General features: G+C 73.3%; 23 protein-coding genes and 1 pseudogene. 22 read left to right on the plus strand and 2 right to left on the minus strand.

Going from position 1 to position 41,221, the window contains the following annotated elements:
* Window positions 1–308 precede the first annotated feature (308 nt).
* The 19 genes from ACFY4B_RS16155 (at window position 309) to ACFY4B_RS16245 (ending at window position 33,970) form a co-directional block, all read left to right on the plus strand.
* Complete coding sequence (locus ACFY4B_RS16155; protein WP_387968347.1) at window positions 309–2,597, plus strand: right-handed parallel beta-helix repeat-containing protein; 2,289 nt, start codon at window positions 309–311, stop codon at window positions 2,595–2,597.
* A 203-nt stretch (window positions 2,598–2,800) separates the two neighbouring features.
* On the plus strand, window positions 2,801–5,071 hold the full coding sequence (locus ACFY4B_RS16160) for a right-handed parallel beta-helix repeat-containing protein (RefSeq protein WP_387968349.1): 2,271 nt from the start codon (window positions 2,801–2,803) through the stop codon (window positions 5,069–5,071).
* Between the two features lie 238 nt (window positions 5,072–5,309).
* The gene (locus tag ACFY4B_RS16165) at window positions 5,310–7,577 is read left to right on the plus strand and encodes a right-handed parallel beta-helix repeat-containing protein (RefSeq protein ID WP_387968351.1); all 2,268 of its coding nucleotides are present in this window, start codon (window positions 5,310–5,312) and stop codon (window positions 7,575–7,577) included.
* Between the two features lie 78 nt (window positions 7,578–7,655).
* The gene (locus ACFY4B_RS16170) at window positions 7,656–8,666 is read left to right on the plus strand and encodes a methionine synthase (protein WP_387968353.1); all 1,011 of its coding nucleotides are present in this window, start codon (window positions 7,656–7,658) and stop codon (window positions 8,664–8,666) included.
* A gap of 19 nt (window positions 8,667–8,685) precedes the next feature.
* Window positions 8,686–10,974 (plus strand): NAD-dependent DNA ligase LigA, encoded by a 2,289-nt coding sequence (ligA, locus tag ACFY4B_RS16175; protein ID WP_387968354.1) that lies wholly within the window; start codon window positions 8,686–8,688, stop codon window positions 10,972–10,974.
* A gap of 322 nt (window positions 10,975–11,296) precedes the next feature.
* The gene (locus ACFY4B_RS16180) at window positions 11,297–13,096 is read left to right on the plus strand and encodes a bifunctional diguanylate cyclase/phosphodiesterase (protein ID WP_079271897.1); all 1,800 of its coding nucleotides are present in this window, start codon (window positions 11,297–11,299) and stop codon (window positions 13,094–13,096) included.
* Window positions 13,097–13,346: 250 nt separating this feature from the next.
* Complete coding sequence (gene gatC, locus ACFY4B_RS16185) at window positions 13,347–13,643, plus strand: Asp-tRNA(Asn)/Glu-tRNA(Gln) amidotransferase subunit GatC (RefSeq protein WP_049657766.1); 297 nt, start codon at window positions 13,347–13,349, stop codon at window positions 13,641–13,643.
* Window positions 13,644–13,648: 5 nt separating this feature from the next.
* Window positions 13,649–15,142, plus strand: coding sequence for an Asp-tRNA(Asn)/Glu-tRNA(Gln) amidotransferase subunit GatA (gatA, locus tag ACFY4B_RS16190; protein ID WP_375877160.1), 1,494 nt, complete (start codon window positions 13,649–13,651; stop codon window positions 15,140–15,142).
* Complete coding sequence (locus tag ACFY4B_RS16195; protein ID WP_049657770.1) at window positions 15,139–15,396, plus strand: hypothetical protein; 258 nt, start codon at window positions 15,139–15,141, stop codon at window positions 15,394–15,396. Before gatA ends, ACFY4B_RS16195 begins: the two co-directional genes overlap by 4 nt.
* A gap of 83 nt (window positions 15,397–15,479) precedes the next feature.
* Window positions 15,480–16,985 (plus strand): Asp-tRNA(Asn)/Glu-tRNA(Gln) amidotransferase subunit GatB, encoded by a 1,506-nt coding sequence (gene gatB, locus ACFY4B_RS16200; protein WP_049657772.1) that lies wholly within the window; start codon window positions 15,480–15,482, stop codon window positions 16,983–16,985.
* A 249-nt stretch (window positions 16,986–17,234) separates the two neighbouring features.
* Window positions 17,235–17,393: a hypothetical protein gene (locus tag ACFY4B_RS16205; protein WP_158077676.1), complete on the plus strand. Its 159-nt coding sequence runs from the start codon at window positions 17,235–17,237 to the stop codon at window positions 17,391–17,393.
* Between the two features lie 152 nt (window positions 17,394–17,545).
* Window positions 17,546–20,611 (plus strand): AAA family ATPase, encoded by a 3,066-nt coding sequence (locus ACFY4B_RS16210; protein WP_387968357.1) that lies wholly within the window; start codon window positions 17,546–17,548, stop codon window positions 20,609–20,611.
* 578 nt (window positions 20,612–21,189) lie between these two features.
* Complete coding sequence (locus ACFY4B_RS16215; protein WP_387968369.1) at window positions 21,190–24,240, plus strand: EAL domain-containing protein; 3,051 nt, start codon at window positions 21,190–21,192, stop codon at window positions 24,238–24,240.
* A 330-nt stretch (window positions 24,241–24,570) separates the two neighbouring features.
* The gene (locus ACFY4B_RS16220) at window positions 24,571–26,424 is read left to right on the plus strand and encodes an acetolactate synthase large subunit (protein ID WP_049657944.1); all 1,854 of its coding nucleotides are present in this window, start codon (window positions 24,571–24,573) and stop codon (window positions 26,422–26,424) included.
* A 32-nt stretch (window positions 26,425–26,456) separates the two neighbouring features.
* A complete protein-coding gene (ilvN, locus tag ACFY4B_RS16225) occupies window positions 26,457–26,981 on the plus strand; it encodes an acetolactate synthase small subunit (RefSeq protein WP_049657946.1) in 525 nt (174 codons plus the stop codon).
* Window positions 26,982–27,091: 110 nt separating this feature from the next.
* Window positions 27,092–28,090, plus strand: coding sequence for a ketol-acid reductoisomerase (gene ilvC, locus ACFY4B_RS16230; RefSeq protein WP_049657948.1), 999 nt, complete (start codon window positions 27,092–27,094; stop codon window positions 28,088–28,090).
* Between the two features lie 243 nt (window positions 28,091–28,333).
* The gene (gene serA / locus ACFY4B_RS16235; RefSeq protein ID WP_387968371.1) at window positions 28,334–29,920 is read left to right on the plus strand and encodes a phosphoglycerate dehydrogenase; all 1,587 of its coding nucleotides are present in this window, start codon (window positions 28,334–28,336) and stop codon (window positions 29,918–29,920) included.
* A 295-nt stretch (window positions 29,921–30,215) separates the two neighbouring features.
* Window positions 30,216–30,377 carry a hypothetical protein gene (locus ACFY4B_RS16240; RefSeq protein ID WP_199823173.1) on the plus strand — a complete coding sequence of 54 codons (162 nt, stop codon included), beginning with the start codon at window positions 30,216–30,218 and terminating at the stop codon, window positions 30,375–30,377.
* A 239-nt stretch (window positions 30,378–30,616) separates the two neighbouring features.
* Window positions 30,617–33,970, plus strand: a complete 3,354-nt coding sequence (locus ACFY4B_RS16245; RefSeq protein WP_387968360.1) for a S8 family serine peptidase — start codon at window positions 30,617–30,619, stop codon at window positions 33,968–33,970.
* 48 nt (window positions 33,971–34,018) lie between these two features.
* Here ACFY4B_RS16245 and ACFY4B_RS16250 read toward each other — a convergent pair whose 3' ends face one another.
* Window positions 34,019–36,532: a YfhO family protein gene (locus ACFY4B_RS16250; RefSeq protein ID WP_387968362.1), complete on the minus strand. Its 2,514-nt coding sequence runs from the start codon at window positions 36,530–36,532 to the stop codon at window positions 34,019–34,021.
* 196 nt (window positions 36,533–36,728) lie between these two features.
* On the opposite strand from ACFY4B_RS16250, the gene ACFY4B_RS16255 reads away from it, so the two are divergent.
* The 3 genes from ACFY4B_RS16255 (at window position 36,729) to cimA (ending at window position 41,037) form a co-directional block, all read left to right on the plus strand.
* Window positions 36,729–37,766 (plus strand): 3-isopropylmalate dehydrogenase, encoded by a 1,038-nt coding sequence (locus ACFY4B_RS16255; RefSeq protein ID WP_380744949.1) that lies wholly within the window; start codon window positions 36,729–36,731, stop codon window positions 37,764–37,766.
* A 198-nt stretch (window positions 37,767–37,964) separates the two neighbouring features.
* Entirely contained in the window at window positions 37,965–39,077 is a 1,113-nt protein-coding gene (locus ACFY4B_RS16260; RefSeq protein ID WP_049656394.1) for a branched-chain amino acid aminotransferase, read from the plus strand.
* A 355-nt stretch (window positions 39,078–39,432) separates the two neighbouring features.
* Window positions 39,433–41,037, plus strand: coding sequence for a citramalate synthase (gene cimA, locus ACFY4B_RS16265; RefSeq protein WP_380744952.1), 1,605 nt, complete (start codon window positions 39,433–39,435; stop codon window positions 41,035–41,037).
* 82 nt (window positions 41,038–41,119) lie between these two features.
* Here cimA and ACFY4B_RS16270 read toward each other — a convergent pair.
* Window positions 41,120–41,221, minus strand: a pseudogene (locus tag ACFY4B_RS16270) (ATP-binding protein); the annotation flags it as partial.

Consider the following 41,221-nt stretch of genomic DNA (forward strand, 5'->3'; position numbering starts at 1 on the left):
CGTCCCGGTCAAGGACGGCAGGGTCTCGTTCTACAACGCGAGCGGTGCTCCGCTGCACCTGATCGTCGACCTGTTCGGCTACCAGGCGTACTGACCCGTACACGCAACCGCGCCCGCCCCGACGGCCCCGGCGCCGAGCACCCCGCTCGGCGCCGGGGCCGTCCGCGTGTTTCCGCGAGCTGTGAAATCCGTCTTGGCACGGGCCCCGGGCCGTGGCAGGATCCGCTCCGCCTTCCAGCCGACCGGCTCCGGACGGCGGGGGGGTCGAAAGCGTCATCCACGCTTCAAGTTGCCCACGGGGGGCTCCTGTGTCCAGATTCCGTACAGCGCTGGTCGTCGGCGTGACGCTGCTCGGGGCGGTCGGTCTGCCGGCCGTCTCCGCGGGCAGTGCGGTCGCGGCGGGCGGCACGCTCCACGTCGACAACGCCGCGGGTGCGCACTGCACCGACAGCGGCAGCGGCGCCCAGTCGGCGCCGTACTGCACCATCGGCGCGGCGGCGGCCGCCGTCCAGCCGGGCCAGACCGTCGACATCGCGGACGGTACGTACATCGAGGACGTGACCGTCACCCGGTCGGGCACCGCCGAGGCGCCGATCACCTTCCGCGCCAGCAGGACGCCCGACGAGAACAACGGCGGCGGCCTCACCAAGATCGGCACGGGGGACAGGCCCGTCAACGGGTTCGTCGTCCGGGGCGCCGAGCACGTCCGGTTCGAGAACCTGACCGTCGCGGCGGTCCCCCAGAAGGCGGCCGTGCTGGTGGACGGCGCCCGTGACGTCTCCTTCGACAACGCCTACCTCACCGGTGGAACCGGCATCCACGTCACCAACGGCTCCGAGCGGGTGCTCCTCGGACACGGCGACGTCGGAAGGGTGCGGGGCCCGGCGGTCACCGTGGACGGCGGCTCCACCGGGACGGTCGTCACCACCAACGCGCTCATGCCCTACGCCGGGCCCGACATGACCGGGGTCCTGGTCAAGGACGCGCCGAACACCGTCGTGGTGGCCAACAACGTCAACTCGTCCTGCTTCGCCGGGATCGTGCTGGACGGCACCTCGACCGGCGCGGTGGTCGAGAACAACCTGGTGAACACCTCCCTGTACGGCATGAACCCGTGCCGCGACCAGACCGCCCGCGCGACCGGGATCACCGTCGGCCCGAACGCCGTCGCGGGCACCAAGGTCGACTACAACGTGGTCGACCCGCGCAGCGGCGGCGCGGCCTACAGCTGGGCCGGGACGGCGTACGGCGACCAGCCGTCCTTCACCGCGGCCACCGGCCAGGGCGTACACGACTTCGTCGCGCCGTCGTCGATCCAGAAGGGTCCGGACGCGCCGCCGGACCACGTGACCGACTCGGCGGACGAGAACGCCCCGGGCATGCTGCCGACCGCCATCGGCGGCGTCGCCGCGGTGGACGACCCCAAGGTCCCCAACACCGGTACGGGCAGCGGCTTCCGCGACCGCGGCGCCTACGAGAACGCGGATGTCGGCAGCGCCTTCACCCCGGCGGGCCCGACCCGGCTGCTGGACACCCGCCAGCCGATCGGCGTGCCGGCGGCGCAGCCCGTCCCCGCCGGGGGGACCGTGGACCTGCCCGTCACCGGGGTGGCCGGGGTCCCGGCGTCCGGGGTGACGGCGGTGACGATGAACGTGACGGTGACCGAGCCGCAGGCCGACGGGCACCTGACCGTCTATCCGCACGGGGACGCGACGCCGACCGCCTCCAACCTCAACTGGTCTGCCGGGAGGACGATTCCGAACCTGGTGACGGTGCCGGTCAAGGACGGCAAGGTGTCGTTCCAGAACGCCTCGGGCGGCACCGTGCACCTGATCGCCGACCTCGCGGGCTACTACAGCCCCAAGGGTTCGCTGTTCCACGCCCAGGGCCCGACCCGGCTGCTGGACACCCGCGCGCCCATCGGAGTCCCGGCGGTGCAGGCCGTTCCGGCGTACGGCACCGTGGACCTGCCCGTCACCGCGGTGGCCGGGGTCCCGGCGTCCGGGGTGACGGCGGTGACGATGAACGTGACGGTGACCGAGCCGCAGGCCGACGGGCACCTCACCGTCTATCCGCACGGGGACGCGACGCCGACCGCCTCCAACCTCAACTGGCCTGCCGGGAGGACGATTCCGAACCTGGTCACGGTGCCGGTGAAGGACGGCAAGGTGTCCTTCCAGAACGCCTCGGGCGGCACCGTGCACCTGATCGCCGACCTCGCCGGCTACTACACCGCCGAAGGCAGGGTCAGCTACCACCCCGACGGCCCCCAGCGCTGGATGGACACCCGCGACCCGGGCTTCCGGACACCGGCCGTCCCGGCCTGGGGCACCCTCGACCTGCCGATCCCGTACGGTCCGGCCGTCGCGGCGGTGACCCTGAACGTGACGGTCACCGAGCCGGGCACCGACGGGCACCTGACCGTCTACCCGCACGGGGACGCGGCGCCGAACGCCTCGAACCTGAACTTCCTGCCGGGCGAGACGATCCCCAACCAGGTGGTCGTCCCGGTCAAGGACGGCAAGGTGTCGTTCTACAACGCGAGCGGTGCTCCGCTGCACCTCGTGGTCGACGAGTTCGGCTACCAGGCGTACTGACCCCGTCCCGTAGGAAAACGGCCCCCGGAACCGAGCCCCGCGCTCGGTTCCGGGGGCCGTTCGCGTACGGCGGCGGCCCGTGCGACGTACTGACACGACCGTTCGACTGTGGAATGATCCGCTCCGCCCTCAAGTCGATCAAGGACGGATCAAGCGAGGGCAAAAGCGTCACCAAAGCTCAACAGCGCCCAGGGGGGCTCCTTTTGTCCAGAATCCGCACGGCTCTCGTCGTCGGTGCGACGCTGCTCGGGACGGTCGGCCTGCCGGCCGTCTCCGCGGGCGGCGCGGCCGCGGCGGGCACCACCCTCCACGTCCACCGCACGACCGGCTGCACCAACAGCGGCACCGGCACCGAGTCGGCGCCGTACTGCACCATCGCTCCGGCGCTGGCCGCCGTCCAGCCGGGCCAGACGGTCGAGATCGGCGAGGGCACGTACCCCGAGGACCTGACCTTCACCCGGTCGGGCACCGCCGGGGCGCCGATCACCGTCCGCGGCGTCACCGGCCCAGGGGGCTCGGGCCCGATGATCGGCGACCAGAAGACTCCCGTCAACGGGTTCGTCGTCCGGGGCGCCGACCACCTGCGCTTCGAGAACCTCTACCTCACCGCGGCCCCGAAGAGCACCCTCCTGGTGGACGGGGCCCGCGACGTCTCCTTCGACCAGGTGACCATCGCCGAGGGAGCCACCCTGCACGTCACCAACGGCTCCGCCGACGTGCGCTTCGCGCGCGGCAGGATCGGCTCCTACCAGGACCCGGCGGTCACCGTGGACGGCGGCTCCACCGGCACGGTCGTGACCACCAACCAGGTGTACAAGCCCGGGTCCGGACCCGGGACCGTGCCCGGCATCGTGGTGAAGGACGCCCCGAACACCGTGGTGGTGGCCAACACCGTCAACGCGCCCTGCTCCCGGAGCATCGTGCTGGACGGCGGCTCGGCCGGCGCCGTGGTCGAGAACAACGTGGTGAACAGCGCGAACGGCCCGCGGGCCTGCGGCGCCAGGTCCGCCGACGCCATCGGCATCACCGTCGGGCCGGACGCCACCGCCGGCAGCAAGGTCGACTACAACGTGGTCGACCCGCGCAGCGGCGGCCCGGCCTACAGCTGGGCCGGCGGCCCGTACACCTCGCAGGAGGCCTTCACCGCGGCCACCGGCCAGGGGGAGCACGACATCGTGGCGCCCAGCCTGGTGGACCGGGGCCCGGACGCGCCGGCCGACCCCAAGGTCGACTCGGCGGACGAGAACGCCCCGGGCATGCTCCCGACCGACTCCGAGGGCAGGGCGCCCGTCGACGACCCGACGGTGCCCAACACCGGTACGGGCAGCGGCACCCGCGACCGCGGCGCGACCGAACGCTCCTTCGTCGGCAGCGCGTTCACCCCGGCCGGCCCGACCCGGCTGCTGGACACCCGGGCGCCGATCGGCGTGCCGTCGGCGGCGGCCGTGCCCGCCTGGGGCACCGTCGACCTCCCGGTCGCGGGCCTCGCGGGCGTCCCGGCCGAAGGCGTCACCGCCGTGACGATGAACGTCACGGTCACCGAGCCGGGCGTCGACGGCCACCTGCGGGTCTACCCGCACGGCAGCCGCCCGTGGGACACCTCCGCCCTGAACTGGACGGCCGGGCGCACCGTCGCCAACCTGGTGACGGTGCCGGTGAAGGACGGCACGGTGTCGTTCTACAACTCCTCCGGCGGCACCGTGCACCTGATCGCCGACCTCGCCGGCTACTACAGCCCCAAGGGCTCGCTGTTCCACCCGCAGGGCCCGACCCGGCTGCTGGACACCCGGGCGCCGATCGGCGTGCCGTCGGCGGCGGCCGTGCCCGCCTGGGGCACCGTCGACCTCCCGGTCGCGGGCCTCGCGGGCGTCCCGGCCGAAGGCGTCACCGCCGTGACGATGAACGTCACGGTCACCGAGCCGCAGGCCGACGGCCACCTCACCGTCCACCCGCACGGCGACCAGCGCCCGAACGCCTCCAACCTCAACTGGACGGCCGGCCGGACCACCCCGAACCTGGTGACCGTCCCGGTGAAGGACGGCAGGGTGTCCTTCTACAACGCCTCCGGCGGCACCGTGCACCTGATCGCCGACCTGGCCGGCTACCACACCGCCGAGGGCAGGATCAGCTACCACCCCGATGGCCCCGAGCGGCTCCTGGACACCCGCGTCCAGCCGGGCGGCAGCGCACCCGTCCCGGCCTGGGGCACCCTCACCCTCGACCTCGTGAACTACCCCTACCTCGCCGGAATGACCCTGAACGTCACGGCCGTCGAGCCCGGCGCCGAGGGCCACCTCACCGTCTACCCCCAGGGCGACACGGTGCCCAACGCCTCCAACCTCAACTTCCTGCCCGGGGAGACCGTCGCCAACCAGGTGGTCGTCCCGGTCAGCAAGGGCAAGGTCTCCTTCCACAACGCCAGCGGCGCCCCGCTGCACCTCGTGGTCGACAGGTTCGGCTACCAGGCGTACTGACCCCGCTCCGTACGAACGGCCCCCGGAACCAGGCCCCGTGCCCGGTCCCGGGGGCCGTCGCCGTCCGGTCCGGAGGTTCGCGGAAACCTCCTTGGCGCCGGTTCCCGCGCCGTGGAATGATCCGGACGCTCTCCGGACGATCTATTCCCGACGCCGGGGGGTCGAAATGCGTCACAAGTGTTTCAAAGTGCCCTGGGGGGTTCCCATTTCCAGATTCCGTACAGCTCTCGCCGCCGGCGTGACGCTGCTCGGGGCGGTCGGCCTGCCGGCCGTCTCCGCGAGCGGCGCGGCCGCGGCCGGCAGCACGCTCTACGTCAACAACGCCGCGGGCGCGAACTGCACCGACGGCGGCAGCGGCACCCAGTCGGCCCCGTACTGCACCATCGGCGCGGCGGCGGCCGCCGTCCAGCCGGGCCAGACGGTGGCCATCGCGGACGGCATCTACAACGAGGACCTGACCGTCACCCGGTCGGGCACCGCAGAGGCGCCGATCACCTTCCGAGAGATGAAGAACGACCTCAGCCCAGGCGTCGGCGTCCAGATCGGCACGTGGGCCAAGCCGATCAACGGCTTCTTCGTCACAGGTGCCCAGCACGTCCGCTTTGAGAACCTGCTGATGATGCCAGGCCAACAGAAGCCGTCGATCGTGGTGGACGGCGCCCGGGACGTGGTGTTCGACAACGTGACCATCTCCGGCGGCACCGGCGTTCGGATCACCGGTGGGTCCGACAAGGTGGTGGTCGGGCGCGCCCACGTCATGACGGCAGGCCCAGCGATTCTGGTGGACGGAGGTTCCACCGGAACGGTGCTGACTACCAACGTGCTGTCGCCCAACGTCCCGGACAACAGGAGCGGCATCCTGGTCAAGGACGCGCCGAACACTGTCGTGGTGAGCAACACGGTGGCCACGAGCTGCTTCGCCGGGATCGTGCTGGACGGCACCTCGACGGGTGCGGTGGTCGAGAACAACGTGGTGGATACCTCCGCAGATGGCGAAAAGTCCTGCGGGGCCAGTGCCACCAACGCCACGGGGATCTCCGTCGCGCAGGCGGCGACCGCCGGGACGAAGGTCGACTACAACGTGGTCGACTCTCGCAGCGATGGTGCGGCCTACAGCTGGGCCGGTACTGCCTATGTCACCCAGCAGGCGTTCACTGCCGCTACGAGCCAGGGTGTGCACGACTTCGTGGCCCAGTCGTTCGGGATCCAGAAGGGCCCGGACGCGCCGCTGGACCACACGGTCGACTCGGCGGACGAGAACGCTCCCGGCATGCTGCCGACCGACAGTGCGGGCTACTCCGCGGTGGACGACGTGACGGTGGCCAACACCGGTACCGGCAGCGGGATCCGGGACCGTGGCGCCTACGAGAACCTGGACGTGGGTAGTGCCTTCACCCCGGCTGGTCCGACCCGGCTGCTGGACACCCGCCAGCCGATCGGCGTCCCGGCGGCACAGGCCGTGCCGGCTGGTGGAACGGTGGACCTGCAGGTCGCGGGTGTGGCAGGGGTTCCGGCGTTAGGGGTGACGGCGGTGACGATGAACGTGACGGTGACCGACCCGCAGGAGGCCGGGCACCTGACCGTCTACCCGCACGGTGACGCGGCGCCGAACTCGTCGAACCTGAACTGGGCTGCGGGGAGGACGATTCCGAACCTGGTGACGGTGCCGGTGAAGGACGGCAAGGTGTCGTTCCAGAATGTCTCCGGTGGCACGGTGCACCTGATCGCGGACCTCGCGGGCTACTACGGCACCAAGGGTTCGCTGTTCCACGCCGAGGGCCCGAACCGGCTGCTGGACACTCGTGCGCCGATCGGCGTCCCGTCGGCCCAGGCGGTTCCGGCCTGGGGCACCGTGGACCTGCCGGTCACCGCCGTCGCGGGCGTCCCGGCGACCGGTGTCACCGCCGTCACGATGAACGTGACGGTCACCGACCCGGAGCAGGACGGGCACCTGACCGTCTACCCGCACGGGGACAAGGCGCCGGGCGCCTCCAACCTCAACTGGACGGCCGGGCGCACGATCCCGAACCTGGTGACGGTGCCGGTGAAGGACGGCAAGGTCTCGTTCTACAACGCCTCCGGCGGCACCGTGCACCTGATCGCCGACCTCGCGGGCTACTACACCGCTGAGGGCAAGGTCAGCTACCGCGCTGTCGGTCCCCAGCGACTGGTCGACACCCGGGAGAACACCCACTGGGAGGAGAGCGATCGTCCTGCGGGTACCGTCCCGGCGTGGGGCACACTGGACATCCCGCTCTCCTACATGTCGAACGTCACCGCGCTGACCCTGAACGTGACGGTCACCGAGCCGGGCACCGACGGGCACCTCACCGTCTACCCGCACGGTGACGTGGCGCCGAACGCCTCGAACCTGAACTTCCTGCCCGGCGAGACCATCGCCAACCAGGTGGTCGTCCCGGTCAAGGACGGCAAGGTGTCGTTCTACAACGCGAGCGGTGCTCCGCTGCACCTGATCGTCGACCTGTTCGGCTACCAGTCGTACTGACCCCGCCCCACCCCGACGGCCCCGGCGCCGAGCCCCGTGCTCGGCGCCGGGGCCGTCCGGCTGAGTAGGCTCGGGCGGGTGAGCACCCCACATCCCTTCCCCGACCTGCGTGGCGCCGCCACCGGTGTCGGTTCGCTGCCCGGTACCGACGCCCGGGAGGCCGCCAAGACCTCCACCGGGGCACTGGAGCACCTGCCGTTCCTGCCCGAGCTGCCCGCGCGCGGGCCGGGCGCGGACATGATCGGCCGCGGCGCCGGCCTGCTGGTCGAGCTGTTCGCGCAGACCGAGCCGAGCGGCTGGCGGTTCACCGACCGTCCGGGCCGAGACACCCGGCGCGCCCATTCCTGGCTCGGCGAGGACCTGGACGCGCTGGAGGAGTTCACCCAGGGCTACCAGGGGGCGGTCAAGGTCCAGGCCGTCGGCCCGTGGACGCTGGCGGCGAGCATCGAGCTCAAGCACGGGGAGAAGGCGCTCTCCGACCCCGGTGCCTGCCGGGACATCGCCGGCTCGCTGACCGAGGGCCTGCGCCGCCACCTCGCGGACGTCCGCAGGCGGGTGCCCGGCGCGGAGGTGGTCCTCCAGCTCGACGAGCCCTCGCTGCCGGCCGTGCTGTCGGGGTCGGTGAAGACCGCGAGCGGTTTCCAGCGGCTGCGCTCGGTCGACCGGCAGGTCGCCGAGGAGGTGCTGCGCGAGGTGGTCGGGAGCCTGGACGCGCCGGTCGTCGTGCACTCCTGCGCGCCGGACGTCCCGGTCCCGCTGCTGCGCCGGGCCGGGGTCGCCGGGATCTCGCTGGACTTCTCCCTCCTCACCGAGCGCCAGGACGACGACCTCGGCGAGGCGGTGGAGGGCGGCACGATGATCCTCGCTGGTGTCGTCCCCGCCACTGACCAGGCAGTGTCCGACCCTGCCGGTAGTGTCCAGGGTGTCAGGACCTTGTGGCGCAGGCTCGGGTTCGCCCCGGAGCTGCTGGGCCGTCGCGTGCTGGTGACGCCGACCTGCGGGCTGGCCGGGGCCTCCCCGGCGTACGCGCGCAGGGCGCTGTCGTCCGCGGCGCGGGCGGCACAGAGCCTGGTGGACAACCCGGAATGAGAACGTAGGAGGGCTTGCGGTGACGGCTGTCGAGGGCTGGGAGGACGTCCCGGCGGAGGTGCGCAGGCGGCACGCCGAGCTGGCGGCGGAGATCACCGACCACCGGGCCCGGTACTACGAGCAGGACGCGCCGGTCGTCAGCGACGCCGAGTTCGACGTGCTGATGCGGGAGCTGGAGGGGATCGAGGCCGAGCACCCGGCCCTGGTCACCCCGGACTCGCCGACGCAGCGGGTCGGCGGCGCCCCCACCGTGCTGTTCGCCGAGGTCGAGCACCGTGAGCGGCTGCTCAGCCTGGACAACGCGATGGACGACGAGGAGCTGGCGGCCTGGGCGGAGCGGGTCGCCACCGAGCTGCACGGCATCGACTACCACTACCTGTGCGAGCTGAAGGTGGACGGCCTGGCCGTCAACCTCACCTACGAGAACGGGCAGTTGACGCAGGCGGCGACGCGCGGCGACGGCCGGGTCGGCGAGGACATCACCGCGAACGTCCGCACCATCAAGGAGATCCCGCACCGGCTCAAGGGCGAGAACGTCCCGGAGCTGGTGGAGATCCGCGGCGAGGTCTACTTCCCGACGGAGGAGTTCGACGCGCTCAACGCCTCCTTCGCGGAGGAGAACGAGCGGCGCCGGCAGGAGAACGAGGAGCGCGCCAGGGAGGGCAAGCGGCCCCGGGCGATGATCCGGCTGTTCATGAACCCCCGCAACGCCGCCGCCGGTTCGCTGCGCCAGAAGGACCCGCACGTCACCGCCTCCCGCCCGCTGCACATGGTGGTGCACGGCATCGGCGCCCGGGTCGGCTTCGACATCGACAACCAGTCGCACGCCTACCGGCTGCTGCACGACTGGGGTCTGCCGACGGCCCGGCACAACAGGGTGGTGGGGACGCTCGCCGAGGTGCGGGCGTTCATCAAGCACTTCGGCGAGCAGCGGCACTCGGTCGAGCACGAGATCGACGGCGTCGTGGTGAAGGTGGACGAGATCGCCCTGCAGGGCCGGCTCGGCGCCACCTCCAAGTCGCCGCGCTGGGCGATCGCCTGGAAGTACCCGCCGGAGGAGGTCACCGGCCGGCTGGCGGAGATCAAGGTCGGCATCGGCCGCACCGGCCGGGCCACCCCGTACGCGGTGCTGGCCGAGCCGGTGAAGGTGGCCGGCTCGATGGTGCAGTACGCGACGCTGCACAACCAGGAGATCGTCAAGGCCAAGGACGTGCTGCTCGGGGACACCGTGGTGCTGCGCAAGGCGGGCGACGTCATCCCGGAGATCCTCGGCCCGGTGTACGACCTGCGGGACGGCACCGAGCAGGCCTTCGTGATGCCCTCGCACTGCCCGGAGTGCGGCAGTGAGCTGCGGCCGATGGCCGAGGGGGACATCGATCTGCGCTGCCCGAACGCGGAGCGCTGCCCGGCCCAGATCCGGGAGCGGATCGCCTTCCTCGGCGGGCGGCAGTGCCTGGACGTGGAGGGGCTGGGCTACGTCGCGGCCACCGCGCTGACCCAGCCGCTGGAGCCGGCCGAGGCGCCGGTGCGCAACGAGGCCGACATCTTCCGGCTGACGCGGGAGAAGCTGCTGCCGATCAAGGTGCTGGTCCGGGACCCGAAGACGGGCATGCCGAAGCTGGACGACAAGACGGGCAAGGAGAAGGAGGTCTTCTTCTTCGCCACCACCAAGGGCGAGCCGAAGAAGTCGCTGCAGGCCCTGATCGACAACCTGGAGGCGGCGAAGCAGCGGCCGCTGTGGCGGTTCGTCAACGGTCTGTCGATCCGGCACGTCGGCCCGGTCGCCGCGCAGGCGCTGGCCCGGGAGTTCCGCGACCTGACGAAGATCTTCGAGGCGAGCGAGGAGCAGCTGGCGGCCGTCGAGGGGGTCGGTCCGACGATCGCCCGCTCGATCCAGGAGTGGTACGCGGAGGAGTGGCACAAGGAGGTCCTCCGGAACTGGGAGGCGGACGGCGTCCGCTTCACCGAGGAGTTCGCGGACGAGGAAGAGGCGGAGCGCCCGCTGGAGGGGCTGACCGTGGTGGTGACGGGCACGCTGGCCGGCCACACCCGGGACGGCGCCAAGGAGGCGCTGACCTCGCGCGGAGCGAAGGTGACCGGTTCGGTTTCGAAAAAGACCGATTTTGTGGTCGCCGGTGACAACCCAGGGTCCAAGTACGACAAGGCTGTTCAGCTCGGCCTGCCGGTCCTGGACGACGCCGGGTTCACCGTCCTGCTCGCCGACGGACCGTCCGCCGCCCGCGCCCACCTGGGGCTTCCGGAGCCCGAGGAGGCCGGAGAGGCAGCGGGGGAGACTGTCGAGGACTGATCCGGAGCCGCCCCGATCGGCTGATGACCGGATCGGTGTTGTTATCGTCCTGATGCAACGTCACCGGGTGCCGCACCGTGAAAGCGGGCATTGTGTCACTGTGCGGCACCCGGGCGCGGTGGCGCGTTTCCGGTTGTCCGAAAGTCTGCCCACCGGGTGGACCCCGGCATACCCTGGAGCGCAACAGAGTGTCAGCAGGGGTGGGGGCGCCGGCTGGACCGGAGTTCCACGGGGTCGCTCCATGCCCGGCAGCTGTCGGTACCGGCACGGTGCCTCACCGTAAGGCGGCCTGACGGGGCGGGCCCGACGGAGGACAGGGCTTATGGATCGTACGACCGGCGGTGCGCCCACACGCCCGCCGCAGGGGGTGGCGGGTGCGGTCCTGCTGCTCGGCGTGCTGCTGGCCGGAGCCGCGCCGCTCATCCCGCTGGCCGTCCTGGTCTACCGGTACGAACCCGAGTTGCTGCCGCTGTTCGCCGTGCCCCTGGCGGTGCTGGTGGCGGCCTGGCGGATCGCCCGGGACCGCGCCCGCGACCAACTGACCGACCCGCTGACGGATCTGCCGAACCGTCAGGCCCTGCTGCTGGCCGCCCAGGAGGCGATTGCGGAGTGTGAGCAGGGGTACAGCGTCGGTCTCATCCTGCTCGACCTCGATCGCTTCCGATCGCTCAACGACACACTCGGTCATACGGCCGGCGACCGGCTGCTGGTTCACATCGCCCGCCGGCTGCACCGGGCCCTGCGCTCCGGCGGCCCGGCCGGCAGCGCCACCCGGGAGTCCATCGACGACGTCTTCGCCGGCCTGCCCCGGCACTACCGCCGCGGCCGCCCGATGGTGGCCCGGATGGGCGGCGACGAGTTCGCCGTCCTGCTGCCCGGCATCAACTGCCCGGACAGCCTGGAGCGGGTCGCCAAGGCGCTGATCGCCGAACTGGCCGCCCCGATCCGGCTGGACGGGCTGCTGCTCGTCCTGGAGGCCAGCGGCGGCGTCTGCGTCTACCCGCAGCACGCCCAGGACGCCGAGTCGCTGCTGCGCCGGGCCGACGTCGCGATGGGCCACGCCCAGCGCGGCTGCTGCGGCGTCGCCCAGTACGACGAGACCCAGGACGCCGACACGCCGTACCGGATCGGGCTGTTGGGGGACCTGCGCCGGGCGCTGGAGACCGGCGAGGTGCAGCTGCACTACCAGCCGAAGGTGGCCTTCGACGGCCGGGTGGTCGGCCTGGAGGCGCTGCTGCGCTGGGAGCGGCCCGGCCAGGGGAAGGTCTCGCCGGACGAGTTCGTCGGGCTCGCCGAGTCCAGCGGCCTGATGCCGCGGCTCACCGACTACGTGCTGGAGGCGGCCGTCGGCCAGCTCGCCTACTGGCGCGAGCAGGGCCTCCAGGTGCAGGTCGCGGTCAACGTCTCGCCGCGCGACGTGCTCAACCCCGGCTTCGCCCAGCGGGTGGCCGGCCACCTCGTCCGCCACCAGGTGCCGGCCCACGCGCTCCAGCTGGAGATCACCGAGCGGCTGCTGCTGGACGACTCCCGGCGGGCCGCCGACACCCTGGCCGAACTGCGCGGCTACGGCGTCGGGATGTCCCTGGACGACTTCGGCACCGGGCACTCCTCGCTGGTGCGGCTGCGCAGCCTGCCGGTCGGCGAGCTGAAGATCGACCGCTCCTTCGTCTCCCGGATGGTCGCCGACGACCACGACGCGGCGGTGGTCCGCTGCTCGGTGGAGCTCGCCCACTCGCTGGGCCTGACCGTGGTCGCCGAGGGCGTCGAGGACGACGAGACCTGGGAGCGGCTGCACTGCATGGGCGTGGACGCCGTCCAGGGCTGGCTGGTGTCGGCCGCGCTGCCGGCCGAGCAGGCCACCGCCTGGCTGCGGGTGCACCGCACCGGCGCCCCGCCGGTGGAGCGGCTCGGCCTGCCGCCCCAGCTGCACGCCGGCTTCCAGCCGGCCCAGGGCGCCAAGCCGATCGGCCCGGCGGCCAGGCCGCCGGCACTGCCGCCGACGACGCTCCCGCCGGTCCGGCCGCCGGTCATCCCGCCCACGCTGCCGCCGGTGGCCCAGGTGGTGCAGGCCGCGCACCGGGAGATCAAGCCGCAGGGCTGGGCCCGCACCCGGCCGCAGTAGCCCGTCGGACGCCGCCGTCGGGCCGTGACGGGTACCGGCGACGGCCGCGACAGGTGTCGGCGACCCGCGTGACGGGCGCCGGCGACGGCCGCCGCGGATCACTCGTTGGCCGGGGTAGGGGACGGGCCCCATAGGATGGGGTCCAAAGACCACGAGGACGGAGCGCCGAACCCGGCTGCTCCTGCCCGGGCCCGGCTCCGCCCGCAAGGCACCGCCGGGTCTCACCAGAACTCACCCTGAGGATCGCTGCATGCCTGGCATCACGCGCGAGGAGGTCGCCCACCTCGCCCGGCTGTCGCGTCTTGAGCTGAAGCCCGAAGAGCTGGACCACTTCGCCGAGCAGCTCGACGTGATCATCGGCGCGGTCGCCCGCGTTTCCGAGGTCGCCGGACAGGACGTCCCGCCGACCTCCCACCCGCTGCCGCTGACCAACGTCATGCGCGCGGACGAGGTGCGGCCGTCGCTCACCCCGGAGCAGGCGCTGTCCGGCGCCCCCGCCTCCGAGGAGCAGCGTTTCCGTGTGCCGCAGATCCTCGGGGAGGACTGACCGATATGACCGAGCTGATCCGCTACACCGCCGCCGAGACCGCGAGCGCCATCGCCAAGGGCGAGGTGTCCGCCGTCGAGGTCGCGCAGGCCCACCTGGACCGCATCGGAGCCGTCGACAAGAAGGTCAACGCCTTCCTGCACGTCGACACCGAGGGCGCGCTGGCCGCGGCCAAGGCCGTGGACGACAAGCGCGCCAAGGGCGAGGAGCTGGGCCCGCTGGCCGGCGTCCCGCTCGCGCTCAAGGACGTCTTCACCACCAAGGGCATCCCGACCACCTGTGGTTCGAAGATGCTCGAGGGCTGGATCCCGCCGTACGACGCCACGCTGACCAGCCGTCTCAAGGACGCTGACGTGGTCATCCTCGGCAAGACCAACATGGACGAGTTCGCGATGGGCTCCTCCACCGAGAACTCCGCGTACGGCGCGACCGGCAACCCGTGGGACCTCTCCCGCATCCCCGGCGGCTCCGGCGGCGGTTCGGCCGCCGCGCTGGCCGCCTTCGAGGCCCCGCTGGCGATCGGCACCGACACCGGCGGCTCGATCCGCCAGCCCGGCGCCGTCACCGGCACCGTCGGCGTCAAGCCGACCTACGGCTCGGTGTCCCGCTACGGCCTGGTCGCCTTCTCCAGCAGCCTGGACCAGGGCGGCCCGTGCGCCCGCACCGTGCTGGACGCGGCCCTGCTGCACGAGGCCATCGCCGGCCACGACCCGCTGGACTCCACCTCGATCGACGCGCCCGTCCCGGCCGTCGTCGAGGCCGCGAAGATGCGCGACATCCGCGGCATGCGGATCGGCGTCGTCAAGGAGTTCGCCGGCGAGGGCTACCAGGCCGGCGTGATGCAGCGCTTCGACGAGTCGGTGGAGCTGCTGCGCGAGCTGGGCGCCGAGGTCGTCGAGGTCTCCTGCCCGTCGTTCACCCTGGCGCTGCCGGCGTACTACCTGATCGCGCCCAGCGAGTGCTCCTCCAACCTGGCCCGCTTCGACGCGATGCGCTACGGCCTGCGGGTCGGCGACGACGGCAGCCGCTCGGCCGAGGAGGTCACCGCCCTGACCCGCGAGGCCGGCTTCGGCCCCGAGGTCAAGCGCCGCATCATCCTGGGCACCTACGCGCTGTCCTCGGGCTACTACGACGCCTACTACGGCTCGGCCCAGAAGGTCCGCACGCTCATCTCGCGCGACTTCGACGCGGCCTTCGCGGGCGTGGACGTCCTGGTCTCGCCGACCACGCCGACCACCGCCTTCCCGATCGGCGAGCGCGCCGACGACCCGATGGCGATGTACCTGGCCGACCTGTGCACGATTCCGTCGAACCTGGCGGGCAACGCGGCCATGTCGCTGCCGGTCGGCCTGGCCCCGGAGGACAATCTCCCGGTCGGCCTCCAGATCATCGCACCCGCGATGGCGGACGACCGCCTGTACCGCGTGGGCGGCGCCGTCGAGGCCGCACTCAACGACAAGTGGGGGCACACCCTGCTGGAGGAGGCACCGGCACTGTGAGCAAGATCGAGAAGGCCAAGGGCTCCGGCTCGCTGAAGGGCTTCAAGCACTCCAAGCCCGGCCTGTGGCTGTCCATCGGCACCAGCGCGTTCGGCGCGATCTCCGTCGTCAAGGACGTCCGCAAGGCCCGCGAGGAGAGCGACACCCTCAAGCTGGTCAACGCCCTGGTCGGCGCGGCCGCGCTGGTCACCGGCACCGCCCTGCTGGTGCGCGAGCTGCGTCAGCTGGGCTCCGACGACGTGCTGCTGGGCTGAGCTGAGTCAAGCGCCCAGGCCCGGCCCCGCGCGACGCGGCGGCCGGGCCCGTACCTCCCAAGCTTCAAGTGAGAAGGGACGCTGTGAGCGTCATGAACCTGGTCTCCTACGAGGACGCTCTCGCGTCGTACGACCCGGTGATGGGCCTTGAGGTCCACGTCGAGCTGGGTACCAAGACCAAGATGTTCTGCGGTTGCTCGACCGAGCTGGGCGCCGAGCCGAACAGCCAGACCTGCCCGACCTGCCTGGGCCTGCCGGGTTCGCTGCCGGTGGTCAACGCGGTCGGCGTGGAGTCGGCGGTCAAGATCGGCCTGGCGCTGAACTGCGAGATCGCCGAGTGGTGCCGGTTCGCGCGGAAGAACTACTTCTACCCGGACATGCCCAAGAACTTCCAGACCTCGCAGTACGACGAGCCGATCGCCTTCAACGGCTACCTCGACGTGCAGCTGGAGGACGGCTCGACCTTCCGGGTGGAGATCGAGCGCGCCCACATGGAGGAGGACACCGGCAAGTCCAGCCACGTCGGCGGGGCCACCGGCCGCATCCACGGCGCCACCCACTCGCTGCTCGACTACAACCGGGCCGGCATCCCGCTGATCGAGATCGTCACCAAGCCGATCGAGGGCGCCGGCGAGCGCGCCCCCGAGGTCGCCAAGGCGTACGTCGCCGAGCTGCGCGAGGTGATCCGCTCGCTCGACGTCTCCGAGGCCCGGATGGACAAGGGCCAGATGCGCTGCGACGTCAACCTGTCGCTGCGCCCGAACGGCACCGAGACCTTCGGCACCCGCTCGGAGACCAAGAACGTCAACTCGCTGCGCAGCGTGGAGCGGGCCGCCCGGTTCGAGATCCGGCGCCACGCCACCGTGCTGACCGACGGCGGCACCATCGTCCAGGAGACCCGCCACTTCCACGAGGAGGACGGCTCCACCACCTCGGGCCGGATCAAGGACAACGCCGAGGACTACCGCTACTTCCCCGAGCCGGACCTGGTGCCGGTGGCCCCCGCCCGCGCGTGGGTCGAGGAGCTGCGCGCCGCCCTGCCCGAGCTGCCGCGGGTGCGCCGCGCCCGGCTCCAGGCCGAGTGGGACCTGTCCGACAAGGACATGCAGTCGGTGCTCAACGCCGGTGCGGTGGGCCCGATCCAGGAGACCATCGCGGCCGGTGCCCCGGCCGACCAGGCCCGCAAGTGGTGGATGGGCGAGCTGGCGCGCCGCGCCAACGAGACCGGCACCGAGCTGAGCGAGCAGCCGATCACCCCGGCGCAGGTCGCCCGGGTCGCCGCGCTGGTCGCCGAGGGCAAGCTGAACGACAAGCTGGCCCGCCAGGTCATCGAGGCCGTGCTGGCCGGCGAGGGCGAGCCGGACGCGATCGTCGAGAAGCGCGGCCTGGCCGTGGTCTCGGACGACTCCGCGCTGGGTGCCGCCGTCGACCAGGCCATCGCCGAGAACGAGGGGATCGCCGCCAAGATCCGCGACGGCAAGGTCCAGGCCGTGGGCGCGCTGGTCGGCGCGGTCATGAAGGCCACCCGCGGCCAGGCCGACGCCGCCCGCGTGAAGGACCTGATCCTGGAGCGTCTGGGCGCAGCCTAGGTCGTCAGCCCTTCCTTCCTAAGGCGTCTAAGGCATCTAAGGCCCTCTAAGTAAGGCCTAAGGCCCCGCCTCACCTATGTATCTGGGTGAGGCGGGGCCTTAAACCTTCTCTGGCGCCCGATCTGCGCCCGATCTAAGGCATCCGGGCCCCGGAAGATGCGGCAGGCTCCCGATGCGGCACCCCCCACTGGCGGAGGAAGCTCTTACCTGTCAGCAGGACGCAGTGGAAAACCCGAGGGGGAACCGGAAATGATCGAGTACCAGACCTTCCAGCAACAGGCCCACGAGCTCGTGGCCCGCGCCGAGCACGAGCGCCTGGTGCGCGAGGCCAAGGAGGCCCGCCGCCTGCGGCAGCGCCCGGTGGCCGCCCGCTTCCAGCGGCGCCCCGTGCGTCGGCCCGAATGCTGACGGTGCGGCACCACGACGGTGCCGAAGGAACTCCGGAGGGGGAGACGCTGCGAGTGAGCGTCTCCCCCTCCGGGCGTTCGGGCCCTTCGACCCGTTCGCCAGGGGAGATAACCCCTCGGCCGGGCCCCACCGGCTATGGCATGCTCGCCTCCATGCAGCACACATCGGTCAGCCCCGTCTTCGTCGGCCGCGGAAGCGAGATCACCGAGCTGACCGACGCGCTGCGCCGCGCGGGCACCGGCAGCCCGCAGTCCGTCCTGATCGGCGGTGAGGCGGGGGTCGGCAAGACCCGGCTGCTGGAGGAGTTCCTGGAGCGGGCCGCCGCCCAGGGGGCGGTCACCTCGCTCGGCAGCTGTCTGGAGGTCGGCGCCGAGGGCCTGCCGTACGCGCCGCTGGCCGCCGCGCTGCGCCGGCTGCACCGCTCGCTGGGCGCCGAACTGGAGGCCGCCGCGGCCGGCAGCGAGAGCCATCTCGCCCTGCTGCTCTCCGAGTTCGGCGAGGTGGACGGCGAACCCAACGACGAGTACAGCCGGGCCCGGCTGTTCGAGCACACCGCGAGGTTGTTCGAACGGCTCGGCGCGGAGCGTACCCTCGTCCTCGCCGTCGAGGACCTGCACTGGTCCGACCGCTCCACCCGCGAGCTGCTCGCCTTCCTGGTGCGCACCCTGCACCGCTCCCGGGTGCTGCTGGTCGCCACCTACCGCACCGACGACCTGCACCGCCGGCACCCGCTGCGCCCCTTCCTGGCCGAGCTCGAACGGCTGCGCACCGTCCAGCGGCTGGAGCTGGCGCGGTTCGACCGCCGCGAGGTGGCCGCCCAGCTGGCCGGCATCCTCGGCACCACCGTCCCCGACCGCCAGCTGGTGGACCGCATCCACCGCCGTTCGGAGGGGAACCCGTTCTTCGTCGAGGAGCTGGCCACCGCCTTCGAGGACGGCTTCGGCGCCGGGCTGACCGACTCGCTGCGGGACATCCTGCTGGTACGGGTCGAGGGCCTGGACGAGGAGGCCCAGCGGGTGGTGCGGATCGCCGCCGAGGGCGGCTCGCACGTCGAACACGCCCTGCTGGCCGCCGTCCTGGACGACGACGAGGAGGCGCTGATCGAGGCGCTGCGGGCGGCCGTCGGCGCCAACATCCTGCGCCCGGACAGCGAGGGCGAGGGCTACCGGTTCCGCCACGCGCTGGTCCGCGAGGCGGTCTCGGACGACCTGCTGCCCGGCGAACGGCACCGGATCAACCGCAGGTTCGCGCTCGCGGTGGAGGCCCAGCCGCAGCTGGTCCCCGGTGACGCGCTGGCCGCCCGGCTGGCCAACTACTGGTATCACGCGCACGATCCGGCCCGCGCCCTGCCGACGGCCCTGGACGCCGCCCGCGCGGCCCGCCGCCGCAACGCCTTCGCCGAGCAGCTCGGCATGCTGGAACGCGCCCTGGAGCTGTGGGACCTGGTCTCCGAGGAGGTGCTGGCGCACACCCTGCGCCCGTACGACTGGGCCGAGACCTACCCGCCCGGCTCCTGCGACCACAGCACCGCGGACGGGGACTGCGACCGGATCCAGCTGGTCGACGTGCTGGCCGAGGCGGTGGTCGCGGCCCGGCGCTGCGGCGACCGCGAGCGCGGCCTGAGCCTGGCCAAGCGCGGGCTGCGGCTGGTCGACGAGGCCGAGCACCCGGTGCGCGCGGCCTGGTTCCGGATCAACCGGGCCCGGATGCTGGGCAGTCTGCGCCGCTCCGGCGACGAGGAGGAGATCGCGAACGCGCTGCGGCTGGTGGAGCACCTGCCGCCGACCGCGGTCCAGGCCGAGGTGCTCGCGCTCGGCGCCGGGACGGCGATGCTCAAGAAGCCCACCCCGGCGGCGATCGAGCTGGCCGAGCGGGCGATCCGGATCGCCGAGGAGGTGGGCGCGCACTCGGTCGAGGTGCACGCCCGGATGACCCTCGGCGGCCTGCGCTACGACGTCCAGGGCGACGCCGAGGGCGGGCTGGCCGAGCTCGCCGGGGCGGTCGAACGGGCCCGCCGGCTGGGCGTACCCGACCTGCTGCTGCGCGGCATCAACAACCTGGCCAGCATGCAGCGCGGACTCGGGCACCCCGAGGACGCGGTCCGACTGGCCCGGGAGGGCCTGGAGTACGCGAACGGCAACGGCCTGCTGCGCAACATCGGCGCCATCCTGACCGGCAACCTGGTCGAGGCGCTCGCCGACCTCGGGCGGGCCCGGGAGGCCACCGAGGTGCTGGTCGGCTACGAGGCGGCCAGCCCGACCGGCACCCACGCCGAGTTCCTGGACCGGATGCGCGGCGAACTCGCCCTGCTCAAGGGGGACCTGGCCACCGCGGGGACGATGCTGGCGCAGGCCCGGTCGGCCAACCGGGTCGGCCAGGTCCAGCACAGCGTGCCGATCAGCCGGCTGGCGGTGCGGCTCGCGGCGCTCGGCGGCCGGCCGCTGGAGGCCCGGGCCGAACTGCTCGCCGCGCTGGAGGAGGACGGCCGGCTCGGCCACGAGTCCGACGTCTACCCGCTGCTGACCGAGGCCGCCGCGGTGGAGGCGGACAGCCGGGGCCTGCCGCAGGCCGAGGCGGGCCGGGCCGGGGCGCTGGCCGCGATCGCCGCGGCCGCCGCCGCACTGCGGCCCCGGGCGCCGCTGCACCACGGCTGGGCCCGGCTGCTGGAGGCCGAACTGGCCCGCGCCGAGGGCGCGGACACCCCGCAGGGGTGGGCCGCCGCCGTCGAGGCGCTGCGGCCGACCGGCCTGCCGTTCCCGCTGGCGCTCGCCCTGCTGCGGGCAGGCGAGGCCGAGGTGCAGGCCGGCCGGCGCGAGGCCGCCGCCGAACTGCTGCGCGAGGCGGCCGAACTGGCGGCCGCCCGGGGCGACCGGCTGCTCGGCGGGCAGATCGCCGCGCTGGCCGAGCGGGCCGGGCTGAGCCTCGCCCCGGTCGGGCGGACGGCCGGACGGGCGGGCGGGGGGACGGCCGCGGTGCCGGCCCAGGCCGCCGGGGACTCCTTCAACCTCACCCCCCGGGAGCGGGACGTGCTCCGGCTGCTCGCGCGCGGCTGGACCAACCGGCAGATCGCCGAGGAGCTGTACATCTCTCCGAAGACCGCGAGCGTGCACGTCTCCAACATCCTCGGCAAGCTCGGGGTCGGCGGCCGGGGCGAGGCGGCCGCACTGGCGCACCGGCTGCGGCTGTTCCCGGAGGACCTGGCCCCCTCGGGCCGCTGAACAGGGCCCCGCTGAACAGGACTCCACTGAGCAGGGCCCCACTGAACTGGGCGCCACGACGGACCCGGACCGGCCCCGGCCGGTCCGGGTCCGCTGTCCGTCCGCCCCGGCAGCACGGATCGTCCACCCTGGCACCGGTGTTCGGGCGCCGCCGCGTGCTCCCGTGCGCGCCGCGTGAGCCCCTGCCCGCGCGCCGCCGCCAATCGGGCCGATCCGTAGGAATCAGGGGCATTTCCCCACCCTTTCGCCATTACTCTAAGTTGAGTGTGCGTGTCATTGAGTGACGGAATTGGTGTAGGGTCCATTTTGGGAGCATCGGTACGGTGCGGCGGCCGGCAGGCCGCCCACCCCCTGGGCCACCGTCCTGACGGGGCGCCAGGCCACCGCGTACGTCCGACAGGTGCGCGGCCGGTGGCCCGTGGCCGGGGCGCGAGGCCCCGGGCCGGAGGGGGAGAGGCCGAGTGAGCTCCACCGAAACGGTGCTGCCCGGAACCGGACGGCCGGACGCACCGCACACCGACACGTCCGCCGCCGACGTGCCCGCACCCGCCCGCCGCGGCCCGCTGTACCGGCCCGGGGTGAGCCGTACGCTGCCCGGGTTCGCCCTGGGCGCGCTCTGCGTGGCCTACGCGACCGGCGCCGCCGCCGGCTGGGGATCGCACCAACTGTCCGTCTTCATGGGCGACTTCGGTCTGGCCGCGGCGGCCCTGGCGGCCGCGCTGTCCTGCCTGGTGTACGGCTGCACGGTCGGTGGCCACGCCCGCCCGGCCTGGCTGCTGTTCGGCCTCTCCTCGCTCATGGTCGCCTTCGGCAACGGCACCTGGGGCTGGTACGAGCTGGTCGTGCGCACCCCGCTGCCCCGGGACTCGCTCGCCGAGTACGCCTTCCTGCTGTTCGCCCCGCTCGCCATCACCGGCGTCCTGGTGCTCGCCCAGCACCCGCGCACGGCGGCCGGCTGGCTCTGCCTGCTGCTCGACGGCTGGCTGATCGCCGGCTCGCTGTTCACCCTCAGCTGGAGCCTGGCGCTCGGCCGGATCGCAGCCGGCGAGGACGGCTCACCGCTGCGCCTGGCCCTCAACCTGGCCTACCCGGTGCTGGACATCCTGCTGGTCAGCCTGGTGGTCGGGCTGCGCTTCGGCGGCCGGGACGGCAACCGGGCGGCGGTGCACACCGCGATGCTGGCGCTCGCCGTCACCGTCACCTGCGACGCCCTGTTCACCTCCCCGGAGCTGCGCAGCAGCTACCACTCGGGCGAACTGCTGGACGCCGGCTGGTTCGCCGGCAGCCTGCTGCTGGGCTGGGCGCCGTGGTCGCCGCGCTGGCGCCGTCCGCTGCGCGACCACCCCTCGGCCGGCGGCCTGCCGCACCGCCGGGTGGCGACCACCTTCAGCGCGCTGACCCCGTACGCGGCCGCCGCGGTCTGCACCGCGGGCATTCTCTACAACGCCCTCGGCGGACGGGAGTTGGACCGTGTGGTGGCCGCGGCGGCCTGCACCGTCGGGCTGGCGCTGATCCTCCGGCAGGGCGTCATGCTGCTCGACAACCTGTCGCTGGCGCAGGAACTCGCCCACAAGGAGGCGCACTTCCGCTCCCTGGTGCAGGGCTCCAGCGACGTCATCATGATCGCCGGCGCCAACGGCGTGCTCTCCTACGTCTCCCCGGCCGCGCTCGGCGTCTACGGGCGGGACCCGGAGGAACTGGTCGGCGGCAACCTGCTGGACCTGGTCCACCCCGAGGACGTCGGCCGGGTGCTCTCCGAGGTCCGCCGCTACCTCGCCAGGGTCCGGCTCACCACCCACCGCAGCCCCGGCACCGCCGAGCCCTCCGCCCGGGTCGAGTGCCGGATCAGCTCCGGCGCCGGCGAGTGGCTGTACGTCGAGTCGACCGTCAGCAGACACCGCGACGGCCTGCTGCTCAACAGCCGGGACGTCACCGAACGCGTCATGCTCCAGGCCCAGTTGCAGCACAACGCCTTCCACGACCCGCTCACCGACCTGCCCAACCGGGCGCTGTTCACCCAGCGGCTGCGGGCCGCCCTCGGCGCCCGCGGCCAGCAGGGCGGGACGGGCGCCGGGATCGCGGTGCTCTTCATCGACCTGGACGGCTTCAAGGCGGTCAACGACACCGCCGGGCACCAGGTCGGCGACGAACTGCTGGTGCAGGCGGCCCGCCGGCTGCAGAGCGCCGTCCGCTGCGGGGACACCGTCGCCCGGTTCGGCGGCGACGAGTTCGCCGCGCTGGTCTGCGGCCCGCTCGGCCGCCTCCAGGTCCAGGAGCTGGCCGAGCGGCTGCGCCTCGCGCTCTCCGAGCCGTACTGGATCGGCGGCGCCGAACTCGGCGTCGCCGCCAGCATCGGCATCGCCTTCGGCACCCCCGAACGCGGCCCGGCGGCCGACCCCAGAACCGCGGCCGACGAGCTGATGCGCAACGCCGACCTGGCGATGTACCGGGCCAAGTCCGAGGGCAAGGGCCGGGTGGTGCTCTACACCCCCGCGATGCGGGCCGACCTGGAGCGCCGCACCGAGCTGGAGGAGCGGCTGCGGCTGGCCGTCCGGGAGGGCGGCTTCACCCTGCTCCACCAGCCCGTGGTTGACCTCGGCAGCGGCGCGGTGACCGGCGTCGAGGCGCAGGCCCGCTGGCGCTCGGTGGGCGGCCTGCTGCTCACCCCGGCCGAGTTCCTGCGCTCGGCCGAGCACGGCGACGCGGCCACCCGGTTCTCCCGCTGGCTGGTCCTGGAGGCGGTCAGCGCGGCCGTCGAGCGGCGCGGCCTGCCCGGCGGCAGGGGTCGCGGCACGCCGGAGCCCGTCCCGGTGGCCGTCCGGCTCTCGGTGGAGCGGCTCTGCTCGCCCGGCCTGTACGAGACGGTGGCCTCGGCGCTGCGCGACAGCGGGCTGCCCGCCGACGAACTGGTCATCGAGGTGGCCCGGATGGGCCCGGACTCGCTCGCCGACGAACTCGGCCGCCGGCTCTCCGCCCTGCGCGGGCTCGGCGTCTCCACCTGGCTGGCCGGGTACGGCGCGGGCGGCGGCTCGCTCGGCGCGCTCGCCCGGCTGCCGCTGGACGGGCTCAAGCTGGACCGCACGCTCGTCCAGGACCTCGGCGAGTCCCCGCTCAGCCGCACCCTCGCCGGGCACGCGCTGCGGCTCGGCCGCGACCTCGGGATGACCACCGCCGCCGAGGGGGTGGACCTGCCCCGCCAGGTCGCCGCGCTGCGGGAGCTGGGCTGCGGGCAGGCCCAGGGCTCGGCCTTCGCCCCGCCGCTGGACGAGCCCCGGCTGCGCCGGGCGCTGGCCCGCCGCGGCTACCCGCTGCCCACCCCGACCGGCCCGCTGCCCACGCCGCCGGGCCCGCTGGCCACGCCGCCGGGCCCGCTGGCCACGCCGCCGGGCCCGCTGGCCACGCCGCCGGGCCCGGCTGGACCGCTGTCGGCCCGCCGCCCGTACCCGCCCGCGGACACCCGCCCGCCCGTCCCCGAGGACACCCGGACGAGTGGCCGCGGCAGCGGCCGGACGGACGCCGCACCGGGGCGTGGCGCACATCACCATGGCGGCTCTGACCTGCCCGAACACCGTGCCGTTACTGGCCCGCCGGGTGGTCCGCATGGCGAGACGGTCGTCCCACCTGCTTGACACGCCGCCCCGCACGGGAGGAAGGTCGTTGCCATGCGCACCCGAATTCTCGTACTTGGCGGGCGCGTCGGCTGAGTGGGCTCGTACGCCCTGCTCGTGACAGACCGACGCGCCACCCCTCGCATGCCCTTGGGCACGAGGGGTTTTTTGTTGCACTGACGCTGTTCCACCTCCGCAAGACCCCTGGCCTCGACCGCCCTGGCCCGTCCGATCCGTCGGACCGAGCGGGACGATCGAGGCAGAGCCGGCGCTCGACCCGGACCGGGACCCCACCCTCGCAGCACGGGGCCCGCAGCACCGGGTCGGCAAAACCCGAGAAGAGACAGGCAGATGACCGAGCACGCCGCATCCCCCCGCCGCGGGGACAACCCGGCCGCCAACGCTCCCGCTCCCCAGCACGTCGTCGAGACCATGACCGGCGCCCAGTCGCTCATCCGCTCCCTCGAGGCCGTGGGCGCGGACACCGTCTTCGGCATCCCGGGCGGCGCCATCCTTCCCGCGTACGACCCCCTGATGGACTCCGTCAAGGTGCGCCACATCCTGGTCCGGCACGAGCAGGGCGCCGGCCACGCCGCCACCGGCTACGCCCAGGCCACCGGCCGGGTCGGGGTCTGCATGGCGACCTCGGGTCCGGGTGCGACCAACCTGGTCACCCCGATCGCCGACGCCTACATGGACTCGGTGCCCGTCGTCGCGATCACCGGCCAGGTCTCCTCCAAGGCGATCGGCACCGACGCCTTCCAGGAGGCGGACATCTGCGGCATCACGATGCCGATCACCAAGCACAACTACCTGGTCACCGACCCGGCCGAGATCCCCCGGGTGATCGCCGAGGCCTTCCACATCGCCGCCACCGGCCGCCCCGGCCCGGTCCTGGTCGACATCGCCAAGGACGCGCTCCAGGCGACCACCACCTTCCGCTGGCCGGTCGAGACCGCGCTGCCCGGCTACCGCCCGGTGACCAAGCCGCACGCCAAGCAGATCCGCGAGGCCGCGAAGATGCTGGTCGGCGCCAAGCGGCCGGTGCTGTACGTCGGCGGCGGCGTGCTCAAGGCGCGGGCCACCGCCGAGCTGCGGATCCTCGCCGAGCTGACCGGCGCCCCGGTGGTCACCACCCTGATGGCGCTCGGCGCGTTCCCGGACAGCCACCCGCAGCACCTGGGCATGCCCGGCATGCACGGCTCCGTTCCCGCCGTCACCGCGCTCCAGAAGTCCGACCTGCTGTTCACCCTCGGCGCCCGCTTCGACGACCGCGTCACCGGCAAGCTGGACGGCTTCGCCCCCAACGCCAAGGTCGTCCACGCCGACATCGACCCGGCCGAGATCGGCAAGAACCGCCCGGCGGACGTGCCGATCGTCGGCGACGCCCGCGAGGTGCTCGCCGACCTGATCGTCGCCGTCCAGGCCGAGTTCGACGCCGGCCACAAGGGCGACTACACCGAGTGGTGGGAGCGGCTCGACGAGTGGAAGAAGACCTACCCGCTCGGCTACGAGCCGGCCCCGGAGGGGCGGCTCTCGCCGCAGCAGGTCATCGAGCGGATCGGGACGCTGGTCGGCCCCGAGGCGATCTACGCCGCGGGCGTGGGCCAGCACCAGATGTGGAGCTCGCAGTTCATCCGGTTCGAGAAGCCGGGCACCTGGCTCAACTCGGGCGGCGCCGGGACGATGGGCTACGCCGTCCCCGCGGCGATGGGCGCCAAGGCCGGCCGCCCGGAGAGCGCGGTCTGGGCGATCGACGGCGACGGCTGCTTCCAGATGACCAACCAGGAACTGGTCACCTGCGCCCTGAACGACATCCCGATCAAGGTCGCGGTCATCAACAACGGCTCGCTGGGCATGGTCCGGCAGTGGCAGACGCTGTTCTACAACCAGCGCTACTCCAACACCGTGCTGCACTCCGGCCCCGGCCACGACGGCATCGAGCCGCCGGCCCAGGGCACCCGGATCCCCGACTTCGTCAAGCTGTCCGAGGCGATGGGCTGCGTGGGCCTGCGCTGCGAGCGCCCCGAGGACCTCGACGCGGTCATCCGGCAGGCGATGGAGATCAACGACCGCCCGGTCGTCATCGACTTCATCGTCCACCAGGACGCCATGGTCTGGCCGATGGTCGCGGCCGGCACCAGCAACGACGAGATCCAGTTCGCCAAGGGCGTGCGCCCCGACTTCGGCGACGACCTCGACTGATGTCCCCCTCTCCAGAACGACTGAGGAATCCCATGTCCAAGCACACCCTCTCCGTCCTGGTCGAGAACAAGCCCGGCGTGCTCGCCCGCATCGCCGCCCTGTTCTCCCGTCGGGGTTTCAACATCGACTCCCTCGCCGTCGGCTCGACCGAGCATCCGGACGTGTCCCGGATGACGATCGTGGTCAACGTCGAGGACCTCCCGCTGGAACAGGTCACCAAGCAGCTCAACAAGCTCGTGAACGTGATAAAGATCGTCGAACTCGACCAGTCCGCTGCGATCCAGCGGGAACTGGTCCTGGTGAAGGTCCGCGCCGACAACGAGACCCGGTCGCAGATCGTCGAGATCGTCCAGCTGTTCCGTGCCAAGACCGTCGACGTGTCGCCGGAAGCGGTGACCATCGAGGCCACTGGCAGCTCGGACAAGCTGGAGGCCATGCTCCGGATGCTGGAGCCTTACGGCATCAAGGAGTTGGTCCAGTCCGGCCTGGTCGCCATCGGCCGCGGCGCGCGCTCCATCACGGACCGCTCGCTGCGCGCCCTGGACCGCAGCGCGTGAACAGCGCGCCTCCGCGTCTCAATCCCTGAAGCAAAGACCCACACCACACCGCGTGCGCATACGGTGAACACCGCGTACCCGGACCCCATCACGCAAGGAGATGTGCCCCCGTGGCCGAGCTGTTCTACGAAGACGACGCCGACCTGTCCATCATCCAGGGCCGCAAGGTCGCGGTCATCGGCTACGGCAGCCAGGGCCACGCCCACGCGCTGTCGCTGCGCGACTCCGGCGCCGACGTCCGGGTCGGCCTGAAGCCGGAGTCCAAGTCCCGTGCCAAGGCGGAGGAGGCCGGCCTGCGCGTCGTCACCCCGGCCGAGGCCGCGGCCGAGGCCGACGTCATCATGATCCTGGTCCCGGACCCGATCCAGGCCGACGTCTACGAGGCCGACATCGCCCCGCACCTGAAGGCCGGCGACGCCCTGTTCTTCGGCCACGGCCTGAACATCCGCTTCGGCTTCATCAAGCCCCCGGCGGACGTCGACGTCTGCATGGTCGCCCCGAAGGGCCCGGGCCACCTGGTCCGCCGCCAGTACGAGGAGGGCCGCGGCGTCCCCGCGATCGTCGCGGTCGAGCAGGACGCCTCGGGCAAGGCCTTCGAGCTGGCGCTGTCCTACGCCAAGGGCCTGGGCGCCACCAAGGCCGGCGTCATCAAGACCACCTTCACCGAGGAGACCGAGACCGACCTGTTCGGTGAGCAGGCCGTCCTCTGCGGTGGCACCGCCGCCCTGGTGAAGGCCGGGTTCGAGACCCTGGTCGAGGCCGGCTACCAGCCGGAGATCGCCTACTTCGAGTGCCTGCACGAGCTGAAGCTCATCGTCGACCTGATGTACGAGGGCGGCCTGGAGAAGATGCGCTGGTCGGTCTCCGAGACCGCCGAGTGGGGCGACTACGTCACCGGCCCGCGGATCATCACCGCGGACACCAAGGCTGCGATGAAGCAGGTCCTCGCCGAGATCCAGGACGGCACCTTCGCCAACACCTGGATCGCCGAGTACAAGGCGGGCCTGCCCAAGTACAACGAGTACAAGAAGGCCGACGAGGACCACCTGCTGGAGACCACCGGCAAGAAGCTGCGCTCGCTGATGAGCTGGGTCAACGAGAACGCCTGACCCCTTCCGGGCCGTTTCCCCGGCCCCGAATTTGTAACGTCCTTGTACAAGTAGGCTGCTCTCGTCCGGGTGATTTCGCCGGACGGGAGCAGCCCGCTACCCAGCCCGTCGATACACTCCGAGTGCGCGTCAGGCCCACAGCGTCGTGCGTCTACCTACGCGGCATGCCACCTTCCCCCGCCCTCCACGCCACCTACGTGCCCGGGGGAACCGGACAGTTAAGGACCCACTGTCGTGAGCACTGTGACCTCCAAAAGCGCTGTCGTACTGATCGCCGAAGAGCTCTCGCCCGCCACCGTCGACGCCCTCGGCCCCGACTTCGAGATCCGCCACTGCAACGGCGCCGACCGCACCGAGCTGCTCACCGCGATCGCCGACGTCGACGCGATCCTGATCCGCTCCGCCACCAAGGTCGACGCCGAGGCGCTGGCCGCCGCCCGCAAGCTCAAGGTGGTCGCCCGGGCCGGCGTCGGCCTGGACAACGTGGACGTCGCCGCCGCCACCAAGGCCGGCGTGATGGTCGTCAACGCGCCGACCTCCAACATCGTCACCGCCGCCGAGCTCGCCTGCGGCCTGCTGATCTCCGTCGCCCGCAACATCGCGCCGGCCAACGCCGCGCTCAAGCAGGGCGAGTGGAAGCGCAACAAGTACACCGGCGTCGAGCTGAGCGAGAAGACCCTCGGCGTCGTCGGCCTCGGCCGGATCGGCGTCCTGGTCGCCCAGCGGATGTCCGCGTTCGGCATGAAGATCGTCGCGTACGACCCCTACATCCAGGCCGCCCGCGCCGCGCAGATGGGCGTCAAGCTGGTCACGCTGGAGGAGCTGCTGGAGGTGTCGGACTTCATCACCGTCCACCTCCCCAAGACCCCGGAGACCATCGGCCTGATCGGCGACGAGGCGCTGCACAAGGTCAAGCCGACCGTCCGCGTCGTGAACGCCGCCCGCGGCGGCATCGTGGACGAGGAGGCGCTGGCGAGCGCGCTGCGCGAGGGCCGCGTGGCCGGCGCCGGCCTGGACGTGTACGCCAAGGAGCCGTGCACCGACTCCCCGCTGTTCGCCTTCGACAACGTGGTCGCCACCCCGCACCTGGGCGCCTCCACCGACGAGGCGCAGGAGAAGGCCGGCATCGCGGTCGCCCGCTCGGTGCGCCTCGCGCTGGCCGGCGAGCTGGTGCCGGACGCGGTGAACGTCCAGGGCGGCGTGATCGCCGAGGACGTCCGCCCGGGCCTGCCGCTGGCCGAGAAGCTCGGCCGGATCTTCACCGCGCTGGCCGGCGAGGTGGCCGTCCGCCTCGACGTCGAGGTCCGCGGCGAGATCACCCAGCACGACGTGAAGGTGCTCGAACTGTCCGCGCTGAAGGGCGTGTTCGAGGACGTGGTGGCGGAGACGGTGTCCTACGTCAACGCCCCGCTGTTCGCCCAGGAGCGCGGCGTCGAGGTCCGCCTGACCACCTCCAGCGAGAGCCTCGAGCACCGCAACGTGATCACCGTCCGCGGCACGCTCGGGAACGGCGAGGAGATCGCCATCTCCGGCACCCTGGCCGGCCCCAAGCAGACCCAGAAGATCGTCGGCGTGGACGCCTTCGACGTGGACGTGGCGCTCACCGACCACATGGCCTTCTTCAAGTACGAGGACCGTCCCGGTGTGGTCGGCGTGCTCGGCCGCCACCTCGGCGACGCGGGCATCAACATCGCCGGCATGCAGGTCGCCCGCGACGGCGGCAGCGCGCTGGCCTCCATCACCGTGGACACCGAGATCCCGCAGGAGGTGCTCTCGGCGATCGCCGCCGAGATCGGCGCCCGCTTCGCGCGCTCGGTCGACCTGGGCTGATCCTCCGGCCCCAGGGCCGTCCCGGCAGGGCCCGGACCACCGTTCGACGGTGGTCCGGGCCCTGCTGCGTTCTCCCGGGTGAGACCCGTCTCAGATACTAGGAAATCCAAGTATTCGTGCAGACACGGCCGGGGCGTGGTCGTACCGTGGAAGGGCCGTACGGTGTGCCGCCCCTGTAGCCAGGGCGCGCGGCCCGTGTACGCGTGCGCCTTCACGAGCAGGCGATCCCTGCTCCCGCGCTCCCTTTCCCCTCTTCGCGCTCGCCTTCCGCAGCGCCGCTTCCAAGGAGCCCGGTATGTCGCCGACCGCCGACCGTCACGCCACGTCCGCCCCCGCCGCCACCCCCGTCCGCGCCCCGCGCCGCCGCCGGGCCGTCGAGCGGAACCCCTTCGCGGCCGCCGCCCTCCAGCGTGCGCTGGACCGCCGGGACAACGGCGGCGCGACCGGCCACCACTGAGCGGCCGGCGCCGCCGGGGCAGGTTGCCCGACGGTGGCGTTCATCCGTCGAATGAGCCGTACGGGTGCGCCGGATGTCACCCAGTAGAGTGCAACCCCGGTCCGTCCGAGGGAAGTTGCTCGTCCCCGTCGGCGCGATCATCCTAATTTGGGGCCCTCGGAGGGGTGATCGACGTTCGCGTGGGCGAGCGTCAGCGACACGGTGTGCGGATCAGTCCCCCTGCCGGGGGAGAGGGCCCAGTGCGTCTGCCACCCGTCCGCCGACCCGCCGCCCGGATCGGCCTCACCCTGGCCCTGCTGGCCGGAAGCGCCGTCCTCGCCGCCACCCCGGCGGCCGGCGGCCCACCGTCCGCGGGGCCGCCGTCCGCCGGACCGCCGGGGCCGGGCCGAACGGCCTCCGTCCTGCTCGAACTCACCACCGAGGCGGCCGGCTCCGCCTGGCGGCGCGCCGCCGACGGGGCCCGGCGCGCCCAGCGCCCCCCGGAGGCCGTCCGCCGGGAGGCCGCGCGAGCCGGCGCCGCCCAGCGGGCCCGGGCCGGGGACGCGCTCGACCGGCTCGCCGGCGCCGTCCACCGGGCGGCACCCGCCGCCCGCGAGCTCTACCGCACCCGCACCGTGCTCGCCGGCCTCGCGGTCAGCGCGCCCGCCGACCGGCTGCCCGCGCTGCGGGCGCTGCCGGGCGTCCGGGCCGTCCACCCGATCGTCGCCAAACGGCGCGACAACGCCCACTCCGTCCCGCTGACCGGCGCCCCGCAGGTCTGGGCCGGCGACCAGGCGGCCGGCACCGGCCGGGGCACCCGGATCGGGATCATCGACAGCGGCATCGACTACACCCACGCCGACTTCGGCGGCCCCGGCACCGAGGAGGCGTTCCGCTCGGTCGAGCGCGGCAGGCCCGCGCCGCCCGCGCTGTTCCCCAACGCCAAGGTGGTCGGCGGCAAGGACCTGGTCGGCGACGACTACGACCCCGACCCGGCCTCCCCGCACTACCAGCCGGTGCCGCACCCCGGCGGCAACCCGATCGACTGCGTGCGCAACGGGCACGGCACCCACGTGGCCGGCACCGCGGCCGGGTACGGCGTCACCGCGGACGGCCACCCGTACACCGGTCCGTACGGGCCCGGGCTGGACCCGGCCGGCTTCCGGATCGGCCCCGGCACCGCCCCGGGCGCGCAGCTGTACGCGATCCGGGTGTTCGGCTGCGACGGCTCCACCGACCGGGTCACCGAGGCGCTCGACCTGGCCGCCGACCCGAACGGCGACGGCGACCTGAGCGACCGGCTGGACGTCGTCAACCTCTCGCTCGGCAGCCACTTCGGCAGCACCGACGACACCGACGCCCTGGCCGCCGACCGGCTCGCCGAGCTCGGCACCGTCGTGATCGCGGCGGCGGGCAACGACGGCGACGTGTACGGCATCGGCGGCAGCCCCGGCACCGCCGCCCGGGCGATCACCGTCGCCGCCTCGGTGCACGGCCACGCCGACGTGGACGGCGTCACCGTGCTCGCCCCCGCCGCCCAGGCCGGGGTCGTCCCGGGGCACTGGAGCGAGCGCTACCAGGGCTGGTCCACCGCCGACGTCAGCGGCGAACTCGCCCTGCCCGCCGACCAGTCGGACGGCTGCGCCGAGTTCGGCGAGGCCGACCGGCAGCGGCTGAAGGGGCGGATCGCGCTGCTCGCCTGGCACACCCGGGAAGCCGACCGGGCCTGCAACTCCGGCCCGCGCGCCGACCACGCCGCCGACGCGGGCGCGATCGGCGCGCTGTACGCCGCCGACTCCGACCACCTCGCCGAGATCTCCGGCGACGACCGGATCCCGGCCGTACTGCTGGGGCGCGCCGACGGCGAGCGGCTGCGGCAGGCCGCGGCCGCCGGGCCGGTGACGGTCCGGCTCGCCGCGCCCGGCAACCCGCTGCACGGCTCCGTCGCCCAGGACCAGCCGGCCCGGATCGACACCATGACCGACTTCAGCTCGCGCGGCATCGGCGTGCCGGGCGTGGTCAAGCCCGACCTGGCGGCCCCCGGCGAGGGCATCTGGTCCAGCCTGGTCGGCAGCGGTACCGGCGGCCAGCGCGAGAGCGGCACCTCGATGGCCGCCCCGCACGTGGCCGGGCTCGCCGCACTGGTCCGCGCCGCGCACCCGGACTGGCCGGTCGAGCAGGTCAAGGCCGCGCTGATGAACACCACCGAGGACACCTTCCTCGGCGACGAGCACAGCGGGCCGGTCTACGGGCCCGAGCGCACCGGGGCCGGGAGGGTCCGGGTGGACCGGGCGGTCCGCACGCCCGCCGTCGCCTACGCGGCGGGGGAGGGCGCCGTGGAGGGCGGGGTCGGGGTCTCCTTCGGGCCGGTCGAGGTCGGCGGGCCGACGGCGGTGACCCGGGAGATCGAGGTGCGCAACACCTCGAACGCGCCACTGGCGTACCGCACCTCGTACGCGGCCGCCACCCTGCTGCCGGGCGCCTCCTACCAGGTGGCACCGGCCCGGGTGGACGTCCCGGCGGGCGGCACCGCGCGGGTACGGGTCACCCTGGCCGTGCCGGGGGAGCTGGGGCGCGCCCCCGACCCGACCATCGACACCGTGCAGGGCGGCCGGGCCCGCAGCTACCGGGGCGAGCTCTCCGGCCGGGTGCTGCTCACCCCGGTCGGTGGCGACGCGCTCCCGCAGCTGCGGATCCCGGTGCTGGCCGCCCCGCGCCCGACCGGTGACCTCACGGCGGCGGCCACCGTCCGCACCGCCCGGGACGGCACCCTGGTCACCCTCGGCGGCCGCGCCGCCCCCGGCGAACAGCCCGGGCTGGTCAGCGCCTTCGCCCTCGGCGGCGAGGGCGAGCGCTGGCCCGACTGCCCGCCCGGCGGCAGCGGCACGGCGGTCGCGCCCGGCGCGGGCCTGCGGCCGAAGGACACCGGGAAGGAGCCGGACCCGGCGGAGGAGGTCTGCGTCGAGCACCCCGGCGAGCGGGCCGCCGGCCTGCGCGCGGCCGGCGCCGCCGTCGACTCCGAACTGCTGTACGTGGGCGCGCAGTTGTGGGCGCCCGCGGCCACCCCGGTGGGGCTGTACGGGGTGCGGGTGGCGCTGGACACCGACGGGGACGGCAGCACCGACGTCATCCTCAAGGCCGACCGGCTGCGCGGTAGCGACGTCCTGGTCTCCCGCGCCCTGGACGCCCGCACCGGGGCCGAACTGGACGTCCAGCCGCTCAACGCCCACTGGGGCGACACCGACACCGGGCTGCTGGACAGCGACGTCCTGGTGCTGCCCGTCCGGCTGAGCGCCCTGCCCGGCGTCGCGCCCGGGCACAGCACCGTCCGCTACGGCGTCTGGACCGGCTACGCCGGGGGCGGGACGCCGGACGTGGCCGAGGCGCTCTCCACCATCGGGCTGAGCGGCACCGGCCCGTCCGTCCCGCTGGACGTCCTGCGGCCGGCGCTCACCGCGCGGGCCGGCCTCACCGGGCCGGCCGCCGTACTGGCCCCGGCGGGCCCGGGCGCCGTCCTCGCCGTACGGCGGGTGGCGGGCGACACCTCGCGGCTCCTGCTGCTGTACCACCGCAACCCGGCCGAGCGGCGGGCCCAGGTGCTCGACCTGCCCTGACCGTCGGGCGGAAGGGGCGGCCCACCGGGACTCCGGCGGGCCGCCCCGTCATGTGCCGGCTTGTGGGCCGGTTTCCGTGCCGGCTTGTGCGTCGGCGCCCAGGGCCGCCCGGCGGCGGTCGCGGCGCGGGACGCGGGTGGGGCGCCGGGAGAGCCGGGCGAAGACCGCCACCAGGGCGAGGACGGCGGCGGTGGCGGAGGTGACGATGAGCCCCTCGGTGAGGCCGGGCGGGCGGAAGGCGCAGGCGACGCGGGAGGCGCCGTCGCCCAGCGGGACGCCGATCATGCCGAGCACCGGGACGGGGGCGAGACGTCGGCCGCCGTCCACCGCGCAGGTCCAGCCCTCGGCGGCCGGTACGGAGAGCAGCGCGGTGCCGGTGGAACCCGCCGGGAGGGTCGCGGTGAGGGTGTGCCCGCCCGCCTCGACCCGGGTGGCGCCGGTCGCGGTGAGCCGGGCGACGGCGGCCTCCAGCGCACCGGCCCGCAGGCAGCCGATCGGGCGGGCGGGCACCTGGCTCACCACGTCCGACCGCAGCGTCACCCGGACCACCCCGTCCGCCGGGACGGTCCCCAGCCGGTGGATCGGCACGGCGGTGGTGGGCTGCTCGCCGTCGCTGCGGTAGTCGGTGCCCAGGCCGCTGACCGTGCCCCGGTACCAGACCCCGTGGAAGTAGGCCGTCCCGCCCGGCGTGCAGGCGGCCGTGAACACCGTGTCCTCCCCGCCGGCCGGCACCGACCAGCCGCTGGTGCCGTGCAGGGCCGGCGCCGGCCCGCCCGCCGGGACGGGCAGCGGGGCGTCGTACACCTGGCTGCCGAGCAGCGACTCCTGCCGGGACCAGACCGAGGAGGTCTCCGTCCGGGAGCCCGGCGGCAGCACGGTGACCAGCGGCGGCGCGGCGGCCCGCACCGGGGTGAAGCCGGGCGGCGGGGCGTCGTCGAGGTGGGTGCGGACGCCGAACAGCGCCTGCCCGACCGGGTCGGTGACGCTCGCGGTCTGCCGTCCGCCGGCCGTCCAGCCCGCGCCGAGGTCGTGCAGCAGCAGGGCGGTGACGGTCGGCAGGTAGCTGCTGAAGTAGCCGCCGCCCTGGCCGTTCAGCAGCAGCGGGTCGTTGGGGGTGAAGGCGTGCGGGCCGGGGTCGCTGCGGCCGCGCGGCCAGTCGGCGCCCGCCCGGACGGCCGCGTGCCCGGCCCGGACGGCCGCCGGGGAGACCCCGGAGGTAGGGACCGCGCCGAGCGCCGCGTACCCGGACCAGACGGCGTTGCCCAGCACCGCCCCGCCGATCACCCAGGTGGCGAGGGCGGTCGCCCGCCGGTCGGAGTGCCGGCGGTCCAGCAGCCACAGCGCGGCCGACAGGACGGCGCCGCCGACGGCCAGCAGCACCCAGGTGGCCGGGCGCACCGCGGGCCGGCCCGCCGCCAGGCCGGCGATCACCGCCACCACGGCGGCGCCGCCCAGCACGGTGAGCCGGTCCGGGCGGTGCGCCAGCGAGACCCAGCCCGCCAGCACCAGCAGCCCGCTGAGCACGAAGGCCACCCGGTACGGCCCGCCGGCCGGGATCGCCAGGCCGTGCCAGACCAGCACCGTCGGGGTCCAGAGGAAGCCGACCGCCACCAGCACCAGCGCCGCGCACCACAGGGCCCGCTCCCGAGCCCGCACCCGCCGGTTGAACGGCAACCCGCACACCACCAGCAGCCCGAACACGCCGATCGCCACGTCCGGCAGCTGCTGCCCGCCATGGGCCGCGGGCAGCAGCCGGGAGAGGTGGGCGGCGACACCGGACGGGCCCAGCGGCTCGACCGGGGACTCCGGCTGGGCCCGGCCGGTGGCCAGCACCGCGACGAACAGCACGGGGGAGGCGAGCAGCACCCCGGCGGTGGCCGTGGTGACGGCCCGGCCGGTGGCCCGGACCCGGTGGCGCAACGGGAGCGGGGCGGCGAACAGCCGGACGGCGAACAGCAGTCCGGCCGCGAGGGTGGCCAGCGCGGCGGTGTACAGGTTGCCCGTCCAGGCGAGCGCGACGCACAGCGCGCCGGCCACCCAGTGCCGCTCGCGCAGGCACCAGTCGGCGGCCAGGCCGAGCAGGGGCAGCGAGACCAGGCCCCAGAGCCACATCGGGGCGGCCCCGCCGACGTCCAGCACCCAGGCGCACAGCCCGTACCCGACGGCGGCGAACACCCGCAGCCACCGGGGGCCGGGGTGCAGCCGGCCGAGCAGCCGGGCCATCAGGGCGGTGCCCAGGCCGATGGTGGCCAGGGTGACCAGGAGGACGGCGAGCCGGCCCTGGTCGCGGGGGAGGAGCGCGGTGGGCCAGGAGAAGGGGTTCATCAGGTAGGCGAAGAAGTCCGCCAGGAACGGGGCCCCGTAGCCGCTGTTCCAGTTGAACAGCAGGTCCCCGGCGGCCTGCCCGTGCAGCAGGTCCCACAGGTGGGCGTGGTACGGCACGGCGACCGCCTCCGCCCCGGCCGGCCACCGCCCGCGCACCGCCGCCGCCAGCCCGTACCCGCCCATCGCCAGCCCCGCCGCACCCGCGCAGACCAGCACCTCCCGCCGCCGCTCGCCCATCCGCACCCCGTTCCACACGCCTCGCCGGACCCCGCCACCCTAAGCACGCCCCAGGCGCCCCCCGCGTCGCACGCGCTCCTTCGAAGGAGTGAGGCGATGGCATCGCCGGGCGGCTGCCCCTGGTGGGGACCGACCTGACCGTCCGCATGGTGGACGGCAGGTGTCAGTACCTGGGACGGCGGAGTAGGGTCCGAGCATGTCTCGCACCATTCGTCTCGCAGTAGTCCCCGGTGACGGCATCGGCCAGGAAGTGGTGGCCGAAGGCCTCAAGGTCCTGGGTGCCGCGCTTCCCGCCGACGTGAAGCTGGAGACCACCGAGTACGACCTCGGGGCCCGGCGCTACCACCGGACCGGGGAGACGCTGCCGGACGACGTCCTGGCCGAGCTGAAATCGCACGACGCGATCCTGCTGGGCGCCATCGGCGACCCGAGCGTGCCGTCGGGCGTGCTGGAGCGGGGGCTGCTGCTCAAGCTGCGGTTCGCCTTCGACCACCACATCAACCTGCGTCCGGGCCGGCTCTTCCCCGGGGTGTCGTCCCCGCTGGCCGGCCAGCCGGAGATCGACTTCGTGGTCGTCCGCGAGGGCACCGAGGGCCCGTACGTCGGCAACGGCGGCACGCTGCGCACCGGGACGCCGCAGGAGGTGGCCACCGAGGTCAGCCTGAACACCGCGTACGGCATCGAGCGCGTGGTGCGCGACGCCTACCGCCGGGCGCAGGCGCGGCCGCGCAAGAAGCTCACCCTGGTGCACAAGAACAACGTGCTGGTGCACGCCGGGCACCTGTGGACGCGGATCTTCGCCGAGGTCGGCCGGGAGTTCCCCGAGGTCACCACCGACTACCTGCACGTCGACGCGGCGACCATCTTCTTCGTCACCCAGCCGGAGCGGTTCGACGTCATCGTCACCGACAACCTGTTCGGCGACATCCTGACCGACCTGGCCGCCGCCGTCACGGGCGGGATCGGCCTGGCCGCGAGCGGCAACATCAACCCGAGCGGCGAGTTCCCGTCCATGTTCGAGCCGGTGCACGGCTCGGCGCCGGACATCGCCGGCCAGGGCAAGGCCGACCCGACCGCCACCGTGCTGTCGGTCGCGATGCTGCTGGAGCACCTCGGCTTCGCCGCCGAGGCCGCCGCGGTCGAGGCCGCCGTCGCGGCGGACCTGGCCGAGCGCTCGGGCACCCGCGGCACCTCCCAGGTCGGCGACGCGCTCGTCGCCCGAGTAGCCGGCTGACCGGCCGGATCCGAACACACGGTTCCGGCTGACGGGGCCGGACCGCACATCACCGCAGCTTGCAGCTGTTCGGCACGGCCCTCTGGATGCGAGTATCGACAGTGGGCCGTGCCGTTGTGCGTCCATTCCGGTGAAGTTTGCCGAAACGTATCTGCGGCGGTGGCGGCCCGGACCAACCCCACGGTGAAGGAAACAGCCATGAGCACGGCCACCCAGGCGCCCATCACGTTCGACCTCAAGCCCTCCGCCCACCCGCTGCCCGCAGCGGAGCGCGAGGCCCGGCTGGCCAACCCCGGGTTCGGCCGGGTCTTCACCGACCACATGGTCACCATCCGCTGGACCGAGGGCGTGGGCTGGCACGACGCCCAACTGGTGCCGTACGCGCCGCTGGAGATCGACCCGGCGAACATGACCCTCCACTACGGCCAGGCGATCTTCGAGGGCCTGAAGGCCTACCGCCAGGCCGACGGCTCCATCGCCACCTTCCGCCCGGAGGCCAACGCCGCCCGCTTCCAGGCCTCGGCCCGCCGCCTGGCGATGCCGGAGCTGCCGGTGGAGGCCTTCGTCGAGGCCGTCGAGCTGCTGGTCCGCCAGGAGCGGGACTGGGTGCCGAACGAGCCGGAGCAGAGCCTCTACCTGCGCCCGTTCATGTTCGCCACCGAGGTCGGCCTGGGCGTCCGCCCGGCCAACTCCTACCTCTTCATGATCATCGCCTCGCCGGCCGGCGCCTACTTCCAGGGCGGCATCAAGCCGGTCTCGGTCTGGCTGTCCAAGGAGTACGTCCGGGCCGCCCCCGGCGGCACCGGCGCCGCCAAGTGCGCGGGCAACTACGCGGCCTCGCTGGTCGCCCAGGCCCAGGCCGCCGAGAAGGGCTGCGACCAGGTGGTCTGGCTCGACGCCGCCGAGCACCGGTGGGTCGAGGAGATGGGCGGCATGAACCTGTACTTCGTCTTCGGCGAGGGCAAGGACGCCAGGATCGTCACCCCGGAGCTGTCCGGCGCCCTGCTGCCCGGCATCACCCGCGACTCGCTGCTCCAGCTGGCCTCGGACCTCGGCTACGCCGTCGAGGAGCGCCGGATCTCCACCGACGAGTGGCAGCAGGCCAACGCCGACGGCACCCTCACCGAGGTCTTCGCCTGCGGCACCGCCGCCGTCATCACCCCGGTCGGCTCGGTGAAGTCCGCCGCCGCCGACTGGACCGTCGGCGCCGGCGAGCCCGGCCCGGTCACCATGGAGCTCCGCAAGGCGCTGCTGTCCATCCAGGGCGGCCAGACCCCGGACACCCACCACTGGCTGCACCGGATCGTCTGATCCCGCACCCCGGCCGGCCTGCCCCGTTTCGCATCCCGAGACGGGCGGGCCGGATCGCGGAAGCTGTGCCAGACTGCCAGCGTGTCCTCGCTTTCGCTGATTATTAGCAGCAGGCGCGCCGGTCCGCAGTGACCGCTTCCGCTGGACCCGATGCGGAGCGACCACTAGCGTCCAGACCCGCGCGCAGACCTCTCGCACCCGCGAGGGGTCTTTTTGTTTCTCCCGGACCGGCCGACGGCCCCCACAAGGGGCCCGGGGACACCGGGACCGCGCGCGGGACCATGGACAGTGGAGCCGGGACGAGAACGTCCGGCAGAGCAGTACCCAACCTCCCCGAAACGGAGAACCAGGGGTCATGACCGAGGTCACCCGTACCGACGACAGTTTCCACGTGTTCGACACCACGCTGCGCGACGGAGCGCAGCGCGAGGGCATCAACCTGACGGTGGCGGACAAGCTGGCCATCGCCAGGCACCTGGACGAGTTCGGGGTCGGTTTCATCGAGGGCGGCTGGCCCGGGGCGAACCCGCGCGACACCGAGTTCTTCGCCCGGGCCGCCGTCGAGCTGGAGCTGGAGCACGCCCGGCTGGTCGCCTTCGGCGCCACCCGCCGGGCCGGCGGCAAGGCGTCCGAGGACCCGCAGCTGGCCGCGCTGGTCACCTCCGGCGCCCCGGTGATCACCCTGGTGGCCAAGGCGCACGACCGGCACGTGGAGCTCGCGCTGCGCACCACCCTGGACGAGAACCTGGAGATGGTCCGGGACAGCGTCGAGTTCCTGCGCTCGCAGGGCCGGCGGGTGTTCATCGACTGCGAGCACTTCTTCGACGGCTACCGGGCGAACCCCGAGTACGCCGTGTCGGTGGTCCGCACCGCGCACGAGGCCGGCGCGGACGTGGTGGTGCTCTGCGACACCAACGGCGGGATGCTGCCGGGCGGCGTCCGGGAGATCGTCGCCGACGTGCTGGCCAGGACGGGGGCCCGGCTCGGCATCCACGCCCAGGACGACACCGGCTGCGCGGTGGCCAACACCCTGGCCGCGGTGGACGCCGGCGCGACCCACGTGCAGTGCACCGCCAACGGCTACGGCGAGCGGGTCGGCAACGCCAACCTGTTCCCGGTGGTCGGCGCGCTGGAGATCAAGTACGACCGCCGGGTGCTGCCCGCGGGCCGGCTGGCCGAGATGACCAGGATCTCGCACGCGATCGCCGAGCTGGTCAACCTGACCCCCTCCACCCACCAGCCGTACGTGGGCTTCTCGGCGTTCGCCCACAAGGCGGGCCTGCACGCCTCCGCGATCAAGGTCGACCCGGACCTGTACCAGCACATCGACCCCGAGCGGGTCGGCAACACCATGCGGATGCTGGTCTCCGACATGGCCGGGCGGGCCTCCGTCGAGCTCAAGGGCAAGGAGCTCGGCTACGACCTCTCCAGCGACCGGGACCTGGCCGGCCGGGTGGTGGCCAAGGTGAAGGAGCAGGAGAACCTCGGCTACACCTACGAGTCCGCCGACGCCTCCTTCGAGCTGCTGCTGCGCGACGAGGTGCGCGGCAGCCGGGACCGCTTCTACACCCTGGAGTCCTGGCGGACCATCAGCGAGCAGGGCCCGAAGGGCTTCACGGGCAACGAGGCCACCGTCAAGCTGTGGGCCAAGGGCGAGCGCCGGATCGCCACCGGCGAGGGCAACGGCCCGGTCAACGCGCTGGACCAGGCACTGCGCGCGGCCCTGGAGGGCATCTACCCGCCGCTGGCCACCTTCGAGCTGGTGGACTACAAGGTCCGCATCCTGGAGGGCCAGCACGGCACCGGTTCCAAGACCCGGGTGCTGATCGAGTCCACCGACGGCTCCGTCACCTGGTCGACGGTGGGCGTGGCCGACAACGTGGTCGCCGCCTCCTGGCTGGCGCTGGAGGACGCGTACACCTACGGCCTGATCCGGGCCGGCCTGGAGCCGACCGAGTAGCCGGCCCGGGCCGGTCGGCGCCCGACATGCCTGTGGCCCGCGGGACTTCGTACGAAGTCCCGCGGGCCACGGTCGTGCGCGATCACCGAAGCCGGGCGAGCAGGGCGTGTTCGACGAGGGTGATGAGGGCGCTCTTGGCGCTGTCGCGGCGGCGGGCGTCGAGGGTGATGACGGGGGTGTCGGC

The sequence above is a fragment of the Kitasatospora sp. NPDC001261 genome, from assembly GCF_042896795.1.
Lineage (GTDB): Bacteria > Actinomycetota > Actinomycetes > Streptomycetales > Streptomycetaceae > Kitasatospora.

Bases quoted from the DNA above. Each gene is read 5' to 3' on its own strand.
- ACFY4B_RS16180 (WP_079271897.1), top strand. From the start codon at position 11,297: ATGGATCGTACGACCGGCGGTGCGCCCACACGCCCGCCGCAGGGGGTG.
- gatC (WP_049657766.1), top strand. From the start codon at position 13,347: ATGCCTGGCATCACGCGCGAGGAGGTCGCCCACCTCGCCCGGCTGTCG.
- gatA (WP_375877160.1), top strand. From the start codon at position 13,649: ATGACCGAGCTGATCCGCTACACCGCCGCCGAGACCGCGAGCGCCATC.
- ACFY4B_RS16205 (WP_158077676.1), top strand. From the start codon at position 17,235: ATGATCGAGTACCAGACCTTCCAGCAACAGGCCCACGAGCTCGTGGCC.
- ACFY4B_RS16210 (WP_387968357.1), top strand. From the start codon at position 17,546: ATGCAGCACACATCGGTCAGCCCCGTCTTCGTCGGCCGCGGAAGCGAG.
- ACFY4B_RS16220 (WP_049657944.1), top strand. From the start codon at position 24,571: ATGACCGAGCACGCCGCATCCCCCCGCCGCGGGGACAACCCGGCCGCC.
- ilvN (WP_049657946.1), top strand. From the start codon at position 26,457: ATGTCCAAGCACACCCTCTCCGTCCTGGTCGAGAACAAGCCCGGCGTG.
- ACFY4B_RS16240 (WP_199823173.1), top strand. From the start codon at position 30,216: ATGTCGCCGACCGCCGACCGTCACGCCACGTCCGCCCCCGCCGCCACC.
- ACFY4B_RS16250 (WP_387968362.1), bottom strand. From the start codon at position 36,532: ATGGGCGAGCGGCGGCGGGAGGTGCTGGTCTGCGCGGGTGCGGCGGGG.
- ACFY4B_RS16255 (WP_380744949.1), top strand. From the start codon at position 36,729: ATGTCTCGCACCATTCGTCTCGCAGTAGTCCCCGGTGACGGCATCGGC.
- ACFY4B_RS16260 (WP_049656394.1), top strand. From the start codon at position 37,965: ATGAGCACGGCCACCCAGGCGCCCATCACGTTCGACCTCAAGCCCTCC.
- cimA (WP_380744952.1), top strand. From the start codon at position 39,433: ATGACCGAGGTCACCCGTACCGACGACAGTTTCCACGTGTTCGACACC.